53 protein-coding genes, 3 tRNA genes and 1 pseudogene (1 of these 57 running past the window's edge) are annotated in these 55844 nt (G+C 65.5%); 31 read left to right on the top strand and 26 right to left on the bottom strand.

Going from position 1 to position 55844, the window contains the following annotated elements; genetic code table 11:
• Positions 1-1692 carry the 3' portion of an AAA family ATPase gene (locus tag FG94_RS19800; protein WP_036215234.1) on the top strand. Its footprint begins 279 nt before the window's first position, so 1692 of the gene's 1971 nt are visible here — the last part of the coding sequence; its start codon lies off the left edge, out of view; the stop codon is at positions 1690-1692.
• 327 nt (positions 1693-2019) lie between these two features.
• Here the strand turns inward: FG94_RS19800 and ybaL are convergent, their stop codons facing one another.
• Both ybaL and FG94_RS19790 read right to left on the bottom strand, forming a co-directional pair.
• Entirely contained in the window at positions 2020-3717 is a 1698-nt protein-coding gene (ybaL, locus tag FG94_RS19795) for a YbaL family putative K(+) efflux transporter (protein ID WP_036215231.1), read from the bottom strand.
• 102 nt (positions 3718-3819) lie between these two features.
• Positions 3820-4467: a TetR/AcrR family transcriptional regulator gene (locus FG94_RS19790; RefSeq protein ID WP_036215229.1), complete on the bottom strand. Its 648-nt coding sequence runs from the start codon at positions 4465-4467 to the stop codon at positions 3820-3822.
• A gap of 96 nt (positions 4468-4563) precedes the next feature.
• Between FG94_RS19790 and FG94_RS19785 the strand changes: the two genes are divergently transcribed.
• From FG94_RS19785 to FG94_RS19765, 5 genes are read left to right on the top strand one after another with little or no spacing between them, the layout of a single operon-like run.
• A complete protein-coding gene (locus FG94_RS19785; protein ID WP_036215226.1) occupies positions 4564-5745 on the top strand; it encodes a lipid-transfer protein in 1182 nt (393 codons plus the stop codon).
• Positions 5746-5755: 10 nt separating this feature from the next.
• The gene (locus FG94_RS19780; protein ID WP_036215223.1) at positions 5756-6898 is read left to right on the top strand and encodes an acyl-CoA dehydrogenase family protein; all 1143 of its coding nucleotides are present in this window, start codon (positions 5756-5758) and stop codon (positions 6896-6898) included.
• Between the two features lie 14 nt (positions 6899-6912).
• Positions 6913-8070, top strand: coding sequence for a CaiB/BaiF CoA-transferase family protein (locus tag FG94_RS19775; RefSeq protein ID WP_036215221.1), 1158 nt, complete (start codon positions 6913-6915; stop codon positions 8068-8070).
• Between the two features lie 34 nt (positions 8071-8104).
• The gene (locus FG94_RS19770; protein WP_036215386.1) at positions 8105-9370 is read left to right on the top strand and encodes a DUF445 domain-containing protein; all 1266 of its coding nucleotides are present in this window, start codon (positions 8105-8107) and stop codon (positions 9368-9370) included.
• Positions 9371-9394: 24 nt separating this feature from the next.
• Entirely contained in the window at positions 9395-9709 is a 315-nt protein-coding gene (locus FG94_RS19765; RefSeq protein WP_027866689.1) for a putative signal transducing protein, read from the top strand.
• Between the two features lie 11 nt (positions 9710-9720).
• On the opposite strand, the gene FG94_RS19760 is transcribed toward FG94_RS19765, so the two are convergent.
• Positions 9721-9936: a hypothetical protein gene (locus FG94_RS19760; RefSeq protein WP_036215218.1), complete on the bottom strand. Its 216-nt coding sequence runs from the start codon at positions 9934-9936 to the stop codon at positions 9721-9723.
• Positions 9937-10186: 250 nt separating this feature from the next.
• Here FG94_RS19760 and FG94_RS27970 point away from each other — a divergent pair, with 250 nt between their 5' ends.
• Positions 10187-10345: a hypothetical protein gene (locus FG94_RS27970; protein ID WP_036215215.1), complete on the top strand. Its 159-nt coding sequence runs from the start codon at positions 10187-10189 to the stop codon at positions 10343-10345.
• Between the two features lie 52 nt (positions 10346-10397).
• Here the strand turns inward: FG94_RS27970 and FG94_RS19750 are convergent.
• The 5 genes from FG94_RS19750 to FG94_RS19730 form a co-directional block, all read right to left on the bottom strand.
• Positions 10398-10474, bottom strand: a tRNA-Met gene (locus FG94_RS19750).
• Between the two features lie 60 nt (positions 10475-10534).
• Positions 10535-10611 (bottom strand) — tRNA-Met (locus tag FG94_RS19745).
• 82 nt (positions 10612-10693) lie between these two features.
• Entirely contained in the window at positions 10694-11644 is a 951-nt protein-coding gene (gene miaA, locus FG94_RS19740) for a tRNA (adenosine(37)-N6)-dimethylallyltransferase MiaA (protein ID WP_036215212.1), read from the bottom strand.
• A 5-nt stretch (positions 11645-11649) separates the two neighbouring features.
• Positions 11650-13554, bottom strand: coding sequence for a DNA mismatch repair endonuclease MutL (mutL, locus tag FG94_RS19735; protein WP_036215210.1), 1905 nt, complete (start codon positions 13552-13554; stop codon positions 11650-11652).
• A gap of 18 nt (positions 13555-13572) precedes the next feature.
• A complete protein-coding gene (locus FG94_RS19730; RefSeq protein WP_036215208.1) occupies positions 13573-14502 on the bottom strand; it encodes a peptidylprolyl isomerase in 930 nt (309 codons plus the stop codon).
• A gap of 137 nt (positions 14503-14639) precedes the next feature.
• Here FG94_RS19730 and FG94_RS19725 point away from each other — a divergent pair, with 137 nt between their 5' ends.
• Both FG94_RS19725 and FG94_RS19720 read left to right on the top strand, forming a co-directional pair.
• Entirely contained in the window at positions 14640-15284 is a 645-nt protein-coding gene (locus FG94_RS19725) for a VTT domain-containing protein (RefSeq protein ID WP_027866695.1), read from the top strand.
• A 119-nt stretch (positions 15285-15403) separates the two neighbouring features.
• Positions 15404-16471, top strand: coding sequence for a carbonic anhydrase (locus FG94_RS19720; RefSeq protein ID WP_036215206.1), 1068 nt, complete (start codon positions 15404-15406; stop codon positions 16469-16471).
• A gap of 105 nt (positions 16472-16576) precedes the next feature.
• Here the strand turns inward: FG94_RS19720 and FG94_RS19715 are convergent, their stop codons facing one another.
• From FG94_RS19715 to tsaE, 3 genes are read right to left on the bottom strand one after another with little or no spacing between them, the layout of a single operon-like run.
• The gene (locus FG94_RS19715) at positions 16577-17371 is read right to left on the bottom strand and encodes a D-hexose-6-phosphate mutarotase (protein ID WP_036215205.1); all 795 of its coding nucleotides are present in this window, start codon (positions 17369-17371) and stop codon (positions 16577-16579) included.
• A 13-nt stretch (positions 17372-17384) separates the two neighbouring features.
• Positions 17385-18809 carry an N-acetylmuramoyl-L-alanine amidase gene (locus tag FG94_RS19710; RefSeq protein ID WP_051996935.1) on the bottom strand — a complete coding sequence of 475 codons (1425 nt, stop codon included), beginning with the start codon at positions 18807-18809 and terminating at the stop codon, positions 17385-17387.
• A complete protein-coding gene (tsaE, locus tag FG94_RS19705; protein ID WP_036215203.1) occupies positions 18770-19258 on the bottom strand; it encodes a tRNA (adenosine(37)-N6)-threonylcarbamoyltransferase complex ATPase subunit type 1 TsaE in 489 nt (162 codons plus the stop codon). The genes FG94_RS19710 and tsaE overlap by 40 nt, the downstream gene beginning before the upstream one ends.
• 52 nt (positions 19259-19310) lie before the next feature.
• On the opposite strand from tsaE, the gene queG reads away from it, so the two are divergent.
• The gene (gene queG / locus FG94_RS19700; protein WP_036215201.1) at positions 19311-20426 is read left to right on the top strand and encodes a tRNA epoxyqueuosine(34) reductase QueG; all 1116 of its coding nucleotides are present in this window, start codon (positions 19311-19313) and stop codon (positions 20424-20426) included.
• Here queG and FG94_RS19695 read toward each other — a convergent pair.
• From FG94_RS19695 to FG94_RS19685, 3 genes are all read right to left on the bottom strand, one after another.
• Entirely contained in the window at positions 20403-20729 is a 327-nt protein-coding gene (locus FG94_RS19695; protein WP_229446002.1) for a DUF3052 family protein, read from the bottom strand. The genes queG and FG94_RS19695 overlap by 24 nt on opposite strands.
• A 220-nt stretch (positions 20730-20949) precedes the next feature.
• Positions 20950-21546 (bottom strand): response regulator transcription factor, encoded by a 597-nt coding sequence (locus FG94_RS19690; RefSeq protein ID WP_036215196.1) that lies wholly within the window; start codon positions 21544-21546, stop codon positions 20950-20952.
• A 58-nt stretch (positions 21547-21604) separates the two neighbouring features.
• Positions 21605-23608 carry a PAS domain-containing sensor histidine kinase gene (locus FG94_RS19685; RefSeq protein WP_036215193.1) on the bottom strand — a complete coding sequence of 668 codons (2004 nt, stop codon included), beginning with the start codon at positions 23606-23608 and terminating at the stop codon, positions 21605-21607.
• A 112-nt stretch (positions 23609-23720) separates the two neighbouring features.
• Between FG94_RS19685 and FG94_RS19680 the strand changes: the two genes are divergently transcribed.
• From FG94_RS19680 to FG94_RS19665, 5 genes are all read left to right on the top strand, one after another.
• The gene (locus FG94_RS19680; RefSeq protein WP_051996934.1) at positions 23721-24725 is read left to right on the top strand and encodes a TRAP transporter substrate-binding protein; all 1005 of its coding nucleotides are present in this window, start codon (positions 23721-23723) and stop codon (positions 24723-24725) included.
• Between the two features lie 380 nt (positions 24726-25105).
• Positions 25106-25630: a methylated-DNA--[protein]-cysteine S-methyltransferase gene (locus tag FG94_RS19675; protein WP_036215190.1), complete on the top strand. Its 525-nt coding sequence runs from the start codon at positions 25106-25108 to the stop codon at positions 25628-25630.
• Positions 25603-26508: a site-specific tyrosine recombinase XerD gene (gene xerD, locus FG94_RS19670; RefSeq protein WP_036215187.1), complete on the top strand. Its 906-nt coding sequence runs from the start codon at positions 25603-25605 to the stop codon at positions 26506-26508. The genes FG94_RS19675 and xerD overlap by 28 nt, the downstream gene beginning before the upstream one ends.
• Before the next feature lie 84 nt (positions 26509-26592).
• On the top strand, positions 26593-26763 hold the full coding sequence (locus FG94_RS27965) for a hypothetical protein (protein ID WP_200880006.1): 171 nt from the start codon (positions 26593-26595) through the stop codon (positions 26761-26763).
• A 284-nt stretch (positions 26764-27047) separates the two neighbouring features.
• Entirely contained in the window at positions 27048-29279 is a 2232-nt protein-coding gene (locus FG94_RS19665) for a bifunctional diguanylate cyclase/phosphodiesterase (protein ID WP_229446001.1), read from the top strand.
• Between the two features lie 228 nt (positions 29280-29507).
• Here FG94_RS19665 and FG94_RS19660 read toward each other — a convergent pair whose 3' ends face one another.
• Entirely contained in the window at positions 29508-30482 is a 975-nt protein-coding gene (locus tag FG94_RS19660; protein WP_036215184.1) for an endonuclease/exonuclease/phosphatase family protein, read from the bottom strand.
• 38 nt (positions 30483-30520) lie between these two features.
• Between FG94_RS19660 and FG94_RS19655 the strand changes: the two genes are divergently transcribed.
• The 3 genes from FG94_RS19655 (at position 30521) to FG94_RS19645 (ending at position 32507) form a co-directional block, all read left to right on the top strand.
• A complete protein-coding gene (locus FG94_RS19655; RefSeq protein ID WP_036215181.1) occupies positions 30521-31012 on the top strand; it encodes an aminoacyl-tRNA deacylase in 492 nt (163 codons plus the stop codon).
• A gap of 74 nt (positions 31013-31086) precedes the next feature.
• The gene (plsY, locus tag FG94_RS19650; protein WP_036215178.1) at positions 31087-31707 is read left to right on the top strand and encodes a glycerol-3-phosphate 1-O-acyltransferase PlsY; all 621 of its coding nucleotides are present in this window, start codon (positions 31087-31089) and stop codon (positions 31705-31707) included.
• Positions 31708-31841: 134 nt separating this feature from the next.
• On the top strand, positions 31842-32507 hold the full coding sequence (locus FG94_RS19645) for a DsbA family oxidoreductase (protein ID WP_036215175.1): 666 nt from the start codon (positions 31842-31844) through the stop codon (positions 32505-32507).
• A gap of 3 nt (positions 32508-32510) precedes the next feature.
• Here the strand turns inward: FG94_RS19645 and FG94_RS19640 are convergent, their stop codons facing one another.
• From FG94_RS19640 to FG94_RS19630, 3 genes are all read right to left on the bottom strand, one after another.
• Positions 32511-33353 carry an endonuclease/exonuclease/phosphatase family protein gene (locus FG94_RS19640; RefSeq protein WP_036215172.1) on the bottom strand — a complete coding sequence of 281 codons (843 nt, stop codon included), beginning with the start codon at positions 33351-33353 and terminating at the stop codon, positions 32511-32513.
• 121 nt (positions 33354-33474) lie between these two features.
• Positions 33475-34515, bottom strand: a complete 1041-nt coding sequence (gene tsaD / locus FG94_RS19635) for a tRNA (adenosine(37)-N6)-threonylcarbamoyltransferase complex transferase subunit TsaD (protein WP_036215169.1) — start codon at positions 34513-34515, stop codon at positions 33475-33477.
• Positions 34516-34591: 76 nt separating this feature from the next.
• Positions 34592-35653 carry a 3-deoxy-7-phosphoheptulonate synthase gene (locus FG94_RS19630; protein WP_036215166.1) on the bottom strand — a complete coding sequence of 354 codons (1062 nt, stop codon included), beginning with the start codon at positions 35651-35653 and terminating at the stop codon, positions 34592-34594.
• Positions 35654-35773: 120 nt separating this feature from the next.
• Here FG94_RS19630 and ybiB point away from each other — a divergent pair, with 120 nt between their 5' ends.
• The 11 genes from ybiB (at position 35774) to FG94_RS19580 (ending at position 48574) form a co-directional block, all read left to right on the top strand.
• Complete coding sequence (gene ybiB / locus FG94_RS19625) at positions 35774-36733, top strand: DNA-binding protein YbiB (RefSeq protein ID WP_036215380.1); 960 nt, start codon at positions 35774-35776, stop codon at positions 36731-36733.
• Positions 36734-37089: 356 nt separating this feature from the next.
• Complete coding sequence (locus FG94_RS19620; protein WP_036215162.1) at positions 37090-37632, top strand: DUF4402 domain-containing protein; 543 nt, start codon at positions 37090-37092, stop codon at positions 37630-37632.
• Between the two features lie 34 nt (positions 37633-37666).
• On the top strand, positions 37667-38167 hold the full coding sequence (locus FG94_RS26775) for a DUF4402 domain-containing protein (RefSeq protein WP_081926091.1): 501 nt from the start codon (positions 37667-37669) through the stop codon (positions 38165-38167).
• 15 nt (positions 38168-38182) lie between these two features.
• On the top strand, positions 38183-39049 hold the full coding sequence (locus FG94_RS19615; protein WP_051996933.1) for a molecular chaperone: 867 nt from the start codon (positions 38183-38185) through the stop codon (positions 39047-39049).
• Positions 39050-39182: 133 nt separating this feature from the next.
• On the top strand, positions 39183-41762 hold the full coding sequence (locus tag FG94_RS19610; RefSeq protein WP_036215159.1) for a carboxypeptidase-like regulatory domain-containing protein: 2580 nt from the start codon (positions 39183-39185) through the stop codon (positions 41760-41762).
• A gap of 76 nt (positions 41763-41838) precedes the next feature.
• Positions 41839-43053, top strand: coding sequence for an NAD(P)/FAD-dependent oxidoreductase (locus tag FG94_RS19605; protein ID WP_036215156.1), 1215 nt, complete (start codon positions 41839-41841; stop codon positions 43051-43053).
• Between the two features lie 98 nt (positions 43054-43151).
• Positions 43152-43364 (top strand): 30S ribosomal protein S21, encoded by a 213-nt coding sequence (gene rpsU / locus FG94_RS19600; RefSeq protein ID WP_005665410.1) that lies wholly within the window; start codon positions 43152-43154, stop codon positions 43362-43364.
• Positions 43365-43502: 138 nt separating this feature from the next.
• Positions 43503-43952, top strand: coding sequence for a GatB/YqeY domain-containing protein (locus FG94_RS19595; protein WP_036215153.1), 450 nt, complete (start codon positions 43503-43505; stop codon positions 43950-43952).
• 139 nt (positions 43953-44091) lie between these two features.
• Positions 44092-45888, top strand: a complete 1797-nt coding sequence (gene dnaG, locus FG94_RS19590) for a DNA primase (RefSeq protein ID WP_036215150.1) — start codon at positions 44092-44094, stop codon at positions 45886-45888.
• Positions 45889-46178: 290 nt separating this feature from the next.
• A complete protein-coding gene (gene rpoD / locus FG94_RS19585) occupies positions 46179-48374 on the top strand; it encodes an RNA polymerase sigma factor RpoD (RefSeq protein WP_373965435.1) in 2196 nt (731 codons plus the stop codon).
• Positions 48375-48495: 121 nt separating this feature from the next.
• Positions 48496-48574 (top strand) — tRNA-Ile (locus FG94_RS19580).
• Positions 48575-48609: 35 nt separating this feature from the next.
• Here the strand turns inward: FG94_RS19580 and FG94_RS19575 are convergent.
• Together FG94_RS19575 and FG94_RS19570 are read right to left on the bottom strand one after the other, a co-directional pair.
• Positions 48610-49515: a pyridoxamine 5'-phosphate oxidase family protein gene (locus FG94_RS19575; protein WP_036215146.1), complete on the bottom strand. Its 906-nt coding sequence runs from the start codon at positions 49513-49515 to the stop codon at positions 48610-48612.
• A 4-nt stretch (positions 49516-49519) separates the two neighbouring features.
• A complete protein-coding gene (locus FG94_RS19570; RefSeq protein WP_036215144.1) occupies positions 49520-50125 on the bottom strand; it encodes a glutathione S-transferase family protein in 606 nt (201 codons plus the stop codon).
• Between the two features lie 104 nt (positions 50126-50229).
• On the opposite strand from FG94_RS19570, the gene FG94_RS19565 reads away from it, so the two are divergent.
• Positions 50230-51123, top strand: coding sequence for a LysR family transcriptional regulator (locus FG94_RS19565; RefSeq protein WP_036215143.1), 894 nt, complete (start codon positions 50230-50232; stop codon positions 51121-51123).
• A 77-nt stretch (positions 51124-51200) separates the two neighbouring features.
• On the opposite strand, the gene FG94_RS19560 is transcribed toward FG94_RS19565, so the two are convergent.
• The 4 genes from FG94_RS19560 to FG94_RS19545 form a co-directional block, all read right to left on the bottom strand.
• Positions 51201-51770, bottom strand: a complete 570-nt coding sequence (locus FG94_RS19560) for a PEP-CTERM sorting domain-containing protein (protein WP_152571059.1) — start codon at positions 51768-51770, stop codon at positions 51201-51203.
• 650 nt (positions 51771-52420) lie between these two features.
• Complete coding sequence (gene nth, locus FG94_RS19555) at positions 52421-53089, bottom strand: endonuclease III (protein WP_036215136.1); 669 nt, start codon at positions 53087-53089, stop codon at positions 52421-52423.
• Between the two features lie 2 nt (positions 53090-53091).
• Entirely contained in the window at positions 53092-53415 is a 324-nt protein-coding gene (locus tag FG94_RS19550) for a hypothetical protein (protein WP_036215134.1), read from the bottom strand.
• 20 nt (positions 53416-53435) lie between these two features.
• Complete coding sequence (locus FG94_RS19545; RefSeq protein WP_036215133.1) at positions 53436-54410, bottom strand: ribonuclease Z; 975 nt, start codon at positions 54408-54410, stop codon at positions 53436-53438.
• A 179-nt stretch (positions 54411-54589) separates the two neighbouring features.
• On the opposite strand from FG94_RS19545, the gene FG94_RS19540 reads away from it, so the two are divergent.
• Entirely contained in the window at positions 54590-54994 is a 405-nt protein-coding gene (locus tag FG94_RS19540; protein WP_036215132.1) for a hypothetical protein, read from the top strand.
• Here the strand turns inward: FG94_RS19540 and FG94_RS26175 are convergent, their stop codons facing one another.
• A complete protein-coding gene (locus FG94_RS26175) occupies positions 54995-55657 on the bottom strand; it encodes an NAD(P)/FAD-dependent oxidoreductase (protein WP_051996932.1) in 663 nt (220 codons plus the stop codon).
• Positions 55641-55844 (bottom strand): annotated as a pseudogene (locus FG94_RS28335) (RNA-guided endonuclease TnpB family protein); the annotation flags it as partial. The pseudogene FG94_RS28335 and the gene FG94_RS26175, both read right to left, overlap by 17 nt.

Genomic DNA, 55844 nt, shown 5'->3' with positions numbered 1-55844 from the left:
GTGGTCAAGGTGCCGAGCACCTCGCACCTGTCGCTCGAGCGCGAGGTGCTGCTGAAGAACGCGATCCCGTACTCGATCGCCAAGGACGACTACCTGGCCAGCCACAAGGCCGTGATGGACGACGGCGCCACCGCTCTCGACACTGCCGGCACCTTCCTGAAGAACTATGGCCTGACCATCGGCGTGCTGCTGCTGGTGCTGTACCTGCTCAAGTTCGGCGTGCCGGGCATGGGCATGAGCGCCTCGGTCATCACCCCGGACAAGCTCAAGGGCAGCATGGACGACCTGATCGGCATGGACGACATCAAGCAGGAAGTCCTGCACCTGGAAGACATGATCCGCAACCGCGACGAATACCAGTCGCACAACATCGACAAGCCCTTCAACGTGATGCTGACCGGTCCGGCCGGCACCGGCAAGACCAAGCTGGTCGGCTACCTGGCCAAGCGCCTGGACCTGCCGCTGATCTCGGCCTCGGGTTCGGCGCTGGAGTCGGGCTACGTGGGCGGCGGTTCGAAGGCGCTGAACGCGCTGTACAAGAAGGCCTGCGCCAAGGGCAAGTGCATCATCTTCCTGGATGAGGCCCAGACCCTGTTCATGCCGCGCGGCCGTAGCGAAAAGAAGTGGGAAGACGACACCGCCAACACCCTGCTGGGCCTGCTGGACGGCGTGAAGAGCGACAAGGGCCAGGGCGTGATCTGGGTGGTCGCCTCCAACTTCGACGACTCGAACACCGAGATGGACGAAGCGATGCTGCGCCGCTTCTCGGTCAAGATCAACTTCCGCCTGCCGAACAAGGGCGAGCGCAAGGAACTCCTGCGCAGCTTCCTGGCACGCAAGAAGGATGGCCTGGTCGACTGGACCGACACCAACCTGGACCAGGTGGCGGAAATCACCCAGAACCTGAGCCCGGCGCTGCTGGAAACCGTGGTCGAGCGTGCTTCGATGCTGTCGATCCAGGAAAAGACGATCATCAACACCAACCTGCTGTTCCGTGCCTACGAGCGCGCCACCATCGGCCTGACCGACCGCGCGACCACGGCCGAGAAGACCAAGCAGCGCGAGCGCATCGCCCTGCACGAACTGGGTCACTTCTTCATGCAGATCGACCCCTACCTGCGCGCCGGCATGAGCCTGGCCGAAGTGAAGGAAAAGTCGCACCTGCTGAAGATCAGCACCGAAGCGGTGTCGAAGATCGGCGCGCTGGGCTATGTGCTGCAGTCGGGCCAGGACATGTCGCTGCGCACCCTGGAAGAGCTGGAGCGCGACGTGATCGGCCTGTACGGCGGCGTGGCGGCGGAAGAGCTGTTCTACGGCCCGCGCGGCATCTCGGTGGGCAGCCAGAACGACATCGAGAAGATCACCAAGATGCTGAACCTGATGGTCGGCCGCCTGTCGATGTACTCGCGCTCGAAGCTGGACTATTCGCAGCTGCAGAAGGACATGGGCGGCGAGCACACGCTGCGCCTGGTGGAAGAAAAGGCAGACGAGCTCTACAGCTACACCCTGAACGCGATCCGCGACTACAAGCTGGTGATCGAGTCGCTCAAGGACACCCTGATGGAAGAGTATGTGCTCTCGAAGGATGCGGTGTTCGCGCTGCTCGAAGAGCGCAGCGAGCTGATTCACTCGCAGCTGCACGGCCGCCACGCCAACCTCAAGCTGTGCGTGGAAGAGGTGGTTGCCGCTTAAGTCTTACAACGATTTTTCCTTGCTGTTCTTCGACCCGCCGTGCACAAGCCCGGCGGGTTTTTTTATGGCTGAGATCTGGTCACGACCTTGTTAAAACCACCAGCCTGAAGACCGTCGCCCCGGCGAAGGCCGGGGCCCAAGTTCCTTGCGTCACGTTGGCCGGGGCACGCAAGCAGTAGTGGACTGTGAAGGAAATTGGACGAAATGATGCCAGTGGCATCATTTCGGCCTGCGCCGGGAGTCATGGGCGCCAGTGGCGCGCATGACGTTGATTGAAGGTGGCGATGTATTGATGCTTGTGGCTTCGAACGCTCCGCCTGCCCATCCTTAATGCACCGCCTCGCTCTGCTTGAGCGTCTCCATCACATGCCGCGTCATGCTGGCCGCCAGCTCCTGCTCGCCGACGAACACCTTGCCGCCGGTTTCCTCGCGCAGCAGCGCCGCCTCGCCCTCGTTATGCGAGCGCACTACCACCTTGACCGAGGGGTTGAGCATGCGCGCGATCTCCACCATCCGGCGCACGTGGAAGGTATCGGGCGTCGCGATCACCAACAGGGCCGCATGCGTGATGTGGGCCTGGATCAGCACCGCCGGCTCGGCGGCATTGCCGGCCACCGCCGGGATGCCGCGCCCGCGCAGCTGCTCGACGACCTCGCGGTTCTGCTCCGCCACCACGAAGTGCACGCCGCGCGCCACCAGGTCGTCGGCGATGCGGCGGCCGACGCGGCCGAAGCCCACCAGCACCACCTGGCCGCTCAGCTTCTCGCGCTCGGTCTCCATCGGCAGCTCGGCCAGCGGATCGGCCGGACGCTCCAGCTTGCGCGCCAGCTCCGGCTTCGATTGCAGCCACTTCTCCAGCGGCGCGGCCAGGCTGAACATCAGCGGATTGACCGCGATCGAGATGATGGCGCCGGCCAGGATCAGGTTCTGGCCCAGGCTGGGGAGCAGTTCGAGCTGCATGCCCAGCGCCGCCAGGATGAAGGAGAATTCGCCGATCTGCGCCAGGCTGGCCGATACCGTGACGGCGGTGTTGATCGGATAGCGCAGCGCCAGCACCAGCACGAAGGCGGCGATCGATTTGCCGAACAGGATGATCGCCACGGTCGCCAGCACCTCCAGCGGATACTGCACCAGCACCATCGGGTCGAACAGCATGCCGACCGAGACGAAGAACAGCACCGAGAAGGCGTCGCGCAGCGGCAGCGATTCTTCCGCCGCGCGGTGGCTCAGCTCGGACTCGCGCAGCACCATGCCTGCGAAGAAGGCGCCCAGCGCGAACGACACGCCGAACAGCGCCGACGAGGCGAAGGCGATGCCGACCGCCGCGGCGATGACGGACAGCGTGAACAGCTCGCGCGAGTTGGTCTTGGCGACCCGCCACAGGAACCACGGGAAGATCTTGCGGCCGACCACCAGCATGAAGGCGACGAAGGCGCCGACCTGCAGCAGGGTCTTGCCCAGCGCCGGCCACAGCTCGGCGCCAGCGTCGCCCTTGCCGCCCAGCGGACCAGCCAGGGCCGGCAGCATCACCAGCACCAGCACCATCACCAGGTCTTCGACCACCAGCCAGCCCACCGCGATGCGGCCGTTCATGGAATCGAGCACGCCGCGCGCCTCGAGCGCGCGCAGCAGCACCACGGTACTGGCCACCGACAGCGCCAGGCCGAACACCAGTCCCGCACCCAGGCCCCAGCCCCAAAAGTAGCTCAGGCCGATGCCCATCGCCGTCGCCACGCCGATCTGCAGCAGCGCACCGGGCAGGGCGATCTTCTTCACGTCGAGCAGGTCCCCCAGGGAGAAGTGCAGGCCCACGCCGAACATCAGCAGCATCACCCCGATCTCCGCCAATTGGGAAGCCAGCGCTACGTCCGCGACGAAGCCCGGTGTGGCCGGGCCGATCAGGACGCCGGCGGCAAGGTAGCCGACCAGCGCAGGCAGTCTCAGGCGTATGGCGAGCATGCCGAACAGGAGGCCGAAGCCCAGCGCGGCTGCAATGGTGGTGATCAGACTGAGTTCATGGTGCATCCGTGCGGCCTCCGTGGCAGGTTGACAAGCCTTCCAGTATACGCGACGGAGGGTCGCTCATCGGTATTTTTTACGGCCGAGTTTGCGCCAGTTGGCAGCAAATCACGGCACGCTTGCGAGCGATAGCAGCACTTTGTGCAGGGATGCACGCACCGCGGCGTACTGCTCCGGACGCGCCACGCGGTCCAGCCGGAACAGCATCAGCCCCTGGATCTGGGCCACGACCAGCACCGCGCGTTCCATGTACTGCTCCTCGGTGATGGCCGGGTTCAGGCCCTGGATCAGGCCGTACACCGCCTTGCGCTCGCGCCCCATCATCTTGCCCATCAGGCTGGAGGCAAAGGGATGGCGCGAGGCCAGCGCCCAGATCTCGAAGAAGATCGCATGCATGGTGGGCTCGGTGATCTCGTCGAGGAACATGTCGACAGTGGTGAGGAAGCGCTCCACCTGCGGCCGGCCGGCCATCGCCACCGCGATCCGGTCCATCTTGGCCTGGAACTCGTCCATCGTGGTCAGGAGCAGGGCTTCGAGCAGCTGCTCCTTGCTGCCGTAGTAATGCTGCAGGTTCGACAGGCTCATGCCGGCTTCCTGGGCCACGCGCCGCATCGTCAGCCCGGCATAACCTTCAGCGGCCAGCAGGCGGCGCGCCACCAGCAGGATCTCGACCGCGCGCCCGAAGCCCTTTTCGGTCGTAGTGGAGGCCTTGTTGCGCAAGGCGTTATCGATCGAATCGTCGGAAATGGGAGGCATCGCACGATTATCGCAGAGGCATACCGTTAATGGTACGACTGACCTATAATTGATTAATAGTAGGTCGCTCGACCTAATCAAGAATATGGAGATGGGATGAGGAAGGTATACGTGAGCGGCGTCGGAATGATCCCCTTCGCCAAGCCGGGCGCGAGCAGCCCCTACCACGAGATGGGCGCGCAGGCGGTGCGCGCCGCGCTGGAGGATGCCGGCGTCGTGTACGACCAGGTGGAGCAGGCCTATGCGGGCTACGTCTACGGCGACTCGACCAGCGGCCAGAAGGCCCTGTACGCGGTCGGCATGAGCGGCATCCCTATCGTCAACGTCAACAACAACTGCTCGACCGGCTCGACCGCGCTGTTCCTCGGACGCCAGGCGATCGCCAGCGGCGCCGCCGAGTGCGTGCTGGTGCTCGGCTTCGAGCAGATGAGCCCCGGCGCCCTCGGCTCGGTCTTCACCGACCGCCCGACGCCCTTCGACGCCTTCGACGAGGTCACCGACCGCCTGGTCGGCAAGCCGGAAATCCCGCTGGCGCTGCGCTACTTCGGCGGCGCGGGCCTGGCGCACATGGACAAGTACGGCACGCCGCTCGAAGCCTTCGCCCGCATCCGCGCCAAGGCCAGCCGCCACGCCGTGAACAATCCGCTGGCGCTGCTGCGCAAGGAGGTCACGGCCCAGGACGTGCTGGACGCCCCCGCGATCTGGCCGGGCGTGATGACGCGCCTGATGGCCTGCCCGCCGACCTGCGGCGCCGCGGCGGCGCTGCTGGTGTCGGGCGAGTTCGCGCTGCGCCATGGCCTGCGCCACGACGTCCACATCGCCGCGCAGGCCATGACCACCGACCGCCCGAACACCTTCGCGGCCGGCGACATGATGCGCCTGGTCGGCTACGACATGAGCCGCGCTTGCGCCCAGCAGGTGTACGAGCAGTCCGGCCTGGGTCCGGAAGACCTCGATGTGGTCGAGCTGCACGACTGCTTCGCGCACAACGAACTGATCACCTACGAAGCCCTGGGCCTGTGCCCGGAAGGCGGCGCCGACAAGTTCATCCGCGAGGGCGACAACACCTATGGTGGGCGGGTCGTCACCAACCCCTCCGGCGGCCTGCTCTCGAAAGGACACCCGCTGGGCGCCACCGGCCTGGCCCAGTGCTACGAGCTGACCCACCAGCTGCGCGGCAGTGCCGAGGCGCGCCAGGTCGAGGGCGCGCGCGTGGCGCTGCAGCACAACCTGGGCCTGGGCGGCGCCTGCGTCGTCACCATGTACCGCAACGGCTGAGGGGGCGCGCATGGATATCACGTCCCCCTGGATGAACGAGGAACTGCACGCGTTTCGCGACGCCGTGCGCCGCTTCGTGCTAGGTGAGATCACGCCGCACCAGCAGAAATGGCGGGAGCAGCAGCACGTCGACCGCGAGCTGTGGCGCAAGGCCGGCGAGATGGGCCTGCTGCTGGCCGACATCCCGGAAGAATACGGCGGCGCCGGCGGCAGCTTCGCCCACATGGCGGTGGTGTTCGAAGAGCTGTCCTATGGCGGCGATACGGCCTTCGGCATCCACGTCCACGCCATCGTCGCGCACTACCTGTTGAACCAGGGCACCGAGGAGCAGAAACGGACATACCTGCCGCGCCTGGCCAGCGGCGAGATGATCGCCGCGATCGCCATGAGCGAGCCGGGCGCCGGCTCGGACCTGAAAGGCATCCGGACCACGGCCGTGCGCGGCCCCGATGGCTACCGCGTGAACGGCTCCAAGACCTTCATCTCGAACGGCTACATGGCCGACCTGATCCTGGTGGTGGCCAAGACCGACCCGGCAGCGGGCGCCAAGGGCGTCTCGCTCCTGCTGCTGGAAACGAAGGACAACCCGGGCTTTCGCGTCGGCCGCATCCTGGAGAAGGTGGGGCAGAAGGGCCAGGACACCTGCGAGCTGTTCTTCGACGAGGCCCACGTCCCCTTGGCGAACGTGCTGGGAGGCGATGAGGGCAGGGGCTTCGCCCAGCTCATGACCGAGCTGCCCTACGAGCGCACCATCCTCGGGGTGTGCGGCGTGGCCGCCATCGAGCGCGCCCTGCAGCTCACGGTCGAGCATACGCGCGAGCGCAAGGCCTTCGGCCAGGCCCTGATCGAGATGCAGAACACCCGCTTCGTGCTGGCCGAGATCAAGACCGAGGCGACCGTCGCGCGCATCTTCATCGACCGCTGCATCGAGGACATGCTGGCCGGACGCATGGATACCGTGCGCGCCTCGATGGCGAAATACTGGATCTCGGACCTGCAGTGCAAGGTGGTGGACCAGTGCCTGCAGCTGTTCGGCGGCTACGGCTACATGCTGGAATACCCGATCGCCCAGATGTACGTGGACGCCAGGGTCCAGCGCATCTATGGCGGCGCCAACGAGATCATGAAGGAAATCATCGCCCGTTCTCTCTGAAGGAGCTTGAAAACATGACGGGACCATTGTCAGGAGTGCGGGTCGTCGAGATGGTGGGCATCGGCCCCTGCCCGTTCGCCGCGATGATGCTGGCGGACATGGGGGCGGAGGTGATCCGCATCGACAGGAAGGCCGCGGCCAGTCCCGGCGCGGACACGCCCTACCCGGTGCTGGGCACGCGCCACGACGTGATGGCGCGCGGGCGCCGCTCGCTGGCGCTCGACCTCAAGAATGCGGCCGGGCGCTGCGCGGCGATGAAGCTGATCGAACGGGCCGACGTGCTGCTGGAAGGCTTCCGTCCGGGTGTGATGGAGCGCCTCGGGCTGGGCCCGGACGACTGCCTGGAACGCAACCCGAAGCTGGTGTATGGCCGCGTCACCGGCTGGGGCCAGTCCGGGCCGCTGGCGCAGGCGGCGGGACACGACATCAATTACGTCGCCCTGTCGGGCATGCTCTACTCGACCGGCCGCGCCGACAGTCCGCCGCCGCCGCCGCTGAACCTGGTGGGCGACTTCGGCGGGGGCGGCATGATGCTGGCCTTCGGCGTCGTGTGCGCGGTGCTGGAGGCGCGCAAGTCGGGGCAGGGCCAGGTGGTGGATGCCGCCATGACCGACGGCGCGGCGCTGCTCGGCGCCATGATGTACGGCCTGCGCAGCGCAGGCAGCTGGAGCTCCCAGCGCGAAGGCAACCTGCTCGACGGCGGCGCCCCGTTCTACGACACCTATGCCTGCGCCGACGGCAAGTTCATTTCGATCGGCGCCATCGAGCCGCAGTTCTTCGCCACCCTGTTGAAACTCACCGGCCAGGTCGATCCGCTGTTCACCAGGCGCTGGAACAAGGCGCACTGGCCCGAGCTGCGGAAGCGTTTCGCGGCGCTGTTCCTCACCAGGACGCGCGACGAATGGTGCCGCCTGCTGGAGGGCACCGAGGTGTGCTTCGCGCCCGTGCTCGATTTGGAAGAAGCGCCGCGCCACCCGCACAACGCGGCGCGCCGCACGTTTGTCGAGATCGACGGCGTCACCCAGCCGGCGCCGGCGCCGCGCTTCAGCCGCACGGCAACCGCCACCCCCGGCGCGCCGAGCAGCCCGGGGGAGGACAGCGAGGCGATCCTGGCCGACTGGGGTTTTACTCAACAGGCAATCGAAGCGCTGAGAAACGGCGAAGTCATATAGCATGCATGGGGTGGACGGCATGACCCCGGAGCCTATGACGAAAGAAGCCGAACTGCGGCGATCGAAAATGCTCGCGCTCGCGTTCTTCGCGGGCGCGGCCTTGCTGTTCGTGCTGACCCTGTTCCTGCCCCAGAACTGGTGGACCGGCCTGCTGCGCGCCTTTTCCGAAGCCGCCATGGTCGGCGCCCTGGCCGACTGGTTCGCGGTGGTGGCGCTGTTCAAGCGCGTGCCGATCCCGATCGTCTCGCGCCATACCGAGATCATCCCGAAGAACAAGGAGCGCATCGCCGACAACCTGGGGCGCTTCGTGCACGAGAAATTCCTCGATACCGAATCGATCGTTAGGCTGATCCAGCGCCACGACCCGGTGCAGAAGGTGGCCGACTGGCTGGTCAAGCCCGCCAATACCGAGCTGCTGGGCCGGCACCTGGTGCGCGTGGGCATCTGGCTGCTCGACTTTATCGAGGACAGCGCGGTGCAGGGCTTCATCCGGCGCGCGGTGCACGCCATGGTGAACAGCGTCGACCTGTCGAAGTCGGCCGGCACCATCCTCGAGAGCCTGACGCGCGACGGGCGCCACCAGGAACTGCTCAACGAAGGCATCACCCAGCTGGCGCGCCTGCTCGACAATGCCGACACCCAGGCCACCATCTCGCAGGGCATCGTCGACTGGCTCAAGGAGGACTATGCCTTCATCGAAAGCATGCTGCCATCCGAGCTGATCGGACGCAAGGGCGCCGGCCTGGCCGTGCGGCTCGCCTCCGGCATCCTGAACAAGGTAGCAAGCGATCCGTCCCACCCCTTGCGCGAGCGTTTCGACAGGTTTACCCGGGAGTTCATCGAGCGCCTGAAGGCCGACCCGTCCTTCGCCGGCAAGGCGGACGAGATCAAGGCCTACCTGCTGGGCGACGAGACGCTCAACGGCTACCTCGCCACCCTGTGGGGCGACTTGAAGGGCTGGGTCAAGCAGGACCTGCAGAGCGAGGATTCGAGCCTGCGCCGTCGCCTGGTGGCGACCGGCGCCTGGGTCGGCAAGGTGCTGGCCGAGGATCCGCAGCTGCGCGCTTCCCTGAGCGACAGCCTGGAATCGGCGGCGCGCGGCGTCGCCCCCGAGTTCGCGGGCTTCCTGACGCGCCACATCGCCGATACGGTGAAACAGTGGGACGATCGCGAGATGTCCGAGCAAATCGAACTCAACATCGGCAAGGACTTGCAGTACATTCGCATCAACGGCACCATCGTCGGTGGCCTGATCGGCGTCACCCTGTACCTGCTGTCACAGGCGCCGGCGCTGTTTTGACCGAACGGTAAAAGAGAGGGTCGCATGGAACAACTCGCACTGAACGCCTGGCTGGCCGCCAACCCGGAGGTCGTCCAGATTCCCGGGCGCGACCTGTTCATCATCGCCAGGTACCTGGTCCCGATGGAAGCGACGCTGGCCCAGGGCTGCCTGGTCGCGGCCGGCATCCCGGCCGTGCTGGCGGACGCCCACCTGATGCAGACCGATCTGCTGCTGGCGCCGGCGCTGGGCGGGGTGCGCATCCTGGTGCCCTCGGACTACCTGCAGCAGGCCGGCGCCGTCCTGGAAGGCCTGGCGCGCGGCGACTATGCGCTGGACGAGTCCTTTACTGCCGAGTAGGGCCTGGCTGCTCAGCCAGGGTGCTGCGCCTGGCGCGCCTTGCGGCGCTTGCGCCACCACGTGGAAGCCATCGCTGCACCGGTGAAGGCGGCGACGAGCCCGATTTCCCGCGATCCGCCAAGGCTGCCAACGACGTAGCCAGTGATAAAAGCCGAGAACGTCACGAGCAGCAGGATCTTGGCGAATTCGAGGCATGCACTGCGGAAGGATGTTTGATGATTGCTCATTTTTATCTTTTGAGTATCAAAAGGGCGCCGCTTGGATAGAAAGATTTCCGGATCATCCGATCCGTATCACTATATCAGCCTGTCAAGCAGGAAATTTCACCAATTCACACGGGATCTGCAGCCACGATTCGGACGCGTTCTTTACGGCTGAGTAGCTTGGCGCCGGGCGTGAACTACCGAACTTATGGGAGCTAAACAGGAGCGTAGGCTAGAGCCCGTGGACCATCCCACCATGGAAAGGAGAACCATCATGCCTCAAGGTGATAAATCGTCCTACACGGACAAGCAGAAACGCCAAGTCAAGCACATCGAGGAAGGCTACGAGAAGAAGGGCGTAGGCAAGAAGGAAGCCGAGCGGCGCGCCTGGGCCACCGAGAACAAGATCTCGGGTGGCGGCAAGAAGCACTGACGACCTTGATAAGCAAAACGGCCCGGTTCGCGAGAACCGGGCCGTTTCTGTCTGGTGGTGATAGGTGGACTTGAACCACCGACCCCAGCATTATGAGTGCTGTGCTCTAACCAGCTGAGCTATATCACCGAAAGCGGGTAAAACAAAATGGCCTGACTGCGCGAGTCAGGCCATCCGTTTGGAATTCTGTGGTGGTGATAGGTGGACTTGAACCACCGACCCCAGCATTATGAGTGCTGTGCTCTAACCAGCTGAGCTATATCACCGCAACGGCAGGCATTATCGATGCCGGCGCGCCGCCTGTCAAGGCTGGACGCCGATCTGCGACGCAAAAATCTCGCGTCAATGTCATTTTTCCAACTGACTCAGCTTGTGCATCAGCTCGCCCATCGGGTCCGTACCAAGGCAGTCTATCACGATCCGCTCCGGCATCGCGCGCAGCCAGGTGATCTGGCGCTTGGCCAGCTGGCGTGTGGCGATGATGCCCAGCTCGCGCAGCTCGGCGCGGTCGATCTTGCCGTCGAGGTAGTCCCAGGTCTGGCGGTAGCCGACGCAGCGGATCGACGGTAGGGCAGGCGTCAGGTCGCCGCGCGCACGCAGGCGCGCCACTTCCGCCACCAGCCCTTCGTCGTCGCGCTCGCCCAGCATGGCGTCGAAGCGCTGGGCGATGCGCTGGTGCAGCACAGCGCGGTCCGAGGGCTCCAGCGCGAACGAGATCAAGTCAAACGGCAGTTCGGGCTTCTCGCGCTTGCCCAGCAGTTCGGACATCGGCTTGCCGGTCAGGGCGATGATCTCCAGCGCGCGGTTGATGCGCTGTGCGTCGTTGGGCTTCAGGCGCTCGGCGGTCACCGGGTCGAGCGTGCGTAACTTCGCATGCATGCCGGGCCAGCCGATGCTGGCCGCTTCCGCGTCGAGCTGCGCGCGCAGGGCCGGGTCGGCGGTCGGCAGCTCGTCCAGGCTGTCGGTCAGGCCTTTAAAGTACATCATGGTGCCGCCCACCAGCAGGGGCAGGGCGCCGCGCGCGCTGATCTCGCCCACCAGGCGGATCGCATCCTCGCGGAACTGCATCACCGAATAGGCCTCCAGCGGGTCGATGATGTCGATCAGGTGGTGCGGCACCGCCGCCAGCTCCTCGGGACTGGGCTTGGCGGTGCCGATGTCCATGCCGCGGTAGACCAGGGCCGAGTCGACCGAGATGATCTCGACGGGACGGGTCCTGGCGATCGCCAGCGCGGCCGCGGTCTTGCCGGACGCGGTCGGGCCCATGATGGCCACGGCCATCGGTTTCGTATTGCTCATCTTGATTACTGCCCGCGCAGGAAGAGTTTGTCGAGTGCCGAGATTTCGAGCTGGACCCAGGTCGGGCGGCCGTGGTTGCACTGGTCGGAGCGCTCGGTGATTTCCATCTGGCGCAGCAGCGCGTTCATCTCCTGCACAGAGAGGATGCGGTTGGCGCGCACCGCCGTGTGGCAGGCGAGGGTGCCGAGCAATTCGTTGCGGCGCTCGATCAGCACGCGCGAGCCGCCGAATTCGCGCACGTCGCGCAGCACGTCGCGCGCCAGCGTCTGGGCGTCGGCGTTCTTCAAGAGGGTCGGCACGGTGCGCACCGCCAGCGTGGTGGGGGACAGCGCGGCGATGTCGAAGCCGAGCGTCTTCAAGGTCTCCCCGTGGTCCTGGGCGGTCGCCACCTCGATGGCGTCGGCGTAGAAAGTCACCGGGATCAGGAGCTGCTGCACCTGCAACTCTTCGCCCTCGGCGCGCGCGTCCAGTGCGTTCTTGATCTGCTCGTACAGGATGCGTTCGTGGGCCGCATGCATGTCGACCAGCACCAGGCCCTTGGTGTTCTGGGCCAGGATGTAGATGCCGTGCAGCTGGGCCAGCGCGAAGCCGAGCGGGAAGTCCTCGTTCGACAGCGGGCGCTCGGAGCTTGATATCGGCACGCCGACCGGCGCCTCGGCCCTGGCCGCTCCGCCGGCGGCGAACAGGGCGCCATAGGCTTCGGTACGCTGCGCCACGCCCCCGCTCGACGCCTGCGGACGCGGATCGTCCCAGCGGCTGCCCGGCGCGAAGGGCGAGGGCGAGAAAGTCGGCGCGAGCTGCGCACCGAAGGAGGTCTGCTCGTGCGGGCGCGGCGCCCACACCGGGGTGCCGGTGGGTTTGACTTCGGCGGCAGAAATCGGCGCCGGCGCGCTGCCGTGGGCGGTGGCCGAGGTCTGCGCCAGGGTGCGCTGCACCGCGTGGAACACGAACTGGTGCACCGCGCGGCTGTCGCGGAAGCGCACTTCGATCTTCGACGGGTGGACGTTGACGTCGACTAGCGCCGGGTCGAGGTCGAGCGACAGCACGTAGCAGGGGAAGCGGTCGCCGTGCAGCACGTCCTGGTAGGCCGCGCGCACCGCGTGCACCAGGAGCTTGTCGCGCACGAAACGCCCGTTCACGTAGAAGAACTGGCCGTCGGCGCGCGCTTTCGACGCGGTCGGCAGGCCGACGTAGCCGTGCAGGCGCAGCGGACCGGCGGATTCGTCCAGCGCCAGGCGCGCCTCGGCGAAGTCGTTGCCGAGGATCTGGCCGCTGCGCTTGGCCGCTTCGCTCACGTTCCAGTGGTCGATGGTGCGGCCGTTGTGCGTCAGGCTGAACGAGACGTCCGGACGCGACAGCGCGATCCGGCGCACGACCTCGGCGCAGTGGCCGTATTCGGTCTGCTCGGACTTCAGGAACTTGCGGCGTGCCGGGGTATTGAAGTACAGGTCCTGCACGTCGATGGTGGTGCCGAAGGCGCCCGAAGATGGGGCCACCGTGCCCTCGTGCGAGCCGACGATTTCATAGGCGTGGGCGGCGTTCGGCGTGCGCGAGGTGATGCGCACCGCGGCCACCGAGGCGATCGAGGCCAGCGCCTCGCCGCGAAAGCCCAGCGTGCCGACGTGCTCGAGGTCGTGCAGCGAGGCGATTTTCGAGGTGGCGTGGCGCGCGAGCGCCAGCGGCAGCTGCTCCGGCTCGATGCCGCGCCCGTTGTCGGTGATGGCGATGCGCTTGACACCGCCTTCTTCCAGGCGCACGGTGATCTGGGTCGCGCCCGCGTCGAGGGCGTTTTCCAGCAGCTCCTTGACCACGGCAGATGGCCGCTCGACCACTTCGCCGGCGGCGATCTGGGAGATGAGCTGGTCAGGGAGTTGCTGGATCGGGCGATGGGTGGGAGCGGGCGCGTTCATCGCCAAATTATATCCCGCCTACTTCTGCTCCCGCACCGGAATCGGCGCATTGCACAGGTCGATCTTGCCGGCCGCGACCTTGGTCCACGGGCCGCCGCGGTTGCGCTGCGCCTCGACCACGGCCTGGTAGGTGGCGCTGTCGGTGCGCATCACCTCCAGCTTGCTGCGCTCGGCTTCCGGCACGTCGGCCGCCATGGCTACCCGCTTGAGCGGCATGCGCTGTTCGGGCTTCTCGTAGAAGCCGGCAGCCCCGGTGCCGCGCGGCTGTACCGACAGCAAGGGCATGCCGTGCACGACCCGGCCCACCACGGTGATGTTGCGGTCGAGGTGGCGCGGCGCGTGGCCGGTAACGACGTACAGCTGCGAGCCGTTGCCGCTGTCTGCGCCGGTGTCGCGCGCCACGCCGATCATCGCGGGGCAGTGCACCAGCCAGGTCTGGCCGCTGCCTGGGTCGCGCGCGGCCGGGAAGCCTTCTACGTGTCCGACCTGGGGCGCGTAGACGTCGCCGTCCTTCAGCCGGGTGAAGCTGCCGGCAGCCTTGATCGGCGCGGTGAACTCGGCCTTGATGGTCTTGGCGGCCTTGAACGGCTTCGGGTTCTCCTCGTCCGGGTCGCCCCACTGCACCACGAAGCCGTCCTGCGAGCGGATGATGAACAGGTCGTCGAAGTACTTCTCGCGCACCAGGGCGCGGATGTTGGCGGCGGTATTCGGTGCAAAGCTCGGAGCCAGTTCGATGACCACGCGGCCGGTCGGCAGGTCCATGTACAGGGTGTTTTCCGGGTCCAGCGCGCGCCAGTCGGCCGGCTTGGAGGCCTTGACCACGTCGGCCAGCGAGGGTTTCGGCGGCAACTCCTTTTCTGGCTTGGCAGGGGCGGCGGCGGCGCTGCCGGCGGCCAGCAGGGCCAGGGCGGCGAGGGCCAGGCGTGATGCCTTGAACGAAGCGGTCATGCAGTCTCCAGGTGTGTTATCGATTGCTTATCCCGGCGATTGTGCGGGAATGTGGTTGGAAGGTAAAGCCGTCCGATGGTCTCGCATGCCGGCAGGGTTACTGGTGGTATGATGCGCGGCTAACCTCTAGGAAGATGATGGATCTGATGCAGTTATTCGACATGCTCCTGCATGTCGACAGGACGCTGGGCGCGCTCCTGGCCCAGTACGGAACCTATGTTTACATCGTGCTGTTCGCGATCGTGTTTTGCGAAACCGGACTGGTCCTGTTCTTCTTCCTCCCCGGCGACACCCTGCTGTTCATCGCGGGCGCCTTCTGCGCCACCGGCCAGATGAACTTCGCGCTCCTGATGACGCTCCTGATCGTGGCCGCCGTGACGGGCAATACCGTGAACTACTACGTCGGGCGGGCCATCGGCCAGCGCGTGTTTACGCACAACTACCGCTGGATCAACAAGGATGCGCTGCGCCGCACCCACGATTTCTTCGAGAAGCATGGCGGCAAGACCATCATCGTGGCGCGCTTCGTGCCGGTGGTGCGCAGCTTCGCGCCCCTGGTGGCCGGCGTGTCCGAGATGACACTGGCCCGCTTCCAGCTGTTCAACGTGACCGGGGCAGTGCTGTGGGTGGGCAGCCTGGTCACTGCCGGCTACCTGTTCGGCAACGTCCCGGTGGTCAAGGAGCACCTGACCGAAATCGTGTTGGTCGGCATCTCGGCGGCGATGGTACCGCTGGCGATCGGCGGCCTGTATAAATTCGGTCGCAACATGCTGAGCCGGTAAGGTCGCAGCCTTGCCGTCCTGACAGCGCCCCGATTTTTCAGGGCGTTCTTGTTCCAGCGCACTCAAGTTTGCCGTGCTTATTGCCGATAAGCATGAGGACAGACACTCCCTGGATTCTCATGCGCCACCTCATCGCCCTGTTGGCTTGCAGCCTTGTCATGGCTTCCGCAAGCGCGAGCGACCCCGCTCCCAAGCCCACCGATGGCAAGACGGCCACCGTCAAGGCCATCCTCGAAGGCAAGCCCGTGCCAAGCTCGGTCAAGCCGGACATGAAGGCCCTGGCCGCCACCGCGGATGCCCGCAGCACCGCGGCAGCCCGCCCGGCGCCGGCTGCCGCCGACGAAGAACAGTCGGAAGTCGACCTCTCGGTGCGCATCGCCGAGCGCCTGGCCCAGTTGCGCGAGCAGCAGGCGGCCCGCGCCGCCGCGGCCGCCAAGGCAAGGAAGGCCGCGGAAGCGAAGCGCCGCAAGGAAGCCGAAGCCGCGATCGCCGCCGCCAACAAGCCGAAGAACGGCACCCACTGGAGCTACGAAGGCGAGTACGGCCCGGCCAACTGGTCGAACATCAACTCGAACTGGGCCCAGTGCAATACCGGCAAGCGCCAGTCGCCGATCGACCTGCGCGACGGCATCAAGGTCGACCTCGAGCAGATCGCTTTCGACTACCGTCCGAGCTCGTTCAGCGAGATCGACAACGGCCACACCATCCAGGTGACGGTCGGCGGCGGCAACTTCCTCACGGTCGGCAACATGGCCTACGAGCTGCAGCAGTTCCACTTCCACCGCCCGTCGGAAGAGCGCATCAACGGCAAGGGCACCGAGATGGTGATCCACCTGGTGCACCGCAGCTATGAAGGCAAGCTGCTGGTGCTGGCCGTGCTGCTCGAGCGCGGCAAGGCCAATGCCCTGATCCAGACGGTGTGGAACCACCTGCCGCTGGAAAAGCACCAGACCGTGTCGCCCTCGATCCTGATCGACCCGAGCGAGGCGCTGCCGGAAAAGCGCGAGTACTTCACCTATATGGGCTCACTCACCGAACCGCCGTGCACCGAGGACGTGCTGTGGGTCGTGATGAAGCAGACCATGCAGGCGTCGCCGGCGCAGATGGCGCTGTTCTCGCGCCTGTATCCGCTCAATGCGCGGCCGATCCAGCAGAGCAATGGCAGGATGATCAAGGAATCGAACTGAATAACATGAGGGTCAGGTCTGACATTTGGACACGAACTCGAGCATTGCTTGATTGTATTGCTCAGTCCGTGTCCGAATGTCAGACCTGACCCCAGACCTGATTCATCAGCTGACGCGGTAGGTCCCGGTCCAGCTTTGCCCTGCATCCAGCGTCACCGGATCGAGCACGGCCGGCTCGATGCACACGAAGCGCTTGTACTCGCCGTTCTCCATGTCCGGCAGCGCCGCCGCGTCCACCGCGCCCGGGTTCCACACCACCGCATCGGTAAAGCCGCTCTGTTCCAGCACCAGCGTTCCCGCGCTGGTGGCCAGCTGGGCGCGCCCCGCCACGTGCGGATAGACCTCGTCGAGCTTGTCGATGATCGAAATCTCGTCCGAGGAGATGCCCTCGATGCGCACCTCGCACACGTCCGGCACCAGGTGGTAGGTATGCAGCGCCGCCGCGAAGGGGAAGGGCGCGGCGCCCAGGTTGCGCACGGTGAGCCTCATGTCCAGTTGGTTGGCGCGCAGCGCCACGCGCAGGCACAGGGCAAAGGTGTGCGGCCAGGCGTCGGCCAGGGTGGTCGGCAGGTCGCCCGAAGCCAGGTCGAAGCTGGCCCAGGCCGCGCCGTCTTCGAGGCCGCTGTCTTCCAGGCGCCAGTTGCTCACGCGGGCAAAGCCGTGGCGCATGCCCTTGCCGCGTTCGGCGAATTGCGGAAAGATCACCGGCACGCCGCCGCGGATCGCCTTGCTGCCGTCGAGCACCGATTTCTCGCTCATGAACATGCGTTCCCGGCCGTCCGCGCCCTTCCAGGAGACCAGGTGGGCGCCGTACAGGGTGATGGTGGCTTCGGCGCCGTCCGGCGCCTGGATCCGGATCGCGGGCAACTGCCCGTAGGTGGTGTGGGTGGCGAGGGTCATGGTCAGCTAAGGGTCAGGTCTGGCGGCTCTTGGCCATTGGCGGGTTGTCGGCGAAATAGCGCTTGATGCCATTGGTGATGGCCTCGGCCAGCTGGTTCTGGTAGCCTTCGTCGCGCAGCTTGGCTTCTTCCTGCGGGTTCGAGATGAATGCAGTTTCCACCAGAATCGACGGGATGTCAGGCGCTTTCAGCACTGCGAAGCCGGCCTGCTCGACCGAGGCCTTGTGCAGTCGGTTGATGCCGCCGATTTCGCTCAGGACGGCCTTGCCGAGCTTGAGGCTGTCGTTGATCTGGGCCGTGGTCGACAGGTCGAACAGCACGCTCGCGATCTGCTTGTCCTGCACCGCGAAGTTGGCGCCGCCGACCAGGTCGGCCTTGTTCTGGTCGTTCGCCAGCCAGCGCGCCGCGCTCGAGCTGGCGCCCTTTTCGGACAGCACGAACACCGAGGAGCCGCGCGCGGTCGGCGAGATCCAGGCGTCCGCGTGGATCGACACGAACAGGTCGGCCTGCACCTTGCGCGCCTTCTGCACGCGCTGGCCGAGCGGCACGAAGTAGTCGCCGTCGCGGGTGAGCATCACGCGGGTATTCGGCAGCTGCTCGAGCTTGGCCTTCAGGCGCTTGGCCACGGCCAGCACGATGTCCTTCTCGCGGCTGCCGTTGGCGCCGATCGCGCCGGGGTCCTCGCCGCCGTGGCCCGGGTCGAGCGCGATGGTGACCATGCGCACCACCTTCGGCGGCGCAGCCTTGGCGCCGGCCTTCGACGGCGTCGGCTGTACCGGCTGCGGCGGCGGAGTGCCGTCCAGGGCCGACATCTCGGATTCCAGCTTGGCGATGGCTTCCGGAGCGGCGCCGGTCTGGGCCGGCGGCGTGGCCGGCAGGGGCGAGGCCGGATTGGCGCTGCCGGCAGCCGCCGAGGTCGGCGCCTCGCTGAACCAGTCGCCCTTTTCGATCAGCGCGGCGATCGGATCGACCGGCTTGGTCGGATAGAGGTCGAAGATCAGGCGGTGCTGGTAGCCGGCCACCGGCGCCAGCGTAAACACTTCCGGCTTGATCTCTTCCTTCAGGTCGAACACTAGGCGCACCACGTTCGGACGGTTCTGGCCGACCCGCACCTGCTTGATGTAGGGGTCGTTCGATTCGATCTTGGCGACCAGGCTCTTCAGGGTGCTGTTCAGGCCCAGCCCGTCGATGTCCACCACCATGCGCGGCGGGTCGGACAGGAGGAAGTGCTCGGTCTTGAGGTTGCTGTCGTTTTCCAGCGTCACGCGCGTGTAGTCGGGCGCGGGCCAGACACGGACGGCCAGGATCTGCGCGGCGCTGGCCGGCAGCGGGGCGATCACGGAAAGCAGCAGCGTGCCGCCGGCCTTGAGCAGGGTGCGGCGGCGCGGCGAACCAGGAATCAGGGAGTCGGCGGAGGGTAGGCGAGGCGGTCGAGACATAGCAGGCCTGGTTGAGTCAACGGCTGCAATTCTACCTCACGGCCGAGACCGCTGACGTCAAGCAAGATTCGAACGTCGGGTGAGGGCAACACCGGCTCGCCTTTTTCGGGCCATTCGACGATGCAGATATTCCTGCCGTCGAAGTCTTCGCGGAAGCCTGCGTCCAGGAATTCCTCGGGACTCGACATCCGGTACAGGTCGTAGTGGATGATGTTGATATCCTGGCCCTCGACCTGCACGCGGTAGGGCTCGGACAGCGTATAGGTCGGGCTCTTGACCGTGCCCTTGTGCCCGGCCGCCTGGATCAGGGCGCGGGTGAGCGCCGTCTTGCCTGCGCCGAGGTCGCCGTGCAGGTAGATCACCAGGCCGGGCTGGAGCGCGCGCGCCAGCGCCGCACCCAAGGCGGCGGTCGCGGATTCGTCGGGCAAGTAGGCTTTGAAAGGCTGCATCGAATAAAATAGCGTGTTAAGCGACCGCTGTCGCCATGTTGTTCATCCCGCCATGCTGACATCCCCACCCGACCTGTACGAGCTCGCACGCACCATCAAGGCATGGGGCGCGGAACTCGGTTTTGCCGACGTGCGCATCGCGGACATCGACCTGGCGCATGCGGAAGCCGGCTTGCAGGCCTGGCTCGACGCCGGCTGCCATGGCGAGATGGATTATATGGCAAGCCACGGCATGAAGCGTGCGCGGCCAAGCGAGCTGGTGCCGGGCACGGTGCGCGCCATCGTCGCGCGCATGGATTACCTGCCGATGTCGCGCGGAGAAGACTGGCGTCGTGAGGAACAGGCACGCCAGCTGGAACCCGGCGCCGCCGTGGTCTCGGTGTATGCGCGCGGCCGCGACTATCACAAGGTGCTGCGCAACCGCCTGCAGGCCCTGGCCGAGAAGGTCAAGGCGGCTGTCGGCGAGCTGGGCTACCGCGTATTCACGGACTCGGCGCCGGTGATGGAACTGCCGCTGGCGGAAAAAGCCGGCCTGGGTTGGCGCGGCAAGCACACGCTGCTGCTGTCGCGCGCGGCCGGGTCCACCTTCTTCATCGGCGAAATCCTGGTCGACCTGGCGCTGCCCGTCGATCCGCCCACCGGCGCCCACTGCGGCGGCTGCCAGGCCTGCATCGAGGTCTGCCCGACCCAGGCCATCCTCGGCCCCGGCCGGCTGGACGCGCGGCGCTGCATTTCCTACCTGACCATCGAGCTCAAGGGCGCCATCCCGGAAGACTTGCGCCCCCTGATCGGCAACCGCATCTACGGCTGCGACGACTGCCAGCTGGCCTGCCCGTGGAACAAGTTCGCGCAGCGCGCGTCGCTACCCGACTTCGACGAGAGAAATGGCCTGGGCGAGGCCGGCATGGTCGAACTGTTCGGGTGGGAAGAGGAGGAATTCAACCGCCGGATGGAAGGCAGTCCGATCCGGCGTATCGGCCACGAGCGCTGGCTGCGCAACCTGGCGGTGGGGCTGGGCAATGCCGCGGCGAGCGCGGCCGGCAAGGGCGATGCGGCGATCGTGGCGGCCTTGCGGGCACGCGCCGGCCACCCTTCGAGCCTGGTGCGCGAGCATGTAAGCTGGGCGCTCGCACAGCACGGCGTTTTACTCGATGCGCTTGAGGCGTAGGCCGGACCAGTCGCCGTCGATCGAGATCATCGCCACTGCGGTGATGCCGTTTTCCTTGGCATAGGCATTGATCGAATCGCGGTTGATGTCGGTGGCCTTGGAGGCAGTCTGCTTCAGGTAGGCGATCCACAAGGAACCCTTTTCGCCCAGGCGTTCCTTGGCGATCGGCAGGTATTGCTCGAGCTCCTTGCGGTTGAGCGCAAACATCAGAATCACGTCGAAGGGACCGTCGCCTTCCTTGACGAGCTGCTGCGGCATCTGCGCCGCCACGCCGGGATTGGCTTGTCCGTTAAGGATCAGCATCGATTTCGCCGTCCTCAGGAACATCTTGTCTGCAACTGTTTTTTCGTTCATGAGAATTCCTAAATGCAATAGCTCCGCGATCGCCACAGAATGCAGCGGCCGTGTCGCGTTCCGGTTCATTTTACAAGGCTTCCTTCAAACCGCAGGGACGCTTGCCGCGCGAAAAAGAAGGAGAACGAAGAGCAATTGAGGGCGCTTCGGGAAGTTCCAAGGTGGCGGTTTATTTCAGCAAGCCCGCCAGCTCGACCGCGGTCTTGACCTGCATCTTGTCGAAGATATGGGCGCGGTGCACCTCCACCGTGCGCATGCTGATCCCGAGCTTGTCGGCCACCACCTTGTTCATCATGCCGGCCAGGATCAGGTCCAGCACTTCGCGCTCGCGCGCCGACAGGGTCGCCAGGCGCGCCTGCACCGCGGCGGCATCGAGCGCCTTGCGCGAGGCAACCAGCGCTTCCTCGACGCGGTCCATCAGCACGTTGTCGTTGAAGGGTTTTTCGAAGAAATCGAAGGCGCCGCGCTTGAGCGAGTCGACCGCCATCGGCACGTCGCCGTGGCCGGTCAGGAAGATCACGGGCAGGCGCGCGCTCAGGCCATTTTTTACCAACTGGTCAAAAACGGCGATGCCGTTCATGCCGGGCATGCGCACGTCCAGCAGCACGCAGTCGCCCTGCGCGCCATCGGCGCCGGGGACGGACGCGCCGACGGCGGCGAGGAATGCTTCGCCGCTGGCGTAGCCGCGCGCTTCCAGGCCGCGCGATTGCGCCAGCCAGGCGAGCGCGTCGCGGATGACGTCTTCATCGTCGACGATGTGCAGCATGTGGTGGGTCTCCGTCCTCGGTATTCTCGATCATCTGCGGCAAGGCCGCACCCGGATTTTAGCCCAGCGCCCCGCTCGCCGCTTGCGCCGGCAGCGAGAACGTGAAGATGGTGCCGCCGCCCGGGTTCGGCGCATGGGTCAGCGTGCCGCCGTGGAACTCGATCGCGGTGCGGCAGATCGACAGGCCCATGCCCATGCCTTCGGCCTTGGTCGAGTAGAAGGGCGAGAACAGCCCGGCCGCCACTTCCGGCGCGATGCCGTGGCCGCGGTCGATCACCGACACCGACACCATGCCCTCGGCGTGGGCCGCGCCGATGCGCAGCACGCGCTGGTCGAGCCGGGTGTCGACCATCGCCTCGATCGCGTTGCGGGTGAGGTTGAGCAGCACCTGTTCCAGCATCACGCGGTCGGCCTCCACCTTCGGCAGTTGCGGCGGCAGCTCGACGCGCAGGATGACGCCGGCCTGGCGCGCCTGCAGCTCGACCAGGGCGCGCACACCCTCGACCACGCTGGGGATGGTGACCGGCTCGCGGCGCGGCTCGCGTTTTTTCACGAACTCGTGCACGCTGCGGATGATCTGGCCGGCGCGCTGCGCCTGCTGGCGCGCCTGCTCCAGCGCGTGCCGCAGCATGCCGGCATTCACCGGTTCGCCCGCCTTGCCGGTGCGCTCCAGCACGTTGAGGGCGCCGGCCGTGTAGCTGGAGATCGCCGCCAGCGGCTGGTTCAGCTCGTGCGCCAGCATCGAGGACATCTCGCCCATGGTAGCCAGGCGCGCGCTGTTTTCCAGCTTTTCCTGCTGCTGGCGGTTGAGTTCTTCGGCGCGCTTGCGGTCGGTGATGTCCTGGATCGAACTCATCCAGCCGGTCTGGCGGCCGTCGGCATCCACCAGCGGCGCCTCGTAGACCAGCACCGGCACGCGCATGCCGTCCGGGCGCTGGAACACGGTTTCGAACTGGGGCGTGATGTTGCCCGACAGGACGCCGGCGAAGCGCTCCTCATACTCGGCCATGACTTCCGGCGCCCAGTAGGGCATGGGCGGCTTCTTGCCGACCAGGTCTTCGGCCGGCAGGCCGACGATCTCGCAGAAGGCCCGGTTCACGTAGGTGACTCGCCCTTCCAGGTCGCGCGCGCGCAAGCCGGTGATCAGGGAGTTTTCCATCGCGGTGCGGAAGGCCATCTGCTGGCGCAAGGCCCGCTCCGCCGCCAGCGTGCGCGAGATGTGGCGCCACAGCGAGCCCAGGCTCAGCACCAGGCCCAGGGCCAGCACGATGACCGATCCGACGAGCAGGTTCGGCAGCAGCTGGGGTGCGCGCTTGACGCTGTCGGTGGACAGCACCACCAGCGCGCCCGGCAGGTCGAGCTCGCGCCGGTGCGTATACACCCCCCGTCCCGGGCCGCCGGCGGCGCGCCGCGCCACCGGGTCGTCCTCGCGGTCGAGCAGGGTCAGGGCGTTGTCCTGCGCGAACCACCAGGGCACCGTTTCGTCGAGCAGGGTCTGCAGACTGTAGGTGGCGACCAGGCTGCCGGCCGGCTTGCCGCCGGCGTACAGCGGCAGGTAGAAGTCGAGCACGCCCGGCGTGGCGTCGCTGGCGCCGTAGGGTTCGCTGTAGCGGCCGCGCCTGGTCGCGCCGGCCACCTCGGCCGCCAGCCGGGTCGGCGCGGGCAGGGCGGCGGGCGGTTCCAGGCCGTGGCTGGCCATCACCTTGCCATCGGCGTCATACCAGACGATGCGCACCAGTTCGGGGCCGTTCTCGAACATCTGGCGAAAGCGCGCCTGCAGCGCCTGCGGGGTGAGCTGTTGCTGCGGCGGCCGCGACACCAGGTCGGCGCCCAGCCCCGCCAGCGCTTCCTCGCTGCGCGCCAGCTCGAAGCGCAGGGTCTGCTCGACCCAGAGCGTGTCCGCGATCAGCTGCTCCTGGCGTTCGGTCTGCTCCATCTGGCGCGCCTGCCAGGGCAGCCAGATCAGCACCGCCAGGAACAGCAGCACCAGCAGGACCGGCACCAGCCAGCGCCAGGAGCGCGCACGCTGCGTGTCCGGCTGCTGGGTGAAGGGAAATTTCATTAATGCTCCGTACTTCGTTACACTGTCGGGCTATTGTGGAAGTCCACGATGGCGCGCCGCAAGCCTGCCGCGCAGACTGGTCCCACCCATCATATTCCCGTTCCCGACCAGGATGAACCGTACCGCCGCCCTGCAGATCCGATTCCTCGCCGCCGCACTGCTCGCCGTCACGGGCAATGCCGCCTGGGCGCAGGCGCCGATCATCATCAAGTTCAGCCACGTGGTCGCGCCGGACACGCCGAAAGGGCGCGCCGCCGAGCGCTTCAAGGTCCTGGCCGAGCAGATGACCAACGGCCGGGTGAAGGTGCAAGTCTACCCGAACAGCCAGCTCTACAAGGACCGCGAGGAGCTCGAAGCCCTGCAACTGGGCGCGGTGCAGATGCTGGCGCCCTCGCTGGCCAAGTTCTCGCCGCTGGGCGTGAAGGAATTCGAAGCCTTCGACCTGCCGTATATCTTCCCGTCCAAGCAGGCGCTGTATGCGGTGACGGAGGGGCGCATCGGGCGCGGCCTGCTGCGTAAACTCGAGTCGAAGGGCATCACCGGCCTGGCCTACTGGGACAATGGTTTCAAGGTGATGTCGGCCAACAAGCCGCTGCTGGCGCCATCCGATTTCCGCGGCCTGCGCATGCGCATCCAGGCCTCCAAGGTGCTGGATGTCCAGATGCGTTCGCTGGGCGCCCAGCCGCTGGCGCTGGCGTTTTCGGAAACCACGCCGGCCCTGCGCAACGGCGTGGTGGAAGGCACCGAGAACACGCCCTCGAACATGTACACCCAGCGCATGCACGAGTCGCAGAAGCACCTGACGGTGTCGAACCACGGCTACCTGGGCTACGCCGTCATCGTCAACAAGAAGTTCTGGGACGGCCTGCCGGGCGGGATCCGCAAGACGCTGGAAAAGGCGATGACGGAAGCCACCGCCTACGAGAAGACCATTGCCCAGCGTACCAACGACGCGGCCCTGGAATCGATCCGGCGCGCCGGCACCACCACCATCCATACGCTCAGCCCGCAGCAGCAGGCCGAATGGCGGCGCGCCATGCAGCCGGTGTACACCCAGATGGAAGCGCGCATCGGCAAGGACGTGGTGCAGGCGATCCAGCGCGAGGTCGCCAGATAAGGCTGGACCAGAGCGTCTTATGACAGCTGCATGACAGGCCTTGCGAACGCTCATGCGTTTTCTTCATATCTAAAAATAATTTTTGGTAATGTGGCCAAAAAGATACGTTTGCACGAAAAGCTTGCGTTATGATGGGGCCTCTTCGCACCCACATGGTGCGTACGCGAACAGAACACACACGGTTTTGGGGAGCATAGAGAAAATCACGGTAATCCATACCGGAGAACAATCGAGGAGACACACGTTTTACAGAAGCCGTTAGCACTGCTAAACGGCCGGGGACGTGACCCGAATTGGAGCGCACCTCAGGGTGCGCTTTTTTTTCGCCGGAAGTCCGGCTGGGGGTGGCCGGGCGCCATCCCAGCGGTTAAGATGCTGGAATGAAGACCGACCAGGCAAGCACCTTGTTCAACGCCATCGTCCCGGCGCCATTCGGCGCCATCGGGATCCGCACCACTGACGGACGCGTCCGCGAACTGGTCTATCTACAGCCTTCGTTCCAGGAAAAAGCCGCCGATAATCAGGTGGCCGATGCCGCTGCTGTCCAGGTGGCGCACTACCTGCAAGACCCCGACTTCCGCTTCGACCTGCCGCTGTTCGAGGCCGGCACCGAGTTCCAGCGCCGCGTCTGGTCCGAAATCTCTGCCATCCCGCGCGGCAGCGTCAAGACCTATGGCCAGCTGGCCAAGATGATCGGCTCGGCCCCGCGCGCGGTCGGCCAGGCCTGCGGCGCCAACCCCTTCCCGTTGATAAACCCGTGCCACCGCGTCACCGCATCCGGCGGCCTGGGCGGCTTTTCGAACCAGGACGACGAGAACGGCTTCCACCTGTCCGTCAAGCGCTGGCTGCTGCGCCACGAAGGCGCCACCGCATCCCCATGGCAGCAGCAATCGATCTGGGACTGATCGACGAGTTCTGCGACACCCTCTGGCTGGAACAGGGGCTGGCCAAAAATTCGCTCGACGCCTACCGCCGCGACCTCAAGCTGTTTGCCGGCTGGCTGGAAGCCAAGCGGCCGCAGCGCGCCAGCCTGCTTGCCGTGCAGCCCGAGGACATCGCCGCCTATTTCGCCGAACGCCACGCCGACACGCGCCCCAGTTCGGCGAACCGGCGCTTGTCGGTATTGAAACGCTTCTACGGGCTGGCGCTGCGCCGCAACCAGATCCCGATCGATCCCTGCCTGAAAATGGCCTCGGCCAAGCAGCCGACCCGCTTCGTCCACACCTTGAGCGAAAGCCAGGTCGAGGCGCTGCTCGCGGCGCCGGACGTGTCCACGCCGCTGGGCCTGCGCGAACGCACCATGCTCGAGCTGATGTATGCGAGCGGGCTGCGGGTGTCGGAACTGGTGGACCTGAAACTGGTCGAAGTCAGCTTGAATGACGGCGTGCTGCGCATCACCGGCAAGGGCAGCAAGACCCGCCTGGTGCCGTTCGGCCAGGAGGCGCGCAGCTGGCTGGAGCGCTACCTGCGGGATGCGCGCGGCATCATCCTGAACGGGCAGGTCGACGACGCCTTGTTCGTCACCGGCCACGGCGGGGCGATGTCGCGCCAGATGTTCTGGATCCTGATCAAGAAGCATGCGCAAAAGGCCGGCATCGGGGGACCGCTGTCGCCGCACACCCTGCGCCACGCCTTCGCCACCCATTTGTTGAACCACGGCGCCGACCTGCGTGTGGTGCAGCTGCTGCTGGGCCACGCCGACATTTCGACCACACAGATCTATACGCATGTTGCGCGCGAGCGCCTCAAGCATCTGCATGCCCAGCACCACCCGCGGGGTTAATTCAAGCCGCCGCGCAAGCGGTGGGCCATAATGGGCCTGCAGCACCGATCATCACCCTTCACATCCACTGCTAACGAGGTGAACATGGCACGGACGAATTTCCAGTACGAAAAGCGACAGCGCGAGCTCGAAAAGAAGCGCAAGGCGGAAGAGAAGGCCAAGCGCAAGCAGGACGCCAAGCGCGAGGCGGAGGAAGGCAGCACCGGCCAGCCGCAGGCAGAGCAGGGCGAAGCGGCCCCGCAGGACGCCGCCTGAAGGCAGGTCCGCGGGGCGGGCATGGAATGCTTCGCGCTCGGGCTCCGTCCTGGCGAAGAGGGTGGAGCTCCTTGCGCATGATGCCAATATAGCCAGGCGCGTCTAGCGCATCCAGCCGGATGCGACGGGCGGTCGAAACGCGGGTCTGGAATGCCGCCCGGGCGCGACGAAATGCAGGCGCAGCCTGCTTTTGCGTGCCCGCAAACGCCACGGTGGCAGGGCGGGGAAGAATGACGGGATTGTCATGGCACGCATGACTGTTTCCGTTAGAAAAGGATTCTTCCGTGAGCGAACAAGCGCGAGACCCGACGGGCTGGCCCAGTGGGCCGCGCGGGCTGGACTTGCCTGCCGATCCTGTCCGCCACGTCCAGGACCATCTCCAGGCGCCCGCTGCGCCGCATCCGGCGCCGGCCGGCGCCCTGCCCGAAGCCGTCGAGCTCGACGGCCCCGGCCGCCAGGCGCTCGACTGGCTCTACCGTTTCGTGACGGCGATCGAACTGGCGCCGGCGGTGGCCGTGCATTCACGCGACGGCGCCGGCATCGTGCGTTTCTGGAACCATGCCTGCGCCCAGCTGTTCGGCATCCCGGCCAGCCATGCGCTGGGCAAGCCCTTCCGCGAGCTGGTGTCCCACCTCGACCAGCAGCGCGAATTCGACAACACCATCGCCGCCATCTGGCGCGACGGCGAGGCGCCGGCGCCGCGCGACTGGCGGGTCGAGACCGCCGCCGGCCGGCGCCTGTGGCTGCATTCGAACCACTTCCCGGTCAAGCGCGACGGTCACACGCAGCAGGTGTTCTGCATGGAAGTGGACATCACCGCGCGCAAGCAGGTCGAAGACAACCTGAGCCAGGCGGCGCGGGTGTTCGAGAATGCGCACGAAGCCATCATCGTCATGGATGCCGAATACCGGGTGCAGGCGGTCAACCAGGCCTTTACCGCCATCACCGGCTTCGACGCCGCCGACATCATCGGCTCCACGATCGCCAGCCTGCCCTGGGGCGAGGACAAGGACAAGGAGGACGGCGGCGGCGGGGGCGGCTTCTACGACACCATCTGGTCCCAGCTCGACGGCAACGACCGCTGGCAGGGCGAGCTGCCCGCCGTGCGCAAGAACGGCGAGCACTACACCGCCTGGGTGGCGCTCACCACCATCCGCGACCCGCACGGCGCCGCCAGCAGCTACATGGCGACGCTCTCCGACATCAGCGAACGCAAGCGTGCCGAGGCGCAGGTGCGCCACCAGGCCGAGCACGACACCCTCACCGGCCTGCCGAACCGCGCCCTGTTCCTCGATCGCATGCACCAGGCGCTGGCCACCTGGCGCCGCCAGCGCGACAGCTTCGCCGTCCTGTTCCTCGACCTCGACCGCTTCAAGGCCATCAACGACAACAACGGCCACCAGACCGGCGACGCAGTGCTGCGCGAAGTGGCCGCGCGCCTGCGCGGCTGCGTGCGCCGGGTCGACACCATCAGCCGGCTCGGCGGCGACGAATTCGTCGTGCTGCTGGCCGACATCGGCGGGGTCGACCAGGCCGCGCACGTCGCCAATGCCGTGATGGGGGCGGTCTCGCGTCCGTTCGAGGTGGCGGGGCAGCAGCTGACGCTGTCGGCCTCGATCGGCATCGCCATCTGTCCCACCGACGGCGGCGACGTCGACACCCTGATGCACCATGCCGACGTGGCGATGTACCACGCCAAGCAGAACGGCCGCAGCAGCTTCCGCTTCTTCAGTCCCGAGATGAATGCGCGCGTATTCGAGCGCGGCGAACTGGAAAAGCGCCTGCGCCAGGCGCTCGAACGCGGCGAATTCGTGCTCGAGTACCAGCCCGAGCTCGACGTCGGCTCCGGCAAGGTGATCGGCATGGAAGCGCTGATCCGCTGGCGCCATCCCGAGCGCGGGCTGCTGCTGCCGCACGAGTTCCTGCCGGTGGCCGAGGAATGCGGCCTGATCGTGCCGATCGGCGAATGGGTGCTGGTTGAAGCCTGCACCCAGGCGCGCAGCTGGCGCGACGCCGGCCACGTGGTGACGGTGGCGGTGAACCTGTCCGACATCCAGTTCCTGCACGGCCGCCTGCTCGAGAAGGTGGACGCCGCGCTGGCGCAGTCCGGCCTGGCGCCAGCCTGGCTCGACCTGGAGATCACCGAGGGCGCCATCATGCGCGGCGACCACGTGCTCGACGACACCGTGAAGTCCCTGCGCGAACGCGGGGTGCAGCTGACCATCGACCGCTTCGGCACCGGGCTGTCCAGCCTGTCCTCGCTGCGACGCTTCCCGCTGTCGAAGCTGAAGATCGACCGCAGCTTCGTGAGCGACATCGAGCACGATCCGGCGGACGCAGCCCTGATCCCGGCGATCATCGCGGTGGCGCGCAGCCTGCGCCTGCGCGTGGTGGCCGAAGGCGTCGAGACCGAGGAGCAATTGCGCTTCCTGCGCCAGCACGGCTGCGACGAATACCAGGGTTTTTATGCGGCGGGGGCGAGCGCCCGGCCGGATTTCAATCCGGCGGTGCGTTGAGCCCGCTGACGTGAGATGTTCGTAGGGTGGGCGGCTACACCCGAAACGAACTATGCCGCGCCATATCCGCCGCCCACGCGTTCAAACCAAGCATGAATAGACCGATCGTCTGTTCATGCCGGCGTTGAACGCGTGGGCGGCCGACATGGCGCAAGATGATCGGCGTGAGCGGTAGAGCCGCCCACCCTACAAAAGCGAAGCGCCGCGCTTGCTTGCAGCGCTCTTTGATCAATCCACGCCGCCCTCCGGCCGATCCGCCTGCGGATACAGGCGGATGCGCGCCAGCACCTGCCCGTGGTCCGAGGCTTCCGGCAGCCCCAGGTCCAGGTGGTCGTTCAGGTAGACCACATCGACCACCTCGCCGATCGCATTCGGCAGCACCGGATTGAATTCCTGCGACACCAGGATATGGTCGATGGTCGAGTGCCGGCTTTCGTGCACGATCGAGAAGCCGACGCTGCGCAGGTTGTCCTGGTGCATGTGCAGGCGCGCGGCGTCAAACATGCGCTCCGCCAGCGGCGCGCCTTCGCCGAGCACGATCTCGGTGGTCACCGAATCGGCGACGTCGTTGAAGTCGCCCAGCACGATGCGCGGGCGCCCCTTGTCGCGCGCCATGTCGGTGAGCAGCACGCGCAGGGCGGTGGCCTCGGTGCCGCGCCGGATCAGCGAGCGCAGGCAGGCGAGGGCGTACAGGTTCGGGTCTTCGTCGGTGTCGCTGCTGCGGTAGTCGGGGCGGCGCGACTTCAGGTGCACGACGATCACGTCGATCACGATGCCGGGCGCCAGTTCGACCTCGGCATGCAGCGGGGCGCGCGTGAAACGGTCCGGGTCGCGGCTGCCCGGCGGCATGGCCACGTTGTCCGGGAACAGGCTGATTGCGCGCGGATGGCTCAGGACCGGCAGGCGCGAGACCAGGGCCACGCTCGGGGTCAGGCGCGGCGCCTCCGGGTCGGGATCGAAACCCAGGTGGACCGCTTCGCGAAAACGCCGGGTGCGCGCCAGCACCTCGCGTAGCGTGGCCTGCGAGAAGATTTCCTGAAAGCCGATCACGTCGGCATTGAGCAGGTCGATCTGGTGCGCGGTCCAGTCCAGCTTGGCCTCGTATTCCTCCGGCGTGCAGGGAGCGAGATTTTCGTAGCAGCGCATGCCCGGCGGGGCCAGGTTGAAGGTGTTGAAGGTGGCAAAGCGAATTTCTTGCTGCATAATAGAAACCCCTTATGTTCGTCTTAAGCGTACCACGCATGGCCAAGAAAGAGCACGTATCTGAGACACCCGCGACGCAGTTCCTGCGCAAGCACGGCGTGGCTTTTACCGAACATCCCTACGAATACGAGGAACACGGCGGCACGGCCGTGTCTTCGCGCGAACTGGGTGTGCCTGAGCACAATGTCATCAAAACCCTGGTGATGCAGGACGAATCGGCGCGGCCGCTGATCGTGCTGATGCACGGCGACCGCAAGGTGTCGACGAAGAATTTGGCGCGTGCGATTCCCTGCAAGTCGGTCGAGCCTTGCAAGCCGGAGGTGGCGCAGCGTCATTCCGGCTTCCTGGTCGGCGGCACCTCGCCCTTCGGCGTGCGCAAGGCGATGCCGGTGTACGTCGAGGAATCGATTCTGGCGCTGGACAAGATCTACATCAACGGCGGCCGCCGCGGTTACCTGGTCGGCATTGCCCCCGACGTGCTGACCGCGACGCTGGGCGCGAAGCCGGTGCAGTGCGCGCTGGCGGAATGATTGCCAAAAGGCACGCTCACTGTGTATAGTCCGAGCGCCCAGTTTCCGTACCGACAAACAAGTAAGAAAGTGACATGAACACCCTGATCGCCACCATTGCCGCCTACCTGATCGGCTCGATTTCCTTCGCAGTCGTGATGAGCCGCGCCTTCGGCCTGTCCGACCCGCGCACCTACGGCTCCAAGAATCCGGGCGCCACCAACGTGCTGCGCAGCGGCAGCAAGAAGGCCGCGATCGCGACCCTGGTCGGCGACGCCGCCAAGGGCTGGCTCGCGGTCTGGCTGGCGGTCAAGTTCGGCCCGCAGTACGGCCTCGACGACGGCGGCATCGCCCTGGTCGCGATCGCCGTGTTCCTGGGGCACCTGTGGCCGGTGTTCTTCAAGTTCGTGGGCGGCAAGGGCGTGGCGACCGCGCTCGGCGTGCTGCTCGGGATTAATGTGTGGCTGGGACTGGCGACGCTGGCGACCTGGCTGATCGTGGCCTATGCCTTCCGCTATTCCTCGCTGGCGGCGCTGATCGCGTCGATCTTCGCGCCCTTCTACTACGGCCTGCTGTTCGGGGCGGACGAGATCCTGTTCGCGGTGGCGGCGATGAGCGCGCTGCTCCTGTGGCGCCACAGCAGCAATATCGGAAACCTGATGGCGGGCAAGGAATCGAAGATCGGCAGCAAGGCCAAGGGCGCCGCCAAAAAATAAGGCGGGCGTCTGCCGGCAACATGGGGGAGCACTGCTCCCCCATTTTTCATGGCGCACCGAAAAAGCCACATCGCGTTACCATATCGCCATCAGGCACCTGCGGTGCCGCAACGAACCTGAAAGGTGGCACCCTCATGAGCAAACAACTCCGCATCGATTTCGTCTCGGACGTCTCCTGCCCCTGGTGCGCGATCGGCCTGAGCTCGCTGGAGCTGGCGCTCGCCCGCGTCAAGGGAGAGGTCGAGGCCGACATGCATTTCCAGCCCTTCGAGCTGAACCCGAATATGGGGCCGGACGGCCAGGACATCGTCGAGCACATCACCGAGAAATACGGCGCCACCGCCGAGCAGCAGGCCAACAGCCGCGAGATGATCCGCCAGCGCGGCGCCGACGTCGGCTTCAGCTTCGACATGGAGCGGCGCGGCCGCATCTACAACACCTTCGATGCGCACCGCCTGCTGTCCTGGGCCGAGGAAGAGGGCAGCCAGCGCGACCTCAAGATGGGCCTGTTCGAGGCCTATTTCACCCATTGCCAGGACCCGAGCTGCCACGACGTGCTGCTGGACGTCGTCGAGCGTGTCGGCCTGGACCGCGAGCGGGCCAAGCGCATCCTGGAATCCGACGAGTATGCCGACGAGGTGCGCGAGCGCGAGCAGTTCTTCCAGCGCGCCGGCATCCACTCGGTGCCGGCCATCATCATCAACCAGCGCCACCTGATCTCGGGCGGCCAGCCGCCGGAAGTGTTCGAGCAGGCGCTGCGCGAGATCGCGGCGCAGAGTGACGCTGCTGCCCAGCAGTAAGAATTACTTCAGGTCGAGCACGATTGGCTGATGGTCAGACGCGGCAGTCTCGGACTGCACGTCGACCGTCGCCACGCGCGGCGCCAGGTCGTCGGTGACGAAGAAGTAGTCGTAGCAGTCCGGCTTGTCCGGCCACGGGTAGCCGTGCAGGCCGGTGGTCGGGGCGCGCGCCACGCCGCCGTGGGCGACGCGCCAGGCGTCGACAAAGGCCGGGGCGTCGTCGATCGGCGCCAGCATGGCCTGGTAGTCGCTCGAATCCGGGGTGAAATTGAAGTCGCCGCACAGGATCGCCGAGGCAGGACGGAAACCCAGCTGGAAGGGCGCGTCCAGGCTCGGGTCCGGCTGGAAGATGCGGGCGCGGGCGCTGGCCTCGGCATGCAGTTCGCGGATGCGCTGCACCTGCGCCCTGCGCTGCAGCGCCGAATAGTACTCGAGGTGGGTGGTCATCAGGCGCAGCTTGCCGCTGGGCGCATCGATCACGGTTTCCATCAGGCCGCGCGGCATGCCGGCCGGGTTTTCCGGGTCGGCCGGCCAGGGCAGCAGGTGGCGGTGCACCTGCGAGATGCGGTAGCGCGAGAGGATCAGGTTGCCGAACAGGCGGGGCGAGTTATTCTTGTAGAGTTCGCTTGGTGCGTGCTCCATGGAATGGTAGCCGCCAAAGGCGCCGCCCAGCTGCTTGAACTGGTTGGCGGTGGCGCTGCCTTCCAGTTCCGAGTGATTGGCCGCTACTTCTTGCAGACACACGACATCCGGATTCAGCCGTCGCAGGACGTCGATGATCGCATGAATGCGGATCCGGCCGTCCTTGCCACAACCCCAACGAATGTTCCAACTTACAACGCGCATCGCAGTACCTCCGTAAAACTTAACCGTCGGATATTGCCATCGTTTGGCAAGGGGCGGTCACACCGTAGGATCGATGTCAGGCATGCAAGTTCAATGTTGAAAGCAAGTGTAAAAGGCCTTGTCAGGCGGCTTCCAGTTCATCGAGCGGCCAGCGCGGACGCACGTTGAAAGCATAGTCGCGCTGGGCCAGATCCGGCTTGCGTTCGAGGCGCATGGCGCCGGCGAAGGCGATCATGGCGCCGTTGTCGGTGCAGAATTCCAGCTCCGGATAATAGACCTTGAACCTGCGCTTGGCGGCCGCGGCATCGAGCGATTCGCGCAACTGGCGGTTGGCGCCGACGCCGCCGGCGATCACCAGGCGCTTCAGGCCCGTATGGCGCAGGGCGTTGACGCACTTGGCGGTCAAGACCTCGACGATGGCGTCGACGAAGCCGCGCGCGATGTTGGCCTTGTCCTGCTCGCAGATATTCGCCACCACTTTCTCTTCATGGTTCTTTACCACCGTCAGCACGGCGGTCTTCAGGCCCGAGAAGCTGAAATTGAAATCCTTCGAATGCAGCATCGGGCGCGGCAGCGTGTAGGCAAGCGGATCGCCGAACTCGGCCAGGCGCGAGATCGCCGGGCCGCCCGGATAGCCCAGGCCCAGCAGCTTGGCCGATTTGTCGAAGGCTTCGCCGGCGGCATCGTCCAGGGTCTCGCCCAGCAGGGTGTAGCGGCCGACGCCGTCCACGCGCATCAGCTGGGTGTGGCCGCCCGAGACGAGCAGGGCGATGAAGGGGAATTCCGGACGCTCGCTGGCCAGCAGGGGCGAGAGCAGGTGGCCTTCCAGGTGGTGCACGCCCAGCACCGGCTTGTCGAGGGCGAGGGCCAGCGAGCAGGCCACCGAGGAACCGACCAGCAGCGCGCCGGCCAGGCCCGGGCCCTGGGTGTAGGCGATCGCATCGATGTTCGATGCGGGCATGTCCGCGCGTTTCAGGACCTCTTCCAGCAGCGGCAGGGCGCGGCGGATGTGGTCGCGCGAAGCGAGTTCCGGCACCACGCCGCCATACTCTTCGTGCATGGCGACCTGCGAGTGCAGGGCATGGGACAGCAGGCCGCGCTCGGTGTCGTACAGAGCCAGGCCGGTTTCATCGCAGGAGGATTCGACGCCGAGAACAATCATGGGGGGAAACAGCAGGGAGGAAAAGCGAGATTTTACAGCAGCGTGGGCGCGAGTGCCGCCCACGCATTAGCACCGGTTACGGACGCTGCAGGAGTTCCTTGTGCGCACTACGCAGCATCGCCTCGGTCTCTTCCCAGCCGATGCAGCCGTCGGTCACCGAGCAGCCATACTTCAGCTGCGACAGGTCTTCCGGAATCGCCTGGCTGCCGCTGACGATGTTCGATTCGATCATCACACCCACCAGCGAGCGGTTGCCGTGCCTGATCTGCTGGATCACGTCCGACATCACCAGCGGCTGCAGTTCCGGCTTCTTGTAGCTGTTGGCATGCGAGCAATCCACCACCAGGTTGGCCGGCAGCCCGGCCTTCTGCAGGGCCTGCTCGGCGATCGCCACCGACACCGAATCGTAGTTCGGACGGCCGCCGCCGCCGCGCAGCACCACGTGGCCGTAGGCGTTGCCGCTGGTGCGCACGATCGACACCGTGCCCTGGCCGTTGATGCCCAGGAAGGCGTGCGGGTTGGCCGAGGACAGCACGGCATTGATCGCGATCGAGACATCGCCGTCGGTGCCGTTCTTGAAACCGACCGGGGTCGACAGGCCGGAAGACATCTCGCGGTGGGTCTGCGATTCGGTGGTCCGCGCGCCGATGGCGGTCCAGGCAATCAGGTCGCCCAGGTACTGCGGCGAGATCGGGTCCAGCGCTTCGGTGGCGGTGGGCAGGCCCAGTTCGCACACGTCGAGCAGGAAGCGGCGCGCGCGTTCCATGCCGACGTCGACGCGGAAGGAGTCGTCCATGAACGGGTCATTGATATAGCCCTTCCAGCCGGTGGTGGTGCGCGGCTTCTCGAAATACACGCGCATCACCAGCACCAACGTATCGGCCACTTCGGCCTGCAGCGCCTTGAGGCGGCGCGCATAATCCAGGCCGGCTTCCGGATCGTGGATCGAGCAGGGTCCGACGACCACGAACAGGCGCTTGTCCTTGCGGTCGAGGATGTTGCGCAGGGTTTCGCGGCCTGCCATCACGGTGGCAAAGGCCTTGTCGGACAGCGGCAGTGTGGCGTGGAGTTCGGTCGGCGTCGGCATCTGCCCGAACGAACTGACGTTGGTATTTTCAATGGCAGGCGTGTTGATCATGGTGCGATGATTTCTAAAGGGAATATCCAGTGTAGACCGAAAATGCTGCACTTGCACACCGGCGCCCAAAAACTCACGGCCGCGCGCACGGGCCGCGCACAGGCGTTGTATGCTTGCGCCATGGACAAGAACATCGAAGGCTTTGCTGCAGCCCCCTTTATCAAGGAAATCGGCCGTGGCGTGAAAGGTGCGCGCAGCATGTCGCGCGAGGATGCCCGCGCGCTGTACGCGGCCATGCTGGAAGGGCGGGTCTCCGACCTCGAACTGGGCGCGATCCTGCTGGCGATGCGCATCAAGGGCGAGTCGGTGGAAGAACTGGCGGGCTTCATGGATGCGGCCGAAAGCGCCTTCGCGCCCTTGCCGAGCCCGCCGGGAGACTATGCCCCAGTCCTGATCCCGAGCTACAACGGCGCGCGCAAGCTGGCCAACCTGACCCCGCTGCTGGCCCTGCTGCTGGCGCGCGAGGGCGTGCCGGTCCTGGTGCACGGCGTACGCAAGGATCCGGGCCGCATTACCACGAGCGAGATCCTGCTTGAACTCGGCCTGGCAGAAGCGGGCACGAGCGCCGACATCCTCGACGCCTTCGCCAGCCGCCGTCCCGCCTTCATCCCGATCGAGAACCTGGCGCCGAGCCTGGCCTACATGCTGTCGCTGCGCCGCATCCTCGGCGTGCGCAACTCGACCCATACGCTGGTGAAAATCCTGCAGCCTTTCGAGGGGCCGGCGCTGCGTCTCGTGTCCTACACCCATCCGGAGTACCTGGAGACGCTGGGCGCGTACTTCACGACGGCCGCCCCACCCGAACGCGGCGACGCCTTCCTGATGCGCGGCACCGAAGGGGAGACCGTCGCCAACCCGCACCGCGCACCGCGGATCGACTGGTTTCACGATGGGAAGCAGAGCCTGCTGGTCGAGCGCGACGCGCCCGCCGACCAGCTGGCCGACGTCCCCGAGGCACGCGACGCGGCCACCACCGCGGCCTGGATCGCGGCCGCCCTGCGCGGCGAGGTCCCGATTCCGCCGCCGATCGCGGCTCAGGCCGCACATTGCGTCGAGGTCGCGCGCGAATTGCGCCGCTGACACGGCAGCCCCGCGTTTTCTCCTTCACAGGCAAGAGGTCATCCCTTTGGGATGGCCTTTTGTTTTTCAGCATTGCAAACCTTGGATTGCAACAAGGTCCTGCCTGAGGACAGAGAATTATTCCAGGCGCATGAAGTTTTTGTATTTACTGATTAAATTGACAACAATGCTTGGGTTTTTGATTGGCTGAATCCATGATTTTTCTCAATGAGTCACTATTATTTTCTTGCAACATAGCAAAACGATACCGAACGGCAACGTTTATAGTTTCCTCTGTGATACTTTGTAGTCCGGTTCGTAAAACAAGCAGCCCTAGCTAGCAATCAAGCTCCATCACTATCTGAAGGAAGACCAGAATGAGCAAGTACGCCCGCTTTACCAAGACCCACCTGTCGCTGGCTGCCCTGGCGCTGGCAGTCGCCGCCGCCACCGGCAGCGCCGTTGCCGCCGACACCACCGCAAATACTTCCGCCACCGTGATCGTCCCGATCGCGATCAGCAAAGTGACCGACCTGTCGTTCGGCAGCTTCGGGCGAGGTACCGGTGGTACGGTCACCCTCGCCACGAACGGCACGCGCACGCTTGGTGGCGTGGTGGCAGGGGGCAGCGACGCGGCCACCGTCGCCGAGTTCGACGTGACCGGTGATGAAGGCAAGAACTTCACGGTCAGTGTCACGGTGACGACTCCCTTGACCCGGAGCGGCGGCACCGAGACGATGTCGTTCACGCCGATCAGCACCCTGACGCCGACGAATGAAACCTCGGCAACGGCCAGTGGCGGCACCCTGGGCGCCACCGGCGCGAAGATCTACGTGGGCGGCGTCCTGACCGTTGGCGCAACCCAGGTAGGCGGCGTCTACTCGGGCCAGATCACCGCCACCGTCGATTACGGCGTCTGAGCGCAGCGGTAGCGGCGCAGTCTTCGCCTGAATCATGTCGGCACGCCGTTGCCATGCATTCCGGGCCGCCGGCACGATCGTGCTGGCGGCACTGGCCCTGCTCGGCCAGCATCAAGCCCATGCCCAGCAGGTCGTGCTCACCCCAGGGAGCAACCTGGACTTCGGAAGTTTCGTCGTCACCGGCGCCGGCACGATCACCCTATTGCCGAACGGCGATCGTACAAGTTCGGGCGGCGTCATCCTCCTCAACTCCTCGCCAGTCCATGCTGGCAGCGTCAACGTGCGCCGGAATAATAGCGGCAGAGATAGAGGCGCCATTGTTACCCTGCCTCCCAATGGCGGCGCCCGCTTGAGTAGTGGCGCCGGCAGCATGGTGCTCAATGCTATCAACAGCAACCCGCCGAGCCTGGCTTCACTGCCAACCAGCAACGACACGAACCTGTCGATCGGCGCGACCCTGGTCGTGGCGCCCAACCAGCCGGCAGGCAGGTACACCGGCACGTTCAACGTGAACGTCACGCTCATTCAGAATTAGGCACAGGAATCCACCATGTTCTACCCCACGTTCGCATCCGCTTCCTTCGGCCGCCTGCGCCGGGCACTCTCCCTTGTGCTCGCATGTCTGCTGCTGGTGCCGTGTTCGCCTGCGTTTGCCGACCTCATGCTTCATCCGACGCGCATCGTCTTCGACAAGAACACGCGTGCGGCCCAGGTGCAGCTGATCAACAACGGCAGCAAACCGGCAAGCTACCGGATCTCGCTGGTGAACCGACGCATGCTCGAATCCGGCCAGATCGAGCCGGCCGCGACCGCCATGGAAGGCGAGCGCTTCGCCGACGGCATGCTGCATTATTCGCCGCGCCAGGTGACGCTGCAGCCAGGGACCGCGCAGACGGTGCGCATCATGTTGCGCAAGCCCGCCGAATTGGCCGAAGGTGAATACCGTTCGCACCTGCTGTTCGACAAGCTGCCGGATGTCGAAGGCAGCGCCAGTATCGAGAACCGTAGCGTCGAGAACGGCCAGGTCGGCGTGGTGATCCAGACCCTGGTCGGCGCCGCGATGCCGGTGATCGTCCGCCACGGGAACCTCAGCGCGAACGTCAGCCTGGACGGGCTCGCCATCCAGAAGGATGCGACCGGCTCCCCGAAGCTGGCGCTGCGCTTGCAGCGCGAAGGAAGCAGCTCGGTGTACGGCGACCTGAGCGTGACGTTCACGCCGCGCGGCGGCAAGCCCCAGCATCTGGCGCAGATCGGCGGTATTGCCGTGCTTACGCCGAATCGCGTGCGCCGGGTCACGCTGCCGCTGCGGGTGCCGGCCGGCGTGGCGCTGGCCGGCGGCGCGATCGAGGTCAGCTACCGCGACCGCCCGGAAGCGGGCGGCAAGCTGCTGGCAGAGTCCAGCCTGGCCCTGCCGTGATGGCCCCGGGGCGTCCCCAGAAGATGTTTATTGAGCAATAATTATATTGCCGGGTCAACCGCCGGTTAGCCGGCAATATGCGCATTCGAGCACCATGCAGGGTTTCCGAACGGGGTTTCTTGTCGCAGGATTGATGTTGCTGCCGGCCTTGCAGCCGGCGGCGGCGGCATCGGCGTCGCAGCAATCCGAGGACAACCTCGTCCTGCTCGAAGTCCGGCTCGGCAACCAGCTCCTGTCCGACGCCGTCGCCGGGTATGAAATCGGGCGCGATGTCTTCCTGCCGCTCGGCGAGATGGCGCGCATGCTGACGCTCGCCATCCGCGTGACGCCCGGGGAGGGCCGCGCCAGCGGCTATATCATTTCGGAAAGCCGCGGATTCAGCCTTGACGTGCCCGGCGGCGTCGCGGACATCGCGGGCCGGCACGAAAGGCTCGAGCGTTCGCAGTTCAAGCTGCAGTCCGACGAGATCTATGTGGCGAGCAAGGTACTGGCTCGTTGGCTGCCGATAGACCTCGACCTCGACATGTCCAGCCTCGCCCTCAAGGTGCGCCCACGCGAGCAGTTGCCGCTCCAGGCAAGGCTGGAGCGGCGCAAGCATGGCAGCCGGCCGGGCGCTCCCGGAGGCTATGTCGATCCGGGCTACCCGCGCCTGTCCGCGCCTTACCGGTTGGCCGGCGTGCCTTTCATCGACCAGACGATCGGCCTCACTGCCGGCAATGGCGGCGGGCGGCGCCAGGCGGACGCAAGCTACACCGCCTACCTGACCACCGACCTGCTGGGCATTGAGGCGGCCCTGTATGCCAGCAGCAATCGCTACGATCCTTCGTCCGGCCTGCGCCTCACGCTGGGGCGCAACGACCCGGACGCCGGCCTGCTCGGCCCGCTCCATGCGCGTACCGCGCTGTTCGGCAGCGTGCCGCTGCCGGGCGTGAACAATATTTCCTCGAGCAGCCCGACCGGCAATGGCATGGTGCTCAGCAACCGTCCTCTCAACCAGCCCACCAGTTTCGACCGCCACACCTTGCAGGGTGCGCTGCCGCCGGGCTGGGACGTCGAGCTGTACTACAACGACGCCCTGGTCGGGGTCCGCCAATCGGGCCCGGACGGCAAGTACAGCTTCGAGGACCAGCCGCTGGCCTACGGTCCCAACGAGTTCAGGCTGGTGTTCCACGGCCCGCTGGGCCAGCTGCGCGTCGAGCGCCAGAGCTTCCTGCTGGAGCAGTCGGCCGTGCCGCGCGGCGCCTTGTACTACGACCTCGGAGCACACCGCGATGGGTTCGGGCGCCGGCGCGCCGTGGCGCAGTTCGAGTGGGGCATGAGCGAGCACCTCAACGCCACCGCCGGCTGGCAACGCGTGCCGACCTTCGACGGTGTCGGGCGCAGCTATGCCAACCTCGGCCTGCGCGGCTACTGGAACAGCTTCATCGCAACAGCGGATGCGGCCAGGGCGGACGACGGCGGCACGCTGGCGCAGCTGGGCCTGAAGACGCGCCTGGGCCGTGTCGCGGTGTCGGCCAGCCACGCGCGCCTGGATGGATTCAGCAGCGACTTCTTCCATCGGGGCGCGGACCCGGTGCGTTCGCGCGACGAAGTGCGCGCCGATGGCGTCCTGGGCGCCGGCGGAGCGCAATTCTTTCCGCTGGCGCTGCAGGTGCGGCATGACCGCTTGTCCTCGGGCACCCGCAACATCGAGGTGCAGGGGCGGATCTCGGCCTACCGGGACGGCTTCGCACTGACCAATGGGCTGCGCTGGCAGAGGCTGGGCGTCAACGAGCTGGCCGACGGCCAGTTCCAGGTAAGCCGGCGCGTGGCCGGCATCGGCCTGACCGGGCAGTTGCAGTACACGCTGTCGCCGGACACCGCGCTGGGCGCGGCGGCGGTCTCCGCCGACTACTACCTGCACAGCGGCTACCTGCTGAACCTCGGCCTGGCGCGCACATTCAAGGACCGCGAACTCCGGGCCACCGGCGCGCTGAACAAGAGCCTGGGCAGCTACGGGCTCGGCATCAACGGCTATTATTCCAACCGCGGCGAGTATGGACTCGGCATGCAGTTCTTCATGGCCATGGGGCTGGAACCGAGGAGCGGCCGCATGGTGACCGACGCCCAGCCGATGGCGAACATGGGCGCGGCCTCGATCCGCGTGTTCCTCGACAAGGACCTGAGCGGCGTCATGGACGGCGCGGACGAAGCCATCGCCGGCGCCGGCTTCATCGTCAATGGCGCCTACTACGCGGTCCGCACCGATGCCAGCGGCATTGCCTACCTGCCGCGCCTGCTGGCCTACCAGCATACCGACATCGGCCTCGATCCGAACACGCTCGACGATCCGCAATGGCAGCCGCGCACGCCGGGCGTGCGCATCCTGCCGCGCCCCGGCAATGTGAGCCAGGTCGAGTTCGCCGTGAACATGACGGGGGAAGTGGACGGCACCACCTACCTGTACGCCGACGGCAAGCGGCGCGCCGTCGGCGACCTGAAGCTGGAACTGGTCGACGCGTCGCGCAAGGTGGTGGCGACCATGACCAGCGCCGCCGACGGCTACTTCGTCATCGGCGGGATTTTCCCGGGCGAGTACTTCCTGCGGGTGTCGCCGGAACAGCTCAAGCGCCTGGGCCTGACGGACACGGGCATGCACATCATCACGATCGCCAGGGACGGCACGGTGCTGAACGGGCGCGACCTGGACGTGCGGGCGGCGGACGGGAGCTAGCTTTCCGCCGCAGCCCTGAACCGTATACAATGGCCGGTTTGGCGATTGACGGGCAACCGGCGGGACACGGCAGGACATGGCAAAACACTATGATATAGCGGTAATCGGCGCAGGCGCCGCCGGCATGATGTGCGCGGCGGTGGCAGCCCAGCGCGGCAGGCGCGTGGTGCTGCTCGACCATGCCACCCGGCTGGCCGAAAAGATCCGCATCTCCGGCGGCGGCCGCTGCAATTTCACCAACATCGGCGCGGGTCCCGCCAACTTCCTGTCGCAGAACCCGCATTTCTGCCGCAGCGCGCTGTCGCGCTATACCGCGCAGGATTTTCTTGCCCTGGTCAAGAAACACCGCATCGCCTGGCACGAGAAGCACAAGGGCCAGCTGTTCTGCGACGACTCGTCAGAGAGAATCATCCAGATGCTGCGCGCCGAGTGCGATGCGGGCGACGTCAGCTGGCGCATGCCCTGCAAGGTCGGTGCGATCGAAAAAACCGAGGCCGGTTTCCTGGTGTCGGCGGAAGGCGGCGACATCGCATGCGACGGCCTGGTGATCGCCACCGGCGGCCTGTCGATCCCGAAGATCGGCGCCACCGACCTGGGCTACCGCATCGCGAAGCAGTTCGACCTGCAGATCGTCGAGCCGCGCCCGGGCCTGGTGCCGCTGACCTTCGATGGTCCCAGCTGGGAGGCCTTCGTTCCGCTGGCCGGCATCGCGCTGGAAGTGGAGGTGAGCACCGGCGGCAGCGGCAAGGGGAAGGGCAAGGCGCAGCGCGGCCACTTCCGCGAAGACCTGCTGTTCACCCACCGCGGCCTGTCGGGCCCGGCGATCCTGCAGATCTCGAGCTACTGGCAGCCCGGCACCCCGATCGTGCTCGACCTGCTGCCCGAGATGGACGTGGCCGAGGAGCTGATCGCGATGAAAACCACGGTCAGGAAGCAGCTCGGCAACGTGCTGGTGCAATGGCTGCCGGCGCGCCTGGCCGACGGCCTGCTGGTGGCCAACGGTTTCGCGCCGGATGCGCGCCTGGCCGACATGGCCGACGCCAAGCTGCGCAAGCTGGGCGACGCCATCAACCGCTGGGCCATCGTTCCGACCGGTTCGGAAGGCTACAAGAAGGCCGAGGTGACGCTGGGCGGCGTGGACACGCGCGAGCTGTCGCAGCAGACCATGATGGCGAACAAGGTGCCGGGCCTGTACTTCATCGGCGAAACGGTCGACGTGACCGGCTGGCTGGGCGGCTACAACTTCCAGTGGGCATGGGCTTCGGGCCATGCCGCGGGCAGCAGCGTTTGAGGTGTGTGGCAATTGTGGGACATTTGCTAAAAGCTTCCACTGATCGGCAAATGATGCTACACTTTCGTTCTTCCTAAATCCAACGGTTTCATTTTTACATGACCACTATCCGCCTTAAAGAAAACGAGCCGTTCGAAGTCGCTATGCGTCGCTTCAAGCGCACTATCGAAAAAACCGGTCTGCTGACCGAACTGCGCGCCCGCGAGTTCTACGAGAAGCCAACTGCAGAGCGCAAGCGCAAGCTGGCCGCCGCAGTCAAGCGTCACTACAAGCGCATCCGCAGCCAGCAGCTGCCGAAGAAGCTGTACTAATCAGACGGCATTGACGGCTTGCCCCGGTGACTTCAGTCCCGGCGAGTCGCTGAGCGTCCGCAAGCCCGCTCCGGTTTTTGCCGCGGCGGGTTTTGTCGTTTATATCCACCTAATTCACCTCTACCGGACGGAGAATCCATGAGCCTGAAAGCACAACTCACCGAGGACATGAAAGCCGCGATGCGCGCCAAGGAAAGCGCCCGCCTGGCCACCATCCGCCTGATCCTTGCCGAGATCAAGCGCAAGGAAGTCGACGAACAGATCGAGCTGGACGACACCCAGACCCTGGCCATCGTCGAGAAGATGATCAAGCAGCGCAAGGATTCGATCACCCAGTTCGAAGCCGGCGGCCGTGCCGACCTGGCCGATATCGAGAAAGCCGAGCTGGCGATCCTGTCGACCTACATGCCGGCCGGCCTGTCGGACGAGGAAATCGCCGCCGAAGTGGCGGCTGCCGTGGCCTCGCTAGGTGCCGCCGGTCCGCAGGACATGGGCAAGGTGATGGGCGTGCTCAAGCCGAAGCTGGCTGGCCGTGCCGACATGACCGTGGTGTCGGGCCTGGTGAAGAAGGCGCTGAGCGGCGGCTGAGCCGTCGTCGCGGCAGGGGAGAGGCCGCGATGCGCCTTTCCCACAGCCGACCCCATCCAAACGGATGCCTTGTCATAAATCAATTTGCAGTCACCGCTGCGGTATAGTCTGAGTTGAGACAAACACTGAGTACCTCCTAGTGATTCCGCAATCCTTCATTACCGATTTGCTCAACCGTGTCGACATCGTCGACATCGTCGGCCGCTACGTCCAGCTGAAAAAGGGCGGGGCCAACTACATGGGCCTGTGCCCGTTTCACAACGAAAAGTCCCCCAGCTTCACCGTCAGCCCGACCAAGCAGTTCTATCACTGCTTCGGCTGCGGCGCCCACGGCACCGCGATCGGCTTCCTGATCGAATACTCCGGCATGGGCTTCGTCGATGCCGTCAAGGACCTGGCCCAGAACGTGGGCATGGTGGTCCCGGACCAGGACGACAAGATCCCGCCGCAGCAGCGCGCCGCCCAGCAGGCCCAGTCGCTGGCCATGACCGAAGCGCTCACCCAGGCCTGCGCCTACTACCGCGCCCAGCTGCGCGAAGCGCCCAACGCCATCGCCTACCTGAAGAACCGCGGCCTCACCGGCGAGGTGGCGGCCCGTTTCGGCATGGGCTACGCCCCCGGCGGCTGGGACAACCTGCGCTCGGTTTTCCCCGACTACGACGCCCTGGCATTGGTGGAATCCGGCCTGGTGATCGACAAGGTCGACGAGGACGGCAACAACAAGAAGCGCTACGACCGCTTCCGCGAGCGCATCATGTTCCCGATCCGCAATACCAAAGGGCAGGTGATCGGCTTCGGCGGCCGCGTGCTCGACGGCGGCGAACCGAAATACCTGAACTCGCCCGAAACGCCGCTGTTCCAGAAAGGCCTGGAGCTGTACGGCCTGTTCGAGGCGCGCCAAAGCATCCGCGACGCCGGCTATGTGCTGGTGACGGAAGGCTACATGGACGTGGTCGCCCTGGCCCAATTGGGCTTCCCGCAGGCCGTGGCGACGCTCGGCACCGCCTGCACCAGCACCCACGTGCAAAAGCTGCTGCGCCAGACCGACACCGTGATCTTCAGCTTCGACGGCGACAAGGCCGGCCGCCGCGCCGCGCGCCGCGCGCTGGAGGCCTGCCTGCCGCAGGTGACGGACGACAAGATCATCAAGTTCCTGTTCCTGCCGCAAGAGCACGACCCGGACAGCTTCGTGCGCGAGCGCGGAGCCGAGGCCTTCGAGCAGGAAATTCACGATGCCATGCCGCTGTCGCAATTCCTGCTGCGCGAAGTGACGGCCGAGCACGACCTGGACACGCCCGAGGGCAGGGCGCATGCCCAGCACGAGGCCAAGCCGATGCTGCAGGCGATGGCGCCGACCGCGCTGCGCCTGCAGATCGTGCGCGGGCTGGCGAACCTGACCGAATCGTCGTCGGCCGAGATCGAATCGCTGTTCGAATTGTCTAAGCCAGTATCGGTCGTGCGCCGCGCGCCGCCGCGCCAGGGCCGTCCGAAGCCGGTGGGCCTCGAGCTGCAGATGCTGCGCATCCTGGTGTCGCATCCGCACCTGGCGCAGCTGCTGAACGACGAGGCGCTGGCTTCGTTCGACTATTTCGGCCAGGAATCCGCCGACGCGCTGCGCCACCTGGTGCACCTGGCTCAAGGACTCGGCGAGTACGGCACCTTCGCCGCCTTGTCACAACAGTTAAAAGAAGTGACGGCAGAATACGACAGTTTGATCTCGGAAATCGCTGCGGAGCCGGAGTCGGACGTTGAGGCAGATCGCATCTGGCTGCTCAGTGCTGTGCGCCAAATCAAGAAGGACGCGTTAACACAAGAACTTAACCAGTTGTTTTCATCGGGGTTGCCCCCAGATCAGGTGAGTACTCGCTATCGCGAGATCGTTGCCCAGCAGGACCTTTTGGACCGTGAAGCGGCTGCGGAAATGACGGCACGGTAAGTCTGACTGACGGCCGCGAGTGTGGTCATTTGTGCAACTTGGAAAAATAGGGGTGCGTGCTATAATAAAACGCTAACTATTGCAACTGTTGAAACCATTTTTCGTTTCAATCGGGGCGTGGAGTTTCAGTTAGCGAGGCAACGGTTCGTTGCCTGCAGGGTGATGTAAGGTAACAAAAAACTTTATCTTTAACCATCGTAAAGTTAGTCGTTGTGACTTCGAAAGCGCCTGTGCCAACCAAGAAACCCGAAACCAAAGTGGCTGCAAAAACCACGAGAGCGTCCGCCAAGGTGGACAAAGGCCAAGACCAGGCCGAGGTTCGTACGGCGAGCCCGGCACCGGTTAACGCGACGACCGATGCGGCCGCACTGGCCGCCATCGACACGTCCGGTTACGTCCTGCCAACCGTCAAGGTCCCGGGACGCCGTGGCCGCAAGCCCAAGGAATTCACGCCCGAGAACGACGAGATCGCCGCGCTGAACGCGGTCGAGCGCGCCGAACTGAAGGCCGCGGACAAGGCCAAGGCCAAGGACCGCAAGGCCAAGGAAAAAGCGCTGCTGAAGGACGCGTTCTCCTCGGATACCGAAGCGAGCGAAGAAGAGCTCGAGATCCGCCGCAACAAGCTCAAGGCCCTGATCAAGTCGGGCAAGGAGCGCGGCTTCCTCACGTACTCCGAGATCAACGACCACCTGCCGGACAACATCGTCGATCCGGAAGCGATCGAAGGCATCATCGGCACCTTCAACGACATGGGCATCGCCGTCTACGAGCATGCCCCTGACGCCGAAACCCTGCTGCTGTCCGATAACGTCCCGAACGTCACCAGCGACGACGAAGCCGAAGCGGCCGCCGAGGCGGCGCTGTCGACCGTCGACTCCGACTTCGGCCGCACCACCGACCCGGTGCGCATGTACATGCGCGAAATGGGTTCGGTCGAGCTCTTGACCCGCGAAGGCGAGATCGAGATCGCCAAGCGCATCGAAGACGGCCTGAAGGACATGATCCAGGCCATCTCGGCCTGCCCGGTGACCATCGCCGAGATCATCGAGGCCGCCAACAAGATCGAGAAGGACGAGATCAAGATCGACGAGATCGTCGACGGCATGGTCGATCCGGACGAAGACGAGAACACCTCGCCGACCGCCGTGGCCCCGACCTCGACCGACGACGAGGACGAGGACGAGGACGAAGCGGAAGAAGCCGAGGAAGAGGAAGAAGAGAGCAGCAGCGCCTCCGGCGCGGCCGGCTACTCGGCCGAGCAGCTCGAAGCGCTGAAGCAGGCCGCCCTCGGCAAGTTCGGCAACATCGCCGACCAGTTCGACAAGATGCGCAAGGCCTTCGAGAAGGACGGCTACAACAGCAAGGCCTACGTCAAGGCGCAGGACGCGATTTCCAACGAGCTGCTGGGCATCCGCTTCACGGCCAAGGTGGTCGAGAAGCTGTGCGACACCCTGCGCGGCCAGGTGGACGAAGTGCGCCACATCGAGAAGCAGATCCTGGATGTGGCCGTGAACCGCTGCGGCATGCCGCGCGCCCACTTCATCAAGGTCTTCCCGGGCAACGAGACCAACCTGGACTGGGTGGATGGCGAAGTCAACGCCGGCCACGCCTACAGCGCCATCCTGGGCCGTAACATCCCGACCATCAAGGAGCTGCAGCAGCGCCTGATCGACCTGCAAGCCCGTGTCGTGCTGCCGCTGCCGGACCTGCGCAACATCAACCGGCAAATGGCTGCCGGCGAAATGAAGGCGCGCAAGGCCAAGCGCGAGATGACCGAGGCCAACCTGCGCCTGGTGATCTCGATCGCCAAGAAGTACACCAACCGCGGCCTGCAGTTCCTCGACCTGATCCAGGAAGGCAACATCGGCCTGATGAAGGCGGTGGACAAGTTCGAATACCGCCGCGGCTATAAATTCTCGACCTATGCGACGTGGTGGATCCGCCAGGCCATCACCCGCTCGATCGCGGACCAGGCGCGCACCATCCGTATTCCGGTGCACATGATCGAGACCATCAACAAGATGAACCGTATCTCGCGCCAGATCCTGCAGGAGACCGGCGCCGAACCGGATCCGGCAACCCTCGCCATCAAGATGGAAATGCCGGAAGACAAAATCCGGAAGATCATGAAGATCGCGAAGGAGCCGATTTCGATGGAGACGCCAATCGGCGACGACGACGATTCGCACCTGGGCGACTTCATCGAGGACAACAACACGCTGGCACCCTCGGACGCCGCGCTGCACGCCTCGATGCGCGGTGTGGTGAAGGACGTGCTCGATTCGCTGACCCCGCGCGAAGCCAAGGTACTGCGCATGCGCTTCGGTATCGAGATGTCGACCGACCACACGCTGGAAGAGGTGGGCAAGCAATTCGACGTCACCCGCGAGCGCATCCGCCAGATCGAGGCAAAGGCGCTGCGCAAGCTGCGTCACCCGTCGCGTTCGGACAAGCTGAAGAGCTTCCTCGAGGGCAGCGGCGGTTGAGTGTTGTAGTCTGAGCTTGACGGACCTACACTAAAGCAATATCCTCTCGCCACTCTGCTTCACGGTACCGCGCGGCTGAAGCGGGTGGCGAGATCACTTTCTAGCCACTGTCCCGATTTCTGGGCCTCTAGCTCATGCCTGGTTAGAGCAGCGGACTCATAATCCGTTGGTGCCCAGTTCGACTCTGGGGAGGCCTACCACTTTTCTCCTGCAAGCCTTGCGCATGCCAATTCGATCAGCATGCGTGTCGAATGTCGTGGCGCTCAGCGAGCGGGAATGCCGCTCGCCGCAGCCATCCGCGCGCAACCCTGAACGTCCAGGCCCGCTTGGCCCGTGCATCCGATAATGCGCCGTCTTGCCACGCAATCTCGGCGCGGCCTTGCAGCTGCAGGATGTCACCGCTGGCAAAGTCCACCATGACCAGGGCGGCGCGCGGCTCCAGCAGCAGGTTGCCCAGGGTATTGAAGTAACGGTTGCCCGGATAGTCGGGCACCGTGAGCACATTGTCGCGAAGGCGCAGGAATCCGGCCTCGCCGCCGCGGTGCGAGATATCGAGGCCGCGTGCCCCGATCTGGGCGCTATTGCCACTGGCGCTGGCGACAAACATCGTTTCGCACGCCACAATCAGGCGCACCGCGTCTGGCGGTAGTTCGCCCCCGAAAGCCTCGATGCCGCCGCGCTCCCGCGCTACGGGAACAAGCTGGCGCACATGAATATACTTGGGGCAGTTGCCGAACGACTGGCGCACATCCACCAGCACGCCTTCGCCATCCGCCTGCGCAATCACGCCATTTTCCCGGTTACGCCGCCGGGTACCCAGGTCGATGCCGAGGATGCCGATCTCCGCACCTTGCCGAAAATGCGGGCCGGCCGGGTCTCCCGGGGCGGGCAGGGCGGCGATCCGCAGCCGACCAGGTACCGGCGAGGAAGCGAAGCCCGGCTCGCCATGCAGCAGCGTCGCAAGCGGCCACCCTTGCACATCCGCCACAGCCACGCACACGAAAGGCAGCAGGGGAAAGAACTGGCGGTGCTGGTCCGGCATCTGGCTGCGGATCGGCGCGCCGGCCGGGCCGCCGCCGGCCAGTTGCTGGGCGCGCAGCTCGCCTTCGTGGAAAGGCTCGGGAATGCGGTGATCGATCATGGCCTCACTCCGGCATCGGCACGAAATTCGGCAGCGCCTGGACGCGCGCGATCCAGTTGCGCACCTGCGGGTAAGGCGCCAGCGAAATGCCGCCTTCCGGCGCATGCGCGATGTAGGCGTAGCAGGCCAGGTCCGCCAGCGTCGGTGCAGGCAGGGCCAGGAAGTCCTGCTGCGCCAGGCTGGCTTCCATGAAGCGCAGCACCTTGTCCGCCAGCTTGTGCATGAGATGGAGTGGCATGCCGGTGTCGCCCCAGCGAGCGCCGACGCGCGCCTTTGCCGGGCCGAAGGCGATCTCTCCGGCCGCCAGCGACAGCCAGCGCTGCACTTGCGCCGCTTCGACCGGATCGTCCGGCAGCCAGCCGCTGCCGGGAGCGTAGCGCTTGGCCAGGTAGACGAGGATGGCATTGCTGTCCGCTAGTACGAGCTCGCCGTCCTGCAGCACGGGAATCTGGCCGAGCGGACTCATACGCAGGAACTCGGCGCTCTCGCGCACCGAGGCTGGCGTTTCAACGAGGCGGTAGGGTAGCTCCAGCAGGTGCAGGAACAGTTGTACACGGTGAGTGTGGCCGGACAGCGCCGTGCCGTAGACGGTGAGGGAGGATGGAGCCATGTCTGTAAAGGGAGTGGTTGATCGAAGTCTTCATCCTAGACAGGTGGTGAGCATTGCGGAATGGGGCATAATCGCAATTCACTCTTTCACTTCTCGCAATAAGCATGGACCGTCTGGATGAACTGCAGGTCTTCCTGGCCATCTTCGAAGCGGGAAGCATGGCGGCCGCGGCGCACAAGCTGCACCGTTCGCCCTCGGCGGTGACGCGGCAGCTGGCCGCCTTGGAAGAGCGCGTTGGCGCGCGCCTGTTCGAACGCAGCACGCGTCGCCTGACCGCCACGGGCGAGGGGCAGCGCCTGGCCGAGGGCGCGCGCCGCCTGCTGGCCGACTATGACGCGGCGATCAGCGAGCACCAGCAGGCCACCCCGCGCGGCCTGCTGCGGGTAACGGCGCCGACGGTTTTCGGGCGCCGCCACATGGCGCCCGTGGTGACGGCATTCCTGATGCGCTATCCGGACATCCAGGTCGAACTCATCCTTAACGACCGCAACATGGACCTGATCGACAGCGGCATCGACCTGGCGCTGCGCATCGGTCCGCTCGACAGCTCGGGCCTGGTCGCGCGCCAGGTGGGTGCGGTGCGGCGCATGACGGTGGCCAGCCCGGCTTATCTGCGCCAGCACGGCGCACCTGCCACGCCCGAGGAGCTAAGCCGCCACCAGCTGATCCTGGGCACCGCCGTGCGCGGGCTGCCGGAATGGCGTTACGGCGCGGAGGGGCGCGAGTACGTGGTGCGCTTTACGCCGCGCCTGCAGGTGAACGACGTGGAGGGCGTGCTGCATGCGGCGCGCGAGGGCTTCGGCATCGCGCGCGCCCTGAGTTACCAGGCGGCGCCGGACCTGCGGGCCGGAACCCTGGTGCCGGTGCTGGGCGCCTACGAAGCCGAGCTGCTGCCGGTGCACCTGGTGTTCCCGAGCGCGCGGCACATGCCGGCGCGGGTGCGGGCTTTCGTGGATTTTGCGGTGGAAGCATTGGCGCAGCTGGAGCTCATCCATTAAGAGCGCCTGAAGAAACGCGCTACTGTCTCGATCGACGCCTGCTTGAAATGGATACAAGGCAGGCATCGATACGACTCTTAGCTTCTCGCGCGGGAACGACGGCGTCCCCACAGCCCCAGCAGGCCAACGCCGGCGGCAAGCATGGCAGGGGCCGGTGCCTCAGGCACTGCCGTTACCACCCCTTGCGAGAAAACCGCGCGCAGGTTGAAGCCGAAGGACCCATACATCCATTGGTCCGACGAATTTACGAAGCCAAGCGTCAGCGTTTCGGCGCGGTCGACCGAGTCGGTAAAACTGTCATTCCATAGTCCCACGCTGCCGGAGACGGATGCCTGGTTCAATTCCTCACCGTCTGCCCTGGCCCAATGCACAACCTGCGCTGAGCCTTTTGTCAGGGATCCAGGCGTCGCGTACAGATTCATCACCACGTCGAGTGACATGGAAACCTCGGAGTGCGGAGCAAGTTGGAAAAAGATATTCGACGTGCTAGCGGAGGCATTCAGCTCGCCCCGCATATCTGCTGGGAGCATGAGTGCACCGGATATGAATTGCCCCGTTACGTTTTCATTGGCATCAAACGCATAATGGCTTTCCCCGGATAGCTTGCCGTCCCAGCTAATCGACGGCGGTGTGTTCTTGATATACAAGCTCTGCTGGGCGTCGCTGTAAATAATTGCGTCGCCCTGTTGGACGCTTCCTTGCACACTGTTTCTAACGCTTCGCAGCTCGCCGAGGAACTGTGCTGCCTGGCCATCGTCAGGCCTCAAATCCTTTACCGTATATCGGTAATTGGAGGCCGAGACTTAGAAATTGCTTGTCGCCGCAGCTGGCAAGGATATCGTCGCCGTAAAGAAGGTCAATGTCGATACCGCTAGTGCTTTATAGAATCTGGTTTGTTCAATATGCATCATCGTTCCTTTAATATTGGTAAAGGCTACGTAAACAATGGGTACGTACAAAGCTTCCTGCTCCGGACGTAATGTTTAATCTAGCATATATCCCAAGAATAACTGTGCTGCAAACCTTGAATATGTTGTGAATATCGATTGGACGAAACCGTGATTGAAATAAATAATTACTGCAATCGATGCGCCATGCATGAATTGATGAGTATTCGATTGATCATATTATTTCAGGCGGGAAAATAGCCTTGGCCGAGATAATGTGAGACGCTATAGGAGATTCCCATCGAATAAGCACAAAAACATAGCCACTTTTATTGGGGCTATGCAATTGGTTAATTTGTTTGCCGGAAGCTTGAATAGGGGCGGACATCCGCTGGCGGCTCCAGGCCGCTTCAGCGATGTTCCGTCACGCCCACCTGCCGGCACATGTCGAGCATCGGGCAGCGTGAACAGCGCGGTTTCGTTCCAGTGCAGATGTGCTTGCCGAATGGGACCAGCAGGCGGTTGATATCGATCCAGTGCTCTTGCGGCAGCGTTGATTCCAGCACCGCCAGGGTCTTCTCGGGCGTGGAAGCCTGCACGTAGCCCCAGCGGTTAGTCACCCGGTGCACATGGATGTCGACGCTGATGACGGGCGTGCCGTGGGCGACGCCCAGCACCAGGTTCGCGCACTTGGGGCCGACGCCGGCGAACGACAGCAGCACATCGCGCTCGCCGGGCAGGGTGTCGCCGAAGCGCTCATGCACCTGGCGTGCAATGGCAAGGATCTGGTTCGCCTTGCGTTCATGGAAGGTGCTGGGACTGATCAAGGCGTCCAGCTCTTCCCACGACAGCGCCATGACGGCCGAGGGCGTGCGCGCCCGCGCGAACAGCGTGCGCGACACCGGCAGCGTCACTTCGTCATGGGTGCGGATCGAGATGATGCAGGCCAGCAGCTGCTCGAAGGTCGAGCTAAAACCACCTTCCTCCGCCAGCTGGAACAGCGCCGCCTTCGGCCAGGGGCGCACGGCGTCTTCGATGCGCTCGAGCGCCACGTCGATGTCGAAGGGCCGCTTGTCCATGACTACATTCCTGGATCACCAGATGCGCCAGCCTTCCTGCTCTTCAACCAATCGCGCCCACCCGCATTCAATGCTTTCGTGATCACCTCGGCCGGCAGGCTGTACACCGTCGCCCAGGTCGCCCGCCCATCCGCGCTATTGGACGGAAAGCTCTCGGTCTCGATCGGCCAGTGGTACTTGCGCTTGAGCGCACGGACGATGGCGGCCAGGGTGATGCGGCCGCGCAGCGGCTCGCTACCCAGCTGGTCTTCGTTCGACAGCAGCACGGCGAGCACGGCGCCGCGTGCGGTATTCGGTCCTGGGAAGATGGGCGTTTTTTTAGGCATGCGAGGATTGTAGCCGGAGCTCAAGGCAGCAGACGCATGCTGCCATCCTTGCTGAGCTCGTAGCTGGCGAAGTCGCGCGCCAGCGACAGCGTGCCCGTGTAATGCGCGCGCGCCTCGCGCTCGATGTCGTCCAGCGTCAAGACCTTCCCATTCGCCTGCTTGGGGTCCAGGTAGCGCGGGCTGAAGTGGGTCAGGATCAGGTTCGGCACCTTGGCCAGCTGCGCCACGCGCGCCACCATCGCGGCCGAGCTGTGCTGCGGTTCCGGCCCCACCTTGTGCAGGATCGCTTCCGTATAGGTCGCCTCGTGCACCAGCAGGTCCGCGTTCGCCGCTTCCAGCGCCAATAACTCGGGCGTGTCGTTGTCGCCGGCGATGATCACCTTGCGCGACCTGCGCGGCGGCATCAGGTATTGTTCCGCCACCACGGCGCGACCATCGTCCAGCACCACGTTGCGCCCCTGCTGGATCTCGCCCCAGGCCGGCCCGGCAGGAACGCCGCCGGCTTTCAGCTTGTCGATGTCGAGTTTGCGCTCCACCGCCGCCTCGGTGAAGCTGTAGGCCCAGCAATCGATCCGGTGCGACAACCTGGTGGCGCGCACCCGCAGGTCCGGCAGGATGTCGCTGTGCGCCAGCGCGTCGATCGCCACCCAGTCGATGGGGTAGGGCAGGGTCAGCTGCGAGGCCTCCATGATGCATTCGATCATGCCGCGCAGCGGCGGCGGGCCGACGATGGTCAATGCTTCCGTGCGGCCCAGCATGCCGGCGCTGGCCAGCAGGCCGGGCAGGCCGTAGCAGTGGTCGCCGTGCAGGTGGGTGATGAAGATCGCGCGCAGGCTCATCGGCGACAGATACGTGCGCAGCAGCCGGTGCTGCGTGCCTTCCGCGCAATCGACCAGCGACCAGTGCCTGGCGCCGCGCGTGCGGATCGCGATCGCCGTCATGTTGCGCGACCTGGTCGGTACGCCGGAAGAGGTGCCGAGGAACTGGATTTCCATACCTTGCGCCGTGACTGATGAGGCTTCCATTATGCGCGATCGCCGGCAATCCGCCATGTGTTTGATCGCGCTCAATGCCTTCCCATAGTGCGATGGACCGCCCGCATGGCTTTCGCTGTCTGACCTTCAGGACGGCCGCCGTGGTGCGGCTGCCATTCGATCCGTCATGAGGAGACATCATGCGCAGCTTCTATCCGCTTGTCGCGGCCGCCTTGCTGCTGGCCGCGCCGCTTGCGTCCGCTGTCCAGTGCGGCCCGCAGGGCAAGGTCAACATCACCGCCCAGCGCGAGGCCATGGGCGCGCCCGATGGACGCATTTCCACCGGCACCCAGCTGGCCGACGAGGTCGTCGGCAGCTACGCCCTGTCCAACGGCCACCGGCTGGACCTGATCCACCTCGACGAGCGGCTCATTGCCGAGTTCGACAAGCGGCGGCGGGTCCAGCTGGAGGAGGTCGGTCCGCACCTGTTCGCTTCGCGATCGGGCGACGTGGAGATGGCCTGGATGCCCGGCCAGCGCACCGATACCATCCTGCTGAGCTATCCGGCCGACAACCAGGGGCGGCTCAGGCACAGCTGCTCCTGATCAGCCGAACACCAGCGAGCGGTGCGCGCCCAGGCCGGCCATCGCACCGTCGGCCACGGCCATGACCACGTTGCCGGCCGGGCGCGTGGCGTCGCCGCCGGCGAATACGCCCGGCACGGTGGTCTGCTTCGTCATGTCGGTGCGGATGAAGGGGCCGAGCGGGCCTTCGTCGAATTCGCAGCCGAGCAGCGACGCGATCGGGCTCGCCATGTGCAGGCGGCCATAGGTGAACAGGCCCGCGTGTGGGATACGGCGGCCGTCGGCCAGCACGACGGTGGCGCTGTCTTCGATGCGCAGCACCGGTGTGTCGTCGATGGCGAGCACGCCGCGTTTCTGCATGGCGGCGACCTCCATGCGGCAGGCCCAGGCGATATCTGCGGCCATCTGGCCATCACGGGTCAGGAAGCCGTGCGATCCGCTGGCGAAGCGGTTGCGGCGCTGGCCGGCGTCGACCCGGGTGACGTCGCCGAGCTGGTGCAGCAGTGCTTCGGCATCCATGAAGGCGCTGCCCAGGGCTGCGTTGACGCTTTGCTCGACCAGGCAGGCGCTCTTTTCGCTGCGGTTGCCTATCGCGAAGAAGGGCGGGGCGCCGACGGCTTTGTAGATGTCGCGCAGCGTAACTTTGGCCAGGTCGCAGGTGATGCTGCTAGCAAAAACGCGCACAAAAGTGTGCAGCGTTCTCTTCCTGCCCCGAGCCGTCCCGCTGACCGTGCTCGTGCCTGACAGGCGTGACTTTCCCGCCTCCCGCCGGCACCTGGCCGGCGGCAGTGCCCGGCGTCGCCGCCGGACTCGCCACGGGTAGCGCCGTTGCCGCCGCGAGGGCGCCGGTGGCGAGCCGTTGCAAATTGAT

The organism is Massilia sp. LC238, from assembly GCF_000735635.1.
Taxonomy (GTDB): Bacteria; Pseudomonadota; Gammaproteobacteria; order Burkholderiales; family Burkholderiaceae_D; genus Telluria; species Telluria varians.
Note: the sequence above shows the minus strand (reverse complement) of the source record. Positions and strands in the feature narration are given on the sequence as shown.

Bases quoted from the DNA above. Each gene is read 5' to 3' on its own strand.
- ybaL (WP_036215231.1), bottom strand. From the start codon at position 3,717: ATGCACCATGAACTCAGTCTGATCACCACCATTGCAGCCGCGCTGGGC.
- FG94_RS19790 (WP_036215229.1), bottom strand. From the start codon at position 4,467: ATGCCTCCCATTTCCGACGATTCGATCGATAACGCCTTGCGCAACAAG.
- FG94_RS19785 (WP_036215226.1), top strand. From the start codon at position 4,564: ATGAGGAAGGTATACGTGAGCGGCGTCGGAATGATCCCCTTCGCCAAG.
- FG94_RS19780 (WP_036215223.1), top strand. From the start codon at position 5,756: ATGGATATCACGTCCCCCTGGATGAACGAGGAACTGCACGCGTTTCGC.
- FG94_RS19775 (WP_036215221.1), top strand. From the start codon at position 6,913: ATGACGGGACCATTGTCAGGAGTGCGGGTCGTCGAGATGGTGGGCATC.
- FG94_RS19770 (WP_036215386.1), top strand. From the start codon at position 8,105: ATGACGAAAGAAGCCGAACTGCGGCGATCGAAAATGCTCGCGCTCGCG.
- FG94_RS19765 (WP_027866689.1), top strand. From the start codon at position 9,395: ATGGAACAACTCGCACTGAACGCCTGGCTGGCCGCCAACCCGGAGGTC.
- FG94_RS19760 (WP_036215218.1), bottom strand. From the start codon at position 9,936: ATGAGCAATCATCAAACATCCTTCCGCAGTGCATGCCTCGAATTCGCC.
- FG94_RS27970 (WP_036215215.1), top strand. From the start codon at position 10,187: ATGCCTCAAGGTGATAAATCGTCCTACACGGACAAGCAGAAACGCCAA.
- miaA (WP_036215212.1), bottom strand. From the start codon at position 11,644: ATGAGCAATACGAAACCGATGGCCGTGGCCATCATGGGCCCGACCGCG.
- mutL (WP_036215210.1), bottom strand. From the start codon at position 13,554: ATGAACGCGCCCGCTCCCACCCATCGCCCGATCCAGCAACTCCCTGAC.
- FG94_RS19730 (WP_036215208.1), bottom strand. From the start codon at position 14,502: ATGACCGCTTCGTTCAAGGCATCACGCCTGGCCCTCGCCGCCCTGGCC.
- FG94_RS19725 (WP_027866695.1), top strand. From the start codon at position 14,640: ATGGATCTGATGCAGTTATTCGACATGCTCCTGCATGTCGACAGGACG.
- FG94_RS19720 (WP_036215206.1), top strand. From the start codon at position 15,404: ATGCGCCACCTCATCGCCCTGTTGGCTTGCAGCCTTGTCATGGCTTCC.
- FG94_RS19715 (WP_036215205.1), bottom strand. From the start codon at position 17,371: ATGACCCTCGCCACCCACACCACCTACGGGCAGTTGCCCGCGATCCGG.
- FG94_RS19710 (WP_051996935.1), bottom strand. From the start codon at position 18,809: ATGTCTCGACCGCCTCGCCTACCCTCCGCCGACTCCCTGATTCCTGGT.
- tsaE (WP_036215203.1), bottom strand. From the start codon at position 19,258: ATGCAGCCTTTCAAAGCCTACTTGCCCGACGAATCCGCGACCGCCGCC.
- queG (WP_036215201.1), top strand. From the start codon at position 19,311: ATGCTGACATCCCCACCCGACCTGTACGAGCTCGCACGCACCATCAAG.
- FG94_RS19695 (WP_229446002.1), bottom strand. From the start codon at position 20,729: ATGCTGATCCTTAACGGACAAGCCAATCCCGGCGTGGCGGCGCAGATG.
- FG94_RS19690 (WP_036215196.1), bottom strand. From the start codon at position 21,546: ATGCTGCACATCGTCGACGATGAAGACGTCATCCGCGACGCGCTCGCC.
- FG94_RS19685 (WP_036215193.1), bottom strand. From the start codon at position 23,608: ATGAAATTTCCCTTCACCCAGCAGCCGGACACGCAGCGTGCGCGCTCC.
- FG94_RS19680 (WP_051996934.1), top strand. From the start codon at position 23,721: ATGAACCGTACCGCCGCCCTGCAGATCCGATTCCTCGCCGCCGCACTG.
- FG94_RS19675 (WP_036215190.1), top strand. From the start codon at position 25,106: ATGAAGACCGACCAGGCAAGCACCTTGTTCAACGCCATCGTCCCGGCG.
- xerD (WP_036215187.1), top strand. From the start codon at position 25,603: ATGGCAGCAGCAATCGATCTGGGACTGATCGACGAGTTCTGCGACACC.
- FG94_RS27965 (WP_200880006.1), top strand. From the start codon at position 26,593: ATGGCACGGACGAATTTCCAGTACGAAAAGCGACAGCGCGAGCTCGAA.
- FG94_RS19660 (WP_036215184.1), bottom strand. From the start codon at position 30,482: ATGCAGCAAGAAATTCGCTTTGCCACCTTCAACACCTTCAACCTGGCC.
- FG94_RS19655 (WP_036215181.1), top strand. From the start codon at position 30,521: ATGGCCAAGAAAGAGCACGTATCTGAGACACCCGCGACGCAGTTCCTG.
- plsY (WP_036215178.1), top strand. From the start codon at position 31,087: ATGAACACCCTGATCGCCACCATTGCCGCCTACCTGATCGGCTCGATT.
- FG94_RS19645 (WP_036215175.1), top strand. From the start codon at position 31,842: ATGAGCAAACAACTCCGCATCGATTTCGTCTCGGACGTCTCCTGCCCC.
- FG94_RS19640 (WP_036215172.1), bottom strand. From the start codon at position 33,353: ATGCGCGTTGTAAGTTGGAACATTCGTTGGGGTTGTGGCAAGGACGGC.
- tsaD (WP_036215169.1), bottom strand. From the start codon at position 34,515: ATGATTGTTCTCGGCGTCGAATCCTCCTGCGATGAAACCGGCCTGGCT.
- FG94_RS19630 (WP_036215166.1), bottom strand. From the start codon at position 35,653: ATGATCAACACGCCTGCCATTGAAAATACCAACGTCAGTTCGTTCGGG.
- ybiB (WP_036215380.1), top strand. From the start codon at position 35,774: ATGGACAAGAACATCGAAGGCTTTGCTGCAGCCCCCTTTATCAAGGAA.
- FG94_RS19620 (WP_036215162.1), top strand. From the start codon at position 37,090: ATGAGCAAGTACGCCCGCTTTACCAAGACCCACCTGTCGCTGGCTGCC.
- FG94_RS26775 (WP_081926091.1), top strand. From the start codon at position 37,667: ATGTCGGCACGCCGTTGCCATGCATTCCGGGCCGCCGGCACGATCGTG.
- FG94_RS19615 (WP_051996933.1), top strand. From the start codon at position 38,183: ATGTTCTACCCCACGTTCGCATCCGCTTCCTTCGGCCGCCTGCGCCGG.
- FG94_RS19610 (WP_036215159.1), top strand. From the start codon at position 39,183: ATGTTGCTGCCGGCCTTGCAGCCGGCGGCGGCGGCATCGGCGTCGCAG.
- FG94_RS19605 (WP_036215156.1), top strand. From the start codon at position 41,839: ATGGCAAAACACTATGATATAGCGGTAATCGGCGCAGGCGCCGCCGGC.
- rpsU (WP_005665410.1), top strand. From the start codon at position 43,152: ATGACCACTATCCGCCTTAAAGAAAACGAGCCGTTCGAAGTCGCTATG.
- FG94_RS19595 (WP_036215153.1), top strand. From the start codon at position 43,503: ATGAGCCTGAAAGCACAACTCACCGAGGACATGAAAGCCGCGATGCGC.
- FG94_RS19575 (WP_036215146.1), bottom strand. From the start codon at position 49,515: ATGATCGATCACCGCATTCCCGAGCCTTTCCACGAAGGCGAGCTGCGC.
- FG94_RS19570 (WP_036215144.1), bottom strand. From the start codon at position 50,125: ATGGCTCCATCCTCCCTCACCGTCTACGGCACGGCGCTGTCCGGCCAC.
- FG94_RS19565 (WP_036215143.1), top strand. From the start codon at position 50,230: ATGGACCGTCTGGATGAACTGCAGGTCTTCCTGGCCATCTTCGAAGCG.
- nth (WP_036215136.1), bottom strand. From the start codon at position 53,089: ATGGACAAGCGGCCCTTCGACATCGACGTGGCGCTCGAGCGCATCGAA.
- FG94_RS19550 (WP_036215134.1), bottom strand. From the start codon at position 53,415: ATGCCTAAAAAAACGCCCATCTTCCCAGGACCGAATACCGCACGCGGC.
- FG94_RS19545 (WP_036215133.1), bottom strand. From the start codon at position 54,410: ATGGAAATCCAGTTCCTCGGCACCTCTTCCGGCGTACCGACCAGGTCG.
- FG94_RS19540 (WP_036215132.1), top strand. From the start codon at position 54,590: ATGCGCAGCTTCTATCCGCTTGTCGCGGCCGCCTTGCTGCTGGCCGCG.